Annotated in this window: 54 protein-coding genes and 1 pseudogene (2 of these 55 running past the window's edge); 21 read left to right on the top strand and 34 right to left on the bottom strand. The window is 56.3% G+C overall.

Annotated features, from left to right (window positions below):
• From ACUTSU_RS04320 to ACUTSU_RS04305, 4 genes are all read left to right on the top strand, one after another.
• Window positions 1–25: the 3' portion of a cytochrome o ubiquinol oxidase subunit III gene (locus ACUTSU_RS04320; protein WP_046374351.1), read on the top strand. Its footprint begins 593 nt before the window's first position; only the last 25 of its 618 coding nucleotides appear in the window; its start codon lies beyond the left edge, outside the window; it ends in the stop codon at window positions 23–25.
• Window positions 22–360 carry a cytochrome o ubiquinol oxidase subunit IV gene (locus ACUTSU_RS04315; protein ID WP_012005527.1) on the top strand — a complete coding sequence of 113 codons (339 nt, stop codon included), beginning with the start codon at window positions 22–24 and terminating at the stop codon, window positions 358–360. The genes ACUTSU_RS04320 and ACUTSU_RS04315 overlap by 4 nt, the downstream gene beginning before the upstream one ends.
• A gap of 17 nt (window positions 361–377) precedes the next feature.
• Window positions 378–1,268, top strand: a complete 891-nt coding sequence (gene cyoE, locus ACUTSU_RS04310) for a heme o synthase (protein ID WP_445653927.1) — start codon at window positions 378–380, stop codon at window positions 1,266–1,268.
• A 324-nt stretch (window positions 1,269–1,592) separates the two neighbouring features.
• A complete protein-coding gene (locus ACUTSU_RS04305; protein ID WP_445649701.1) occupies window positions 1,593–2,957 on the top strand; it encodes an MFS transporter in 1,365 nt (454 codons plus the stop codon).
• A gap of 213 nt (window positions 2,958–3,170) precedes the next feature.
• Here ACUTSU_RS04305 and ACUTSU_RS04300 read toward each other — a convergent pair whose 3' ends face one another.
• Window positions 3,171–3,662 (bottom strand): YajQ family cyclic di-GMP-binding protein, encoded by a 492-nt coding sequence (locus ACUTSU_RS04300; RefSeq protein ID WP_012005524.1) that lies wholly within the window; start codon window positions 3,660–3,662, stop codon window positions 3,171–3,173.
• Window positions 3,663–3,844: 182 nt separating this feature from the next.
• Between ACUTSU_RS04300 and panE the strand changes: the two genes are divergently transcribed.
• Together panE and yajL are read left to right on the top strand one after the other, a co-directional pair.
• Complete coding sequence (gene panE / locus ACUTSU_RS04295; protein WP_445649700.1) at window positions 3,845–4,756, top strand: 2-dehydropantoate 2-reductase; 912 nt, start codon at window positions 3,845–3,847, stop codon at window positions 4,754–4,756.
• Window positions 4,719–5,309 carry a protein deglycase YajL gene (gene yajL, locus ACUTSU_RS04290; RefSeq protein WP_445649699.1) on the top strand — a complete coding sequence of 197 codons (591 nt, stop codon included), beginning with the start codon at window positions 4,719–4,721 and terminating at the stop codon, window positions 5,307–5,309. Before panE ends, yajL begins: the two co-directional genes overlap by 38 nt.
• Before the next feature lie 34 nt (window positions 5,310–5,343).
• Here the strand turns inward: yajL and thiI are convergent, their stop codons facing one another.
• Window positions 5,344–6,792: a tRNA uracil 4-sulfurtransferase ThiI gene (thiI, locus tag ACUTSU_RS04285; protein ID WP_445653808.1), complete on the bottom strand. Its 1,449-nt coding sequence runs from the start codon at window positions 6,790–6,792 to the stop codon at window positions 5,344–5,346.
• 232 nt (window positions 6,793–7,024) lie between these two features.
• On the opposite strand from thiI, the gene xseB reads away from it, so the two are divergent.
• From xseB to ACUTSU_RS04265, 4 genes are all read left to right on the top strand, one after another.
• On the top strand, window positions 7,025–7,288 hold the full coding sequence (gene xseB, locus ACUTSU_RS04280) for an exodeoxyribonuclease VII small subunit (RefSeq protein WP_445649698.1): 264 nt from the start codon (window positions 7,025–7,027) through the stop codon (window positions 7,286–7,288).
• A gap of 5 nt (window positions 7,289–7,293) precedes the next feature.
• Window positions 7,294–8,214 (top strand): (2E,6E)-farnesyl diphosphate synthase, encoded by a 921-nt coding sequence (gene ispA / locus ACUTSU_RS04275; protein WP_445649697.1) that lies wholly within the window; start codon window positions 7,294–7,296, stop codon window positions 8,212–8,214.
• A gap of 158 nt (window positions 8,215–8,372) precedes the next feature.
• Window positions 8,373–10,238 (top strand): 1-deoxy-D-xylulose-5-phosphate synthase, encoded by a 1,866-nt coding sequence (gene dxs / locus ACUTSU_RS04270; RefSeq protein WP_445649696.1) that lies wholly within the window; start codon window positions 8,373–8,375, stop codon window positions 10,236–10,238.
• A gap of 107 nt (window positions 10,239–10,345) precedes the next feature.
• Window positions 10,346–11,320 carry an aldo/keto reductase gene (locus ACUTSU_RS04265; RefSeq protein ID WP_445649695.1) on the top strand — a complete coding sequence of 325 codons (975 nt, stop codon included), beginning with the start codon at window positions 10,346–10,348 and terminating at the stop codon, window positions 11,318–11,320.
• Between the two features lie 43 nt (window positions 11,321–11,363).
• Here the strand turns inward: ACUTSU_RS04265 and pgpA are convergent, their stop codons facing one another.
• From pgpA to nrdR, 6 genes are all read right to left on the bottom strand, one after another.
• The gene (gene pgpA / locus ACUTSU_RS04260) at window positions 11,364–11,858 is read right to left on the bottom strand and encodes a phosphatidylglycerophosphatase A (protein WP_085115444.1); all 495 of its coding nucleotides are present in this window, start codon (window positions 11,856–11,858) and stop codon (window positions 11,364–11,366) included.
• Window position 11,859: 1 nt separating this feature from the next.
• The gene (thiL, locus tag ACUTSU_RS04255; RefSeq protein WP_445649694.1) at window positions 11,860–12,843 is read right to left on the bottom strand and encodes a thiamine-phosphate kinase; all 984 of its coding nucleotides are present in this window, start codon (window positions 12,841–12,843) and stop codon (window positions 11,860–11,862) included.
• A 52-nt stretch (window positions 12,844–12,895) separates the two neighbouring features.
• Window positions 12,896–13,312: a transcription antitermination factor NusB gene (gene nusB / locus ACUTSU_RS04250; protein ID WP_012005514.1), complete on the bottom strand. Its 417-nt coding sequence runs from the start codon at window positions 13,310–13,312 to the stop codon at window positions 12,896–12,898.
• A 20-nt stretch (window positions 13,313–13,332) separates the two neighbouring features.
• The gene (gene ribH / locus ACUTSU_RS04245) at window positions 13,333–13,803 is read right to left on the bottom strand and encodes a 6,7-dimethyl-8-ribityllumazine synthase (RefSeq protein ID WP_037424293.1); all 471 of its coding nucleotides are present in this window, start codon (window positions 13,801–13,803) and stop codon (window positions 13,333–13,335) included.
• Between the two features lie 119 nt (window positions 13,804–13,922).
• Window positions 13,923–15,032 (bottom strand): bifunctional diaminohydroxyphosphoribosylaminopyrimidine deaminase/5-amino-6-(5-phosphoribosylamino)uracil reductase RibD, encoded by a 1,110-nt coding sequence (gene ribD / locus ACUTSU_RS04240; protein WP_445649693.1) that lies wholly within the window; start codon window positions 15,030–15,032, stop codon window positions 13,923–13,925.
• A 10-nt stretch (window positions 15,033–15,042) separates the two neighbouring features.
• Entirely contained in the window at window positions 15,043–15,492 is a 450-nt protein-coding gene (nrdR, locus tag ACUTSU_RS04235; RefSeq protein WP_004949256.1) for a transcriptional regulator NrdR, read from the bottom strand.
• A gap of 187 nt (window positions 15,493–15,679) precedes the next feature.
• Between nrdR and ACUTSU_RS04230 the strand changes: the two genes are divergently transcribed.
• A complete protein-coding gene (locus ACUTSU_RS04230; protein WP_445649692.1) occupies window positions 15,680–16,240 on the top strand; it encodes a DUF3251 domain-containing protein in 561 nt (186 codons plus the stop codon).
• Between the two features lie 64 nt (window positions 16,241–16,304).
• On the opposite strand, the gene secF is transcribed toward ACUTSU_RS04230, so the two are convergent.
• The 5 genes from secF to queA all read right to left on the bottom strand — a co-directional run bounded on the left by secF (window position 16,305) and on the right by queA (window position 21,791).
• Complete coding sequence (gene secF, locus ACUTSU_RS04225; RefSeq protein WP_445649691.1) at window positions 16,305–17,273, bottom strand: protein translocase subunit SecF; 969 nt, start codon at window positions 17,271–17,273, stop codon at window positions 16,305–16,307.
• Between the two features lie 10 nt (window positions 17,274–17,283).
• On the bottom strand, window positions 17,284–19,131 hold the full coding sequence (gene secD / locus ACUTSU_RS04220; RefSeq protein ID WP_445649690.1) for a protein translocase subunit SecD: 1,848 nt from the start codon (window positions 19,129–19,131) through the stop codon (window positions 17,284–17,286).
• 25 nt (window positions 19,132–19,156) lie between these two features.
• Complete coding sequence (gene yajC, locus ACUTSU_RS04215) at window positions 19,157–19,489, bottom strand: preprotein translocase subunit YajC (protein ID WP_012005503.1); 333 nt, start codon at window positions 19,487–19,489, stop codon at window positions 19,157–19,159.
• 33 nt (window positions 19,490–19,522) lie between these two features.
• On the bottom strand, window positions 19,523–20,647 hold the full coding sequence (tgt, locus tag ACUTSU_RS04210; RefSeq protein WP_012005502.1) for a tRNA guanosine(34) transglycosylase Tgt: 1,125 nt from the start codon (window positions 20,645–20,647) through the stop codon (window positions 19,523–19,525).
• A 73-nt stretch (window positions 20,648–20,720) separates the two neighbouring features.
• Window positions 20,721–21,791, bottom strand: a complete 1,071-nt coding sequence (gene queA, locus ACUTSU_RS04205) for a tRNA preQ1(34) S-adenosylmethionine ribosyltransferase-isomerase QueA (RefSeq protein WP_445653807.1) — start codon at window positions 21,789–21,791, stop codon at window positions 20,721–20,723.
• A gap of 120 nt (window positions 21,792–21,911) precedes the next feature.
• On the opposite strand from queA, the gene ACUTSU_RS04200 reads away from it, so the two are divergent.
• The 3 genes from ACUTSU_RS04200 to ggt all read left to right on the top strand — a co-directional run bounded on the left by ACUTSU_RS04200 (window position 21,912) and on the right by ggt (window position 25,311).
• The gene (locus tag ACUTSU_RS04200) at window positions 21,912–22,493 is read left to right on the top strand and encodes an ACP phosphodiesterase (protein ID WP_445649688.1); all 582 of its coding nucleotides are present in this window, start codon (window positions 21,912–21,914) and stop codon (window positions 22,491–22,493) included.
• A 229-nt stretch (window positions 22,494–22,722) separates the two neighbouring features.
• Entirely contained in the window at window positions 22,723–23,325 is a 603-nt protein-coding gene (locus ACUTSU_RS04195; RefSeq protein WP_020825459.1) for a peroxiredoxin C, read from the top strand.
• 222 nt (window positions 23,326–23,547) lie between these two features.
• Entirely contained in the window at window positions 23,548–25,311 is a 1,764-nt protein-coding gene (ggt, locus tag ACUTSU_RS04190; RefSeq protein WP_445649687.1) for a gamma-glutamyltransferase, read from the top strand.
• A gap of 65 nt (window positions 25,312–25,376) precedes the next feature.
• On the opposite strand, the gene malZ is transcribed toward ggt, so the two are convergent.
• The gene (gene malZ, locus ACUTSU_RS04185) at window positions 25,377–27,200 is read right to left on the bottom strand and encodes a maltodextrin glucosidase (protein ID WP_445653806.1); all 1,824 of its coding nucleotides are present in this window, start codon (window positions 27,198–27,200) and stop codon (window positions 25,377–25,379) included.
• A 248-nt stretch (window positions 27,201–27,448) separates the two neighbouring features.
• On the opposite strand from malZ, the gene ACUTSU_RS04180 reads away from it, so the two are divergent.
• Window positions 27,449–28,696: a mechanosensitive ion channel family protein gene (locus ACUTSU_RS04180; protein ID WP_445649685.1), complete on the top strand. Its 1,248-nt coding sequence runs from the start codon at window positions 27,449–27,451 to the stop codon at window positions 28,694–28,696.
• A gap of 149 nt (window positions 28,697–28,845) precedes the next feature.
• Window positions 28,846–29,109, top strand: coding sequence for a hypothetical protein (locus ACUTSU_RS04175; RefSeq protein WP_445649684.1), 264 nt, complete (start codon window positions 28,846–28,848; stop codon window positions 29,107–29,109).
• A 33-nt stretch (window positions 29,110–29,142) separates the two neighbouring features.
• Here the strand turns inward: ACUTSU_RS04175 and proY are convergent, their stop codons facing one another.
• The 6 genes and pseudogenes from proY to phoB form a co-directional block, all read right to left on the bottom strand.
• Window positions 29,143–30,549, bottom strand: a complete 1,407-nt coding sequence (proY, locus tag ACUTSU_RS04170; protein WP_445649683.1) for a proline-specific permease ProY — start codon at window positions 30,547–30,549, stop codon at window positions 29,143–29,145.
• A 71-nt stretch (window positions 30,550–30,620) separates the two neighbouring features.
• Entirely contained in the window at window positions 30,621–31,940 is a 1,320-nt protein-coding gene (brnQ, locus tag ACUTSU_RS04165; protein WP_445649682.1) for a branched-chain amino acid transport system II carrier protein, read from the bottom strand.
• 446 nt (window positions 31,941–32,386) lie between these two features.
• Window positions 32,387–32,575: pseudogene (locus ACUTSU_RS04160) on the bottom strand (5-methyltetrahydropteroyltriglutamate--homocysteine S-methyltransferase); the annotation flags it as partial.
• Between the two features lie 301 nt (window positions 32,576–32,876).
• Window positions 32,877–33,815 (bottom strand): PstS family phosphate ABC transporter substrate-binding protein, encoded by a 939-nt coding sequence (locus tag ACUTSU_RS04155; RefSeq protein WP_445649681.1) that lies wholly within the window; start codon window positions 33,813–33,815, stop codon window positions 32,877–32,879.
• Between the two features lie 16 nt (window positions 33,816–33,831).
• A complete protein-coding gene (phoR, locus tag ACUTSU_RS04150) occupies window positions 33,832–35,148 on the bottom strand; it encodes a phosphate regulon sensor histidine kinase PhoR (protein WP_445649680.1) in 1,317 nt (438 codons plus the stop codon).
• A gap of 24 nt (window positions 35,149–35,172) precedes the next feature.
• Window positions 35,173–35,862 (bottom strand): phosphate response regulator transcription factor PhoB, encoded by a 690-nt coding sequence (gene phoB, locus ACUTSU_RS04145; protein WP_012005482.1) that lies wholly within the window; start codon window positions 35,860–35,862, stop codon window positions 35,173–35,175.
• A 201-nt stretch (window positions 35,863–36,063) separates the two neighbouring features.
• Here phoB and sbcD point away from each other — a divergent pair, with 201 nt between their 5' ends.
• Together sbcD and sbcC are read left to right on the top strand one after the other, a co-directional pair.
• Complete coding sequence (gene sbcD / locus ACUTSU_RS04140) at window positions 36,064–37,296, top strand: exonuclease subunit SbcD (protein WP_445649679.1); 1,233 nt, start codon at window positions 36,064–36,066, stop codon at window positions 37,294–37,296.
• Window positions 37,293–40,544 carry an exonuclease subunit SbcC gene (gene sbcC / locus ACUTSU_RS04135; protein ID WP_445653805.1) on the top strand — a complete coding sequence of 1,084 codons (3,252 nt, stop codon included), beginning with the start codon at window positions 37,293–37,295 and terminating at the stop codon, window positions 40,542–40,544. The genes sbcD and sbcC overlap by 4 nt, the downstream gene beginning before the upstream one ends.
• Window positions 40,545–40,623: 79 nt before the next feature.
• Here sbcC and ACUTSU_RS04130 read toward each other — a convergent pair whose 3' ends face one another.
• The 3 genes from ACUTSU_RS04130 to mak form a co-directional block, all read right to left on the bottom strand.
• A complete protein-coding gene (locus ACUTSU_RS04130; RefSeq protein WP_445653804.1) occupies window positions 40,624–41,010 on the bottom strand; it encodes a type II toxin-antitoxin system VapC family toxin in 387 nt (128 codons plus the stop codon).
• Window positions 41,007–41,240, bottom strand: a complete 234-nt coding sequence (locus ACUTSU_RS04125) for a type II toxin-antitoxin system Phd/YefM family antitoxin (protein WP_099062320.1) — start codon at window positions 41,238–41,240, stop codon at window positions 41,007–41,009. The genes ACUTSU_RS04130 and ACUTSU_RS04125 overlap by 4 nt, the downstream gene beginning before the upstream one ends.
• Before the next feature lie 102 nt (window positions 41,241–41,342).
• Complete coding sequence (gene mak, locus ACUTSU_RS04120) at window positions 41,343–42,251, bottom strand: fructokinase (RefSeq protein WP_445649677.1); 909 nt, start codon at window positions 42,249–42,251, stop codon at window positions 41,343–41,345.
• A 202-nt stretch (window positions 42,252–42,453) separates the two neighbouring features.
• Between mak and ACUTSU_RS04115 the strand changes: the two genes are divergently transcribed.
• A complete protein-coding gene (locus tag ACUTSU_RS04115; protein ID WP_445649676.1) occupies window positions 42,454–43,194 on the top strand; it encodes a response regulator in 741 nt (246 codons plus the stop codon).
• On the opposite strand, the gene ACUTSU_RS04110 is transcribed toward ACUTSU_RS04115, so the two are convergent.
• The 6 genes from ACUTSU_RS04110 to ACUTSU_RS04085 all read right to left on the bottom strand — a co-directional run bounded on the left by ACUTSU_RS04110 (window position 43,169) and on the right by ACUTSU_RS04085 (window position 49,376).
• The gene (locus ACUTSU_RS04110; protein WP_445653803.1) at window positions 43,169–44,185 is read right to left on the bottom strand and encodes a carbohydrate kinase family protein; all 1,017 of its coding nucleotides are present in this window, start codon (window positions 44,183–44,185) and stop codon (window positions 43,169–43,171) included. The two genes, ACUTSU_RS04115 and ACUTSU_RS04110, sit on opposite strands and share 26 nt — an antisense overlap.
• Window positions 44,182–45,042: a ketose 1,6-bisphosphate aldolase gene (locus tag ACUTSU_RS04105; protein WP_261427434.1), complete on the bottom strand. Its 861-nt coding sequence runs from the start codon at window positions 45,040–45,042 to the stop codon at window positions 44,182–44,184. Before ACUTSU_RS04105 ends, ACUTSU_RS04110 begins: the two co-directional genes overlap by 4 nt.
• Window positions 45,043–45,053: 11 nt before the next feature.
• Complete coding sequence (locus ACUTSU_RS04100; RefSeq protein WP_445653802.1) at window positions 45,054–45,740, bottom strand: D-lyxose/D-mannose isomerase; 687 nt, start codon at window positions 45,738–45,740, stop codon at window positions 45,054–45,056.
• A 62-nt stretch (window positions 45,741–45,802) separates the two neighbouring features.
• Entirely contained in the window at window positions 45,803–46,747 is a 945-nt protein-coding gene (locus tag ACUTSU_RS04095; RefSeq protein ID WP_135315348.1) for an ABC transporter substrate-binding protein, read from the bottom strand.
• A 90-nt stretch (window positions 46,748–46,837) separates the two neighbouring features.
• On the bottom strand, window positions 46,838–47,827 hold the full coding sequence (locus ACUTSU_RS04090) for an ABC transporter permease subunit (RefSeq protein WP_174353344.1): 990 nt from the start codon (window positions 47,825–47,827) through the stop codon (window positions 46,838–46,840).
• A gap of 28 nt (window positions 47,828–47,855) precedes the next feature.
• Window positions 47,856–49,376 (bottom strand): sugar ABC transporter ATP-binding protein, encoded by a 1,521-nt coding sequence (locus ACUTSU_RS04085; protein ID WP_445649673.1) that lies wholly within the window; start codon window positions 49,374–49,376, stop codon window positions 47,856–47,858.
• 141 nt (window positions 49,377–49,517) lie between these two features.
• Between ACUTSU_RS04085 and ACUTSU_RS04080 the strand changes: the two genes are divergently transcribed.
• Window positions 49,518–52,130, top strand: coding sequence for an ATP-binding protein (locus ACUTSU_RS04080; RefSeq protein ID WP_445649672.1), 2,613 nt, complete (start codon window positions 49,518–49,520; stop codon window positions 52,128–52,130).
• Between the two features lie 88 nt (window positions 52,131–52,218).
• The gene (gene rdgC, locus ACUTSU_RS04075; protein WP_445649671.1) at window positions 52,219–53,130 is read left to right on the top strand and encodes a recombination-associated protein RdgC; all 912 of its coding nucleotides are present in this window, start codon (window positions 52,219–52,221) and stop codon (window positions 53,128–53,130) included.
• Between the two features lie 183 nt (window positions 53,131–53,313).
• On the opposite strand, the gene ppnP is transcribed toward rdgC, so the two are convergent.
• The 5 genes from ppnP to ACUTSU_RS04050 all read right to left on the bottom strand — a co-directional run.
• On the bottom strand, window positions 53,314–53,604 hold the full coding sequence (gene ppnP / locus ACUTSU_RS04070; RefSeq protein WP_037426875.1) for a pyrimidine/purine nucleoside phosphorylase: 291 nt from the start codon (window positions 53,602–53,604) through the stop codon (window positions 53,314–53,316).
• A gap of 210 nt (window positions 53,605–53,814) precedes the next feature.
• Entirely contained in the window at window positions 53,815–54,492 is a 678-nt protein-coding gene (locus ACUTSU_RS04065) for an AroM family protein (RefSeq protein ID WP_445649670.1), read from the bottom strand.
• A 4-nt stretch (window positions 54,493–54,496) separates the two neighbouring features.
• A complete protein-coding gene (locus ACUTSU_RS04060) occupies window positions 54,497–55,426 on the bottom strand; it encodes a DUF1177 domain-containing protein (RefSeq protein ID WP_445649669.1) in 930 nt (309 codons plus the stop codon).
• A 32-nt stretch (window positions 55,427–55,458) separates the two neighbouring features.
• The gene (locus tag ACUTSU_RS04055; RefSeq protein ID WP_445649668.1) at window positions 55,459–57,024 is read right to left on the bottom strand and encodes an OPT/YSL family transporter; all 1,566 of its coding nucleotides are present in this window, start codon (window positions 57,022–57,024) and stop codon (window positions 55,459–55,461) included.
• Window positions 57,025–57,219: 195 nt separating this feature from the next.
• A protein-coding gene (locus ACUTSU_RS04050) for an IclR family transcriptional regulator (RefSeq protein ID WP_445649667.1) crosses the window boundary here: on the bottom strand, window positions 57,220–57,671 show its 3' portion. It continues 322 nt past the right edge of the window; the window shows 452 of its 774 coding nt (coding positions 323–774); the start codon falls outside the window, past its right edge — the gene reads right to left on this strand; the stop codon is at window positions 57,220–57,222.

Genomic DNA, 57,671 nt, shown 5'->3' with positions numbered 1-57,671 from the left:
TTACCTGCTGGGGGTTATGTCATGAGTCATTCATCCCATGAAACTTCTCACGGCGGCGCAAGCCACGGTAGCGTCAAGACCTATCTGATCGGCTTTATTCTGTCGATCATCCTGACGGTGATTCCATTTGCGATGGTGATGAGCGGCACCGCCTCTCACTCCACTATCCTGGCGGTAGTAGTCGGCATGGCGGTGATTCAGGTGGTTGTTCACCTGATTTACTTCCTGCACATGAATACCTCATCGGAAGAGCGCTGGAACCTGGTGGCATTGCTGTTCACCGCTATGATCATCGGTATCGTTGTTGTGGGTTCACTCTGGATTATGTACAACCTCAACATCAATATGATGGTCGATTAAGAGCAGAGCTGGACGTGATGATTAAGCAATACCTGCAAGTAACCAAACCAGGAATTATTTTCGGCAATTTAGTTTCTGTCGTCGGGGGATTCCTGCTCGCCTCAAAAGGGAGCATCGACTATCCCCTGTTTCTCGCCACCCTGGTTGGGGTCTCGTTGGTTGTCGCTTCGGGCTGTGTATTTAACAACTACATTGACCGCGACATCGACAAGAAAATGGAGAGAACGAAGAATCGGGTGCTGGTTAAGGGCCTGATCGCGCCGAGTGTAAGCCTGGTTTATGCTACCGCTCTGGGTATTGCGGGCTTTGCGTTGCTGTATATCGGTGCCAACCCGCTGGCCATGTGGCTGGCGGTGATGGGCTTCGTGGTTTATGTCGGCGTTTATAGCCTGTACATGAAACGCCACTCGGTCTACGGCACGCTGATCGGCAGCCTGTCGGGCGCTGCGCCACCGGTTATCGGTTATTGCGCAGTCACCAACGAGTTCGATGCCGGTGCGTTGATCCTGCTGGCTATCTTTAGCCTGTGGCAGATGCCGCATTCCTATGCGATTGCCATCTTCCGCTTTAAAGATTACCAGGCAGCCAACATTCCGGTCCTGCCGGTAGTGAAAGGCATTTCGGTGGCGAAGAACCACATCACGGTCTACATTGTGGCGTTTATGATTGCCACCCTGATGTTGACCTTGGGCGGCTACGCCGGCTACAAATATCTGATCGTCGCTGCGGCGGTAAGCGTATGGTGGCTGGGCATGGCACTGCGTGGTTACAAAACCGAAAATGACAGCGTTTGGGCACGCAAGCTGTTTGTGTTCTCGATTGTTGCCATCACTTCGCTAAGCGTAATGATGTCTATCGACTTCAGCGCGACAGCCGCGCCGGAAGCGTTGATGACGTACGTCTGGTAAGCCAAATCGTCTGTGAATGGGCCGCTTTCGCGGCCCATTTTATTTGTCGGTTCAGAAGTCCGTTTACTCCCGAAATGATTGGAGCTGCAGCAAGGCGGCAAGAATGCGAATCCTCGGGAGCTTGGCCAACCAAGTGACCGAGGTAAGTACTCGCAGCCAACACCGCTGTAGCTTCAAACATGAAGGGAGAGCTGTAATATCTGCTAAACAACATTAGATTTACCCCCCCTGCCCTTCACACTAAAATGACGCAGCTTTGACAGAAGCTATCCCCTCAGGCGTTATCACCGATAGCCTGACAGAATGGCTTTTAATGAGGTTTTAATGAACGATAATGCAATGACCCCGCTGGAACGACGAGCGACCTGGGGATTAGGCACGGTATTCTCACTGCGCATGCTGGGTATGTTTATGGTGTTGCCGGTACTGACCACCTACGGTATGGCGTTGAACGGCGCCAGCGAAACCCTGATCGGTATCGCCATCGGTATTTATGGCCTGGCGCAGGCGGTGTTTCAGATCCCCTTCGGCCTGATCTCCGATCGTATCGGCCGCAAACCGCTGATTGTCGGCGGGCTGCTGATCTTTGCGCTGGGTAGTGTCATTGCCGCCGCGACCGACTCCATCTGGGGGGTGATCCTCGGCAGGGCATTGCAGGGCTCCGGCGCTATTGCCGCCGCAGTGATGGCACTGCTGTCAGACCTGACGCGGGAACAGAACCGCACCAAGGCAATGGCGTTTATCGGCGTCAGCTTCGGTATTACCTTCGCTATTGCGATGGTCGTTGGTCCAATCGTCACCCACGCCTTTGGCCTGCATGCGCTGTTCTGGATGATTGCAGTGCTGGCATTGGCCGGCATCGTGATCACTCTGACGGTGGTCCCTTCGGCCAGCCACCACGTGCTGAACCGGGAATCGAGCATCGTACGCGGCAGCTTCAGCAAGGTACTGAGCAACTCCCGGCTGTTGAAGCTCAATTTCGGCATCATGTGTCTGCATATCCTGCTGATGTCCAGCTTCGTGGCGCTGCCACTGGCGATGGAAAAAGCCGGGCTGGCACCGAGCCAACACTGGATTGTCTACCTGGTCACCATGCTGGTTTCTTTTGCCGCCGTAGTGCCATTTATCATTTATGCCGAGAAGAAACGCCGCATGAAGCAGGTCTTTATGGGTTGCGTAGCGGTATTGTTCTGTGCGGAAGTGCTGCTGTGGCTGTCCGGCGCGCACCTGTGGGGCATCATTGCCGGCGTACAGCTGTTCTTTATAGCGTTTAACGTCATGGAAGCGATTCTACCTTCGCTGATCAGTAAAGAGTCTCCGGCCGGCTATAAAGGGACGGCGATGGGGGTTTACTCCACCAGCCAGTTTATCGGCGTAGCGATCGGCGGCAGCCTGGGTGGCTTGCTGTATGGCCTGCAGGGTGCGGGGCTGGTGTTTATTGCCGGAGCGGTGTTGGCGGCTGTCTGGTTTTTGGTCAGCAGTACCATGCAAGAACCGCCTTACGTCAGCAGCCTACGTATTACGCTGTCGGAACTGGCCGTGAAGGATTCCGCGTTGGAAAGCCGCCTGAAAGCCCAACCGGGCGTGGCGGAAGCGATAGTGGTGCCGGAAGAGCGCAGTGCCTACGTGAAGGTCGATACCAAACAGACTAACCGAGTCCAATTGGAAGCGTTGGTGAATTCACTATAACCAAAAGGGCCAGCAAGCTGGCCCTTTTGGTTGCTGACAAAGCAGGAAAAAACGTGGTTTTTCCTGCTTTGTGGTGATCAGCCGAAAATCAATAAATTGATTTTCCTGATTTTTATTTATCAACCTCTACTCGCTCTGGGCAGGAATGAGGTTTGTCATCAGTCTGAAGGGTCAGCAAGCTGACCCTTCAAGATCTTCACTTTCGCAAAAACCTTAATCGCGGAAGTTCTTGAACTGGAACGGCTGTCCGAGATCGGCACCGCGCACCAGCGCCATCACGCCCTGCAGATCGTCGCGTGATTTGCCGGTCACCCGCACTTCATCGCCCTGAATTTGTACCTGGACCTTCAGCTTGCTGTCTTTGATCAGTTTGACGAGCTTCTTCGCCTGGGCGCTTTCAATCCCCTGCTTCAGCTTGGCATCCACACTATAGGTTTTACCGCTGTGAGTCATTTCTTCCGGGATCTCGAGTGCGCTGCCTTCGATGCTGCGTTTACTGAGCTTTTCACGCAGAATATCGAGCAACTGCTGCACCTGGAAATCAGACTCGCTGGCGACTTTAATGCTTTCGTCTTTTTCGTTCAGCTCAAAGCTGGCCGGCACGTTGCGGAAATCCCAACGGGTGCCCAGATCGCGCGTGGCGTTCTCGACGGCGTTACGCACTTCCTGCATATCAATTTCGGAAACAATGTCGAAAGATGGCATACTTCTTCCTCCTGAATGAGAGCCTAATGCGATAGGCGATTTCGATGCCGAGCATGATAACCGCTTTAGCGTCTCAGACAAAATCTGCTGAAGCTACCGGTGGATAAGCCGTCGAACAGCAGAAAAGTCTATAATTATAAGACAGTCATTGAGCGATATTCCCGTTACCCCAAGGAGTCTGGATGAAAATAACTATTCTTGGTTGCGGCGCGCTCGGACAACTGTGGCTCTCCCGGCTTTATCGGCAGGGTCACGATGTACAGGGATGGCTACGGGTGCCACAACCCTTCTGCGCAGTGAACGTGATTGAGCCGGAAGGCGCTTCGTTCAACCGTAATTTACCCACCAACAACCCTGAACATTTAGCCCAGAGCGAACTGCTGCTGGTCACCTTGAAAGCCTGGCAGGTCTCCAGCGCGGTCAGCACGCTGCTGCCAAAATTGAACCCACGCTGCGCCATCCTGCTGCTGCATAACGGCATGGGCACCCAGGACGAACTGCCGGCGAACAACCAACCGATATTGCAGGGCACCACCACCCATGCGGCGCGCCATGATGGCAGCACTATTATCCATGTCGCCGGCGGCATCACTCATATCGGCCCGACTTCACCGGCGGCGCAATCACTGAGCCATCTGGCAGAAGTGCTGCACCAGGCCCTGCCTGACGTCGCCTGGCACAATAATATCGCCTCGGCGAACTGGCGCAAGCTGGCGGTCAACTGCGTGATTAACCCGCTAACGGCGCTGTATAATTGCCATAATGGCGATCTGCAACGCTATCCCGAACAAATCGAGCTGATCTGCCGCGAGGTCTCCAGCGTGATGGAAATGGAGGGCTACCACACCTCATGCGAGGGCTTGCAGCAGTACGTCATGGAGGTGATCCAAAGCACCGCGGACAACGTCTCTTCGATGCTGCAGGATATCCGCACCCAGCGACACACCGAAATCGACTACATTACCGGTTACCTGCTGCGCCGCGCGCGTAGCTACGGCGTGACTCTGCCAGAGAACGCACGCCTGTTTGAATTGATTAAGCGAAAGGAAAATGAATATGAGCGTATCGGCGCTGGTCTGCCTGGCACCTGGTAGCGAAGAAATCGAAGCCGTCACCACTATAGATTTGCTGGTGCGGGCGGGTATTAAAGTGACCACCGCCAGCGTAGCCGGCGATGGCGACCTGACTATTGTCTGTTCACGCGGGGTAAAACTGCTGGCCGATGCGCCGCTGGTGTCGATTGTGGACGAGCCTTTCGACGCCATTGTGCTGCCCGGTGGCCTGAAAGGTGCCGAGTGCTTCCGCGACAGCCCGCTGCTGGTGGAGAAAGTGCGTCAGATGCACCTGCAGGGCAATATCGTCGCTGCCATCTGTGCAGCGCCGGCACTGGTGCTGCAACACCACAATTTGTTCCCCATCGGCAATATGACCGGGTTCCCGGGGCTGAAAGAACAGATCCCGGCCGACAAATGGATAGAAAAACGTGTGGTGTTCGATCCGCGCGTTAACCTACTCAGCAGCCAGGGGCCGGGAACGTCAATGGAGTTTGCGCTAAAGTTGATTGATTTGTTGCTGGGGAAAGCCAAAGCGGCGGAGATCGCCGCTCAGCTGGTATTGATACCTGGAATGTACGATTTCCGCGATTAAATCACGGGGGCGGCAGATGCGCCCCCTGAATGACTTACGGGCGGTAAACTTTCACGTTGGTGAAGCCCTGTTCCAGCAAATATAGCGCCTGTAGGCGGCTCATTACGCCACGCTCACAGTACAGCAGATAGGTTTTACTCTGATCCAAGTCGCCAAACTGGGTGCTGAGTTTGTAGAACGGCAGCGGTTTCACCTCAACCTGATCCAGTTTCAGCGGTTTGTCTTCCTGCTCGTCGTTAGAACGAATATCCAGAATCACCTGGTCGGCATCGAACTCCGCCACGGTTTCGACTTCGGTAACCTGCTCCTGAGTCTGCTCGGCGATGGTGCGAATATCCACGTTTTTGGCTTCGCTAACCACACGGTCAAGAATGCTGAAGTCAAAGTGCCCTTCTTCTTCTTCGATCTTGGCTTTAATCGCCTTCACCGTCGGGCTTTTCGAGATCACACCGCAATACTCCGGCATGGTCTTGGCGAAGTCCTCGGTACCAATCTCACGCGCCACTTTGATGATGTGCTCTTTGTCGTGAGAGATCAGCGGACGCAGGATCAGTGTATCGGACGCGTTGTCGATCAGGCGCAGGTTAGTCAGCGTCTGGCTGGATACCTGTCCCAGCGCTTCACCGGTCACCAGCGCCTGCACACCATAACGTTCGGCAATCTGCGAAGCGGCACGCACCATCATGCGCTTGAGCACTACGCCCATCTGGCCGTCTTCGACCTTTTCCAAGATCTCGCCAACCACAGGTTCAAAATCGATAGCGATAAAGCGTACCTTGTGCGAACTGGCAAAGCGGTTCCACAGGTAGTGAGCCACCTGGCGCACACCAATTTCATGCGCCGCGCCGCCCAGATTGAAGAAGCAATAATGCACGCGGCAACCACGGCGCATCAGCATATAGCTGGAAACCCCCGAATCGAAACCACCGGAAATCAGTGACAGCACGTCTTCCTGAGTGCCGATCGGGTAGCCGCCGATGCCTTCACGGCGGGCTTTCACCAGCATCAGCTTGTCGTCTTCGATTTCCAGATTGACCGTCACCTGCGGATGCGACAGCTTAACCCGCGCGCTTTCAATATGCTGGTTCAGACCACCACCGACGTAACGCTCCACGTCCTGCGAATTAAAGTCCTGCTTGCCACGGCGCTTAACACGCACGCAGAAGGTCTTGCCTTCCAGTTGCTCGCGGTAGGCTTCCAGCGTCTGCTCGAAAATGTGGTGAATATCGGTATAGTCGCGGTCTTCCACTTCCAGAATGTGGTGGATACCGGGAATGCGCGTCAGCGCGTCGGCAATCACCGGCCGCTGGTTTTCATCTTTGGCGCGAACTTCGATATGATCCCAGTGACGGACAACCGCCAGTGTTTCATCATACTGCTTCAGGACGTTACGAATACTGGTCGAGAGGATCTTGATAAAGCGCAAGCGCACAGATTGGCTCTTGATGGTGATTTCCGGGAACAATTTAATGATAAACTTCATGGCGGTCTTTATTGTCAGAATTACGAGGGAAAAGGATTTACAATGTATATGCGATTGATAAAACCAACGGGGCTGCCGAATGTTTTATCAATCGCATTTGCGGCGCTGAGTATACCACTATCTGGTGGGGCTCGGTGCACAAAACCACACATGTGCGCCATGATTTGCCAATCAAGACCCGCTAAGATAGGCTCTGGCGCCACTGTTCACATGATGATGTAAAAAGAAAATTATGCCAAAAAAACCTGCACAATCAGACAGTAAAGAGCAAAGCGTCAGCTTTGAAAGCTCCCTCAGCGAGTTGGAAAACATCGTCACGCGTCTGGAATCGGGTGAGTTACCGCTGGAAGACGCGCTCAATGAGTTCGAACGCGGCGTACAGTTGGCACGCCAGGGCCAGCAGAAACTGCAGCAGGCAGAACAACGCGTACAGATTTTGCTTAACGACAGCGCCGATGATGCGGCGCTGACGCCTTTCACACCGGATGCCGAGTAATCATCATGTCCGAGACTGCCCAACAGACCGCTTTTTCTGACCAGTTGCAGGCCCTGCGCCAGCGGGCCGACCGCACGCTGCTGAATTTTATCGCGCCGCTGCCGTTCAATGATGGCAACATGGTGGCGGCAATGCGTCACGGCGCGCTGCTGGGCGGTAAACGCCTGCGTCCGTTCCTGGTGTACACCACCGGACAGATGTTTGGCGTATCACTGAATAATTTGGATGCGCCCGCCGCTGCGGTAGAATGCATTCACGCCTATTCACTGATCCATGACGATCTGCCGGCGATGGACGACGACGATCTGCGTCGCGGTCAGCCGACCTGCCACATCAAATTTGGTGAGGCCAACGCCATTTTAGCCGGCGATGCCCTGCAGACGCTGGCATTTTCCATTCTGGCCGATGCCAAGATGCCCGACGTGGCACTGCGCGACCGGCTGGCGATGATTTCCGAACTGGCAACCGCCAGCGGCGTGGCCGGCATGTGTGGCGGCCAGTCGTTGGATCTGGAAGCCGAAGACCGGCAAATTGGTCTGGAAGCGCTGGAGCAAATCCATCGTCACAAAACCGGCGCTTTGATTCGCGCAGCCGTTCGCCTTGGGGCGTTAGCCGCCGGTGAACCTGGCCGTGCCGCGCTGGTGCAGCTTGACCGCTACGCCGCCGCGATTGGCCTGGCGTTCCAGGTACAGGATGATATTTTGGATGTGGTCGGCGAAACCGAAAAAATCGGTAAACGCCAGGGCGCGGACCAGCAACACGGAAAGAGCACCTATCCAGCTTTGCTCGGGCTTGACAGCGCGAAAGCAAAAGCGTGGGATCTCTATCAGGAAGCTTTAGCTGCATTAGACACTTTGGCAGCACAATCTTATAACACAGCGCCATTGCGAGCGTTAGCCAGCTTCATTATTGAACGCGACAATTAACGTGTGACGTGATGCCCAATAGATTTCAAGTTGCAGCCAGGCGACAACTGAGCGAATCCCTTGGAGCTGGGTCATTCCAGTGACTGGGGTGAGAGAAGGCGGTCAACACCGCTGTACCTTGAAAGATGAAGGGTAAAATCCTCTGATATGAGTATCGAATGAGTCTTGATATAGCCAAATACCCGACCTTGGCGCTAGCGGAAAATCCGGATGAACTCCGTTCGCTGCCAAAAGAGAGCCTACCGAAGCTGTGTGACGAACTTCGGCAATACCTGCTGGACAGCGTCAGCCGCTCCAGCGGCCACTTTGCCTCCGGGCTGGGTACCGTTGAACTGACGGTGGCATTGCACTATGTGTACCAGACCCCCTTCGATCATCTGGTATGGGACGTTGGCCACCAGGCCTACCCACATAAAATTCTGACCGGTCGCCGCGATAAAATCGCCACCATTCGCCAGAAAAATGGCCTGCACCCTTTCCCGTGGCGGGCAGAAAGTGAATACGACGTACTGTCGGTCGGTCATTCCTCCACCTCGATCAGTGCCGGTCTCGGCATGGCGGTCGCCGCTGCACGTGAAGGCAAAAATCGCCGTACGGTCTGCGTGATCGGCGATGGCGCGATCACCGCCGGCATGGCGTTTGAAGCCATGAACCACGCCGGTGACATCGACCCGGATATGCTGGTGGTGCTGAACGATAACGAAATGTCGATTTCGGAAAACGTCGGCGCGCTGAACAACCATCTGGCGCAACTGCTGTCCGGCAAGCTCTACTCCACCCTGCGTGAAGGCGGCAAAAAAGTGCTGTCCGGCCTGCCGCCGATTAAAGAGCTGGTCAAGCGCACCGAAGAACACCTGAAAGGCATGGTGGTTCCGGGCACGCTGTTCGAAGAGCTGGGCTTTAACTATATCGGCCCGGTCGACGGCCACGACGTCCAGGGGCTGGTTGCCACGCTGAAAAACATGCGTGACCTGAAAGGCCCGCAGCTGCTGCACATCATGACAAAAAAAGGTCGTGGTTACGCCCCGGCGGAAAAAGATCCGATCAGCTTCCACGCGGTGCCAAAATTCGATCCGGCCAGCGGTACTCTGCCGAAAAGCGCCGGCGGCCTGCCGACCTATTCAAAAGTTTTTGGCGACTGGCTGTGTGAAACCGCCGCCAAAGACAGCTCGCTGATGGCCATCACCCCGGCCATGCGTGAAGGGTCGGGCATGGTGCAGTTCTCCCGCGACTATCCGCAGCAATATTTTGACGTGGCGATTGCCGAACAGCATGCGGTGACCTTCGCTGCCGGTTTGGCCATTGGCGGCTATAAGCCGGTGGTAGCAATTTATTCTACCTTCCTGCAGCGGGCTTACGATCAGTTGATCCATGACGTCGCCATTCAAAAGCTGCCGGTAATGTTTGCCATCGATCGCGGCGGTATTGTCGGCGCTGACGGCCAGACTCACCAGGGGGCCTTTGATCTGTCATTTATGCGTTGCATCCCGACCATGGTGATCATGACGCCAAGTGATGAAAACGAGTGCCGTCAAATGCTGTACACCGGCTATCACTATAACGAAGGCCCAAGCGCCGTACGTTATCCACGCGGCAATGGTACCGGTGCACCACTGGAGCCTCTCAACTCTCTGCCGATCGGCAAAGGCGTTGTCCGTCGTGAAGGTGAAAAACTGGCGATCCTGAATTTCGGCACATTGCTGCCGGAAGCCGCGCAGGTAGCGGAAACGCTCAACGCGACGCTGGTGGATATGCGCTTTGTGAAGCCACTGGACGAACAGCTGATTCTGGAACTGGCTGCCAGCCACGACGCACTGGTCACGCTGGAAGAAAACGCCATTATGGGCGGTGCCGGCAGCGGCGTGAACGAGTTGCTGATGGCCAAGCGCCGCATGATACCGGTGCTGAATATCGGCCTGCCGGACTTCTTTGTCTCCCAGGGCAGCCAGGAAGAAGTCCGAGTCGATCTGTGTCTGGACGCCACCGGTATACAGCGGCAAATTGAGGTCTGGCTGGCGCAATAATCCTCGCCCCTGCTCGATCGACGCCTCCGCTTTGCGGGGGCGTTTTTATTTCTGTCACCCGGAAATCCGCTACAGTTAAAGTTCTGTGCTGACACCGGGAGGCAAACATGAAGTATTTGAAACTGGGTAAAACTGACCTGAACGTCTCACGTATCTGTCTGGGCTGCATGACCTACGGCGAACCCAACCGTGGCAACCATGCCTGGACGTTACCGGAGGAAAGCAGCCGACCGCTGCTGAAACAGGCGCTGGATGCCGGCATCAACTTCTTTGACACCGCCAACAGCTACTCCGACGGCAGCAGTGAGGAGATCGTCGGCCAGGCACTGCGTGATTATGCCCGCCGCGACCAGGTGGTGATCGCTACCAAAGTCTATTTCCCCCTGAGCAACCTGGAACGCGGCCTGTCGCGCGCCAAAATCATGCAATCTATCGACGACAGCCTCAAGCGCCTGGGCACCGACTACGTTGATCTGTTGCAGATCCATCGTTGGGATTATGAAACGCCGCTGGAAGAAACGCTCGAAGCGTTACACGATGTGGTGAAAGCCGGTAAGGCGCGCTATATCGGCGCATCATCTATGTACGCCTGGCAGTTTGCCAAGGCGCTGTATACCGCCGATCTGCACGGCTGGACACGCTTCGTCAGCATGCAGAACCAGTACAACCTGATCCAGCGCGAAGAAGAGCGTGAGATGTTGCCATTGTGCGCTGCCGAAGGCATTACAGTGATGCCTTGGAGCCCGTTGGCACGGGGCCGCTTAACCCGCCCCTGGGGAGAAACTACTGCACGGTTGGTATCCGATCAGGTCGGTAAAAATCTGTACGATGAAACCGAGGGCATCGACGCCATCATTGCCGAACGCGTGGCCAGTATTGCCGAAGAGCGTGGTGTGCCCCGTGCGCAAATCGCACTGGCGTGGCTGTTGAGCAAGCCTGTCGTTAGCGCGCCGATTATCGGTGCTTCACGCCATGACCATCTGGAAGACGCCATTGCCGCTGTCGATCTCGAGCTAACGGCGGAGGAGATTGCCGAGCTGGAAACAGCCTACGTACCGCACCACGTGACAGGATTTGAATAACCAGGAGGGTTCAAGGGCGCAGCATTGAACTGCGCCCTCAAAATCAGAACAACCCAAGCGGCCAGTGGTGGCCAATCAGGTAGATGATACCGGCGGAAAAGACCCCGGCGACGATATCGTCGACCATGATCCCCATGCCGCCGTGCACATTACGATCAAACCAGCGGATCGGCCATGGCTTCCAGATATCCAAAATACGGAAAATCACGAAACCTGCCGCGACCCACTGCCAGTCGTTGACCGGCAATGCCATCAACGTAATCCACATACCGACAAACTCGTCCCAAACGATGCTGCCGTGGTCGTGCACCTTCATATCTTTGGCGGTCTGATGGCACAGGTAGACGCCAATACAAATGCTGAACATCACCAACAGCGAATACAGTTGCCATGGCAGTTGGATCAACAGCAGCCAGAATGGGATCGCCGCCAGTGAGCCCATGGTGCCCGGCATCACCGGCGACAAACCGCTGCCAAAGCCGGTGGCCAGCAGGTGCCACGGATTGCTCATCCGCAAGCGGCGCTTAGCTTCATCCATGTTACGCCTGCCCTTCGCTGAAATGGTCGAAACCGTGCCACGGCAGTTCCACCGCTTCATCGCTGCGGTAGAACTTGATGCCTTCGGAAAGCGGGCCAATCTGACCAATACAGGTATAGTCAGCGCCCAGATGGCTTAACGCCACCTCCAGTGCACCACGGTTGATTTCCGGCACGGTGAAGCAGAGTTCGTAATCCTCACCGCCGGTCAACGCCCAGCGCAATGCTTGATCGGCATCCGTATGGCTGCTTAACGCCTGCGACAAAGGCAACTCATCGAGATTGATGCGCGCACCGCACTCGGAGGCTTTCAGCACATGCTTCAGGTCAGAAATCAGGCCGTCGGAAAGATCAATCGCCGAACTGGCCAGATCGCGCAGTGCCTGCCCCTGCAATACCCGTGGCTGAGGCCGCAGATGACGGCCAACCAGGTAATTGCGTGCCTCGGCGTCTGTTACCTGCAAGCGTTCCTGTAGCACAGCCAGACCGGCGGCGCTGTCACCCAGCGTACCTGTGGTGTAAATCCAGTCTCCGATACGCGCACCGTTGCGGGTCAATGCCCGCCCGGCCGGGATCAGACCGTGAATGGTTAACGTCATGCTTAACGGGCCGCGTGTGGTATCGCCGCCAATCAACTGCATACCGTAATAATTAAGTTGTTCGAACAGGCTATCGCTGAACGCCTTCAGCCAGGGTTCATTCACCTCCGGCAGGGTTAACGCCAGTGAAAGCCAGGCGGGATCGGCACCCATGGCTGCCAGGTCGCTCAGGTTAACTGCCAGTGCTTTGTAGCCGAGATCGGCGGGATCGATATCCGCCAGGAAGTGAACGTCCGAAACGAGAGTGTCGGTACTGACGGCCAAAAGCTGTTTTTCTGCCACTGTCAGAAGTGCGCAGTCATCTCCAATGCCCAACTGTACATCCCGGCGCAGACTCTTAAACCGGTCAAAATAGCGGGCAATGAGGTCAAATTCGCCACATGCCATGGTCGATATTCCAATAGAAGTAATTAAGGCCGGGGATACCGGCCTTAATTTTTTATTTTTTCTTGCGAATGCTTGGTGCCACTTTATCCAGCACGCCATTCACAAACTTGTGGCTGTCTTCAGCGCCGAAGGTTTTCGCCAGCTCGATCGCCTCATTGATTGCCACCTTGTAAGGCACATCCTCACGCATTTTCAGCTCATACAGCGCAATACGCAGAACGGCTCTTTCTACCTGGCCCAGCTCTTCGAGCTGACGCGACAGGACAGGTGCCATCAGGCTATCCAGCAGACCTGCATTCACCGCCACGCCGGACAGCAGCTCCCGAAAATAGACGATGTCTACATCTTTGACATCTTGCTCCGACAGGAACTGGTGTTCAACATCGGCAATGTCATTTTTAGACAACTGCCAAGAGTAAAGCGCTTGAACAGCGCACTCACGAGCGCGGCGACGAGCAGCAGGTTTCACGGAATTCCCCTTAACTAAATTCAGGCTTTAATAGCTTTGATAACATTAATCATTTCAAGTGCGGTCAGAGCCGCTTCAGCGCCCTTGTTGCCCGCTTTGGTGCCGGCACGCTCGATAGCCTGTTCGATGCTTTCGGTCGTCAGCACGCCAAAGGCAACTGGGATTTCAGTGTTCATTGAAACACTGCCCAGGCCGGAGCTGGCTTCGCCCGCGACATATTCGAAGTGCGCGGTGCCCCCACGGATAACGGTGCCCAGTGCGATGACTGCATCGTATTTGCCGGTGTTAGCCAGCACGCGTGCAGTCAGCGGCAACTCGTAAGCGCCCGGGACCCAGACAACGGTGATGTTGTCGTCAGCAACCTGGCCAATGCGCTTGAGTGCGTCGATAGCACCTTGCAGCAGGCTGTCATTGATGAAATTGTTAAAACGTGCAATTGCAATCGCCACACGGGCATTTGGAGTAGCAACAACACCTTCGATAACTTTCATGGGCTTTCCTTAAAAATGGGTTCAATACCCCGCAGGGGGGCGGATTCTATCACATTCTTTATCTGCCTGCGCGGGCGGTTTTGTAAAACGACAGCCGACCCGGCACGCAGGTTTTAAAATCAGTATTTTGCTTTCAGTCGCAGCCGTAAATCAGGGCCGATTTGCCGCACTTCGCTAAAGACAAATTCCGGTGCATTGGTCAGGTGTTCAAGGCCCGGCAAATGACACAAACCGCGGCCATTATCACCCAACAGTTTTGGCGCGATGTACAAAATGAGCTCATCGACCAGCCCGGCCTGCAACAAGGCACCGGCCAGCTGCGCGCCGGCTTCGACCCAGATGGAATTCACCTGGCGTTTCGCCAGTTGCATCATCATTACCACCAGATCAATGCCACCGCCATGCGCCGGGAAGTTCAGTTGCTCAACACCCTGCGGCCAAATTTGCTCATCCTGCTGCAGGCGCGCCAGCCAGGTTTGACCCGGCTGTTGTACCACCCGATGCTGTGGAGTGACACGATTTTGGCTATCCAGAATAATGCGCAGCGGTTGACGCAGGTTTTCACGCGGGTAAATGCTTTGCGTCTCAGCGTCCAGCTCATCCCAGCGCACCGTCAGTGACGGATCGTCAGCCAACACGGTGGCACTGGTGCTGAGAATAGCGGCGCTTTGCGCCCGCAGACGCTGAACATCCTGACGCGCCTGCGGTGAGGTGATCCATTGGCTTTCACCGGAAGCCATCGCGGTGCGGCCATCGAGTGAGGCCCCCAGCTTCAGTTGCACATAAGGAAAGCCGGTGCGCATCCGCTTGAGGAAGCCCAGATTCACCGCTTCGGCATCGCTCAGCATCAAACCGTGGCGTACATCCAATCCCGCCTGCTGCAGTTTGTACAGGCCGCGACCGGCGACCTCAGGATTGGGATCCTGCATCGCCGCAACCACCCGGGCTACGCCGGCGGCGACCAGCGCATCGGCACAGGGCGGCGTACGGCCGTGATGACTACAGGGTTCCAGCGTGACATAAGCGGTGGCGCCACGCGCCTTTTCGCCCGCCATGCGCAGCGCATGGACTTCCGCATGCGGTTCACCGGCACGCAGATGGTAACCCTCACCGACGATTTCGCCGTCGCGCACGATAACGCAGCCGACATTCGGATTCGGGGCAGTAGTAAAACGCCCCAGTCGCGCCAGCTCAAAGGCGCGAGCCATATAAAATTCGTCGTTATGCATCAAAGCCCCTTTAGTCCTGCAGACGGGCGATCTCTTCGCCGAATTCGCGGATATCTTCAAAACTGCGGTAAACAGAGGCAAAGCGAATATAGGCCACTTTATCCAACTTTTTCAGCGCGTCCATCACTAGGTTACCAACCAGTTTGGTCGGGACTTCGCGCTCGCCGGTGGCGCGCAGCTGGGATTTGATGTGGTTGATCGCGTTTTCCACGTCGTCAGAGCTGACTGGGCGTTTTTCCAATGCCTTCAGCATGCCGCGACGCAGCTTGTCTTCGTTGAATGGCTCACGCACCTCATCGCTTTTGATTACCCGTGGCATCACCAGTTCAGCCACTTCGAAGGTGGTGAAACGTTCATTACAAACCAAACATTGGCGGCGACGGCGCACCTGCGAACCATCACCCACCAGGCGGGAATCAATGACTTTGGTATCAACGGCAGCGCAGAAAGGGCAATGCATAACACGTCCTGATAAACGTTTTTATAGTTAAGAACAGTTTACCCCGAAGTGCGATTACAACAAAGGCCGTCGGCTATTTGTTGCGGACCGCCCCTCTGAACGACGCCCCAGAAGGGCAATGAACATGACTTTCCCCAACAGGCGGACTAAGCTGATAACAGGAGAAGTTGAATAGGAAATCCCCGCTATGACAACCCGTTACCCAAAGATTTTCCTGCTCTGCACACTGGTGCTGTTGGCAGGCTGCGCGCAAACTCGCGAAGTACCCAAATTGCGTAATCAGGTGGTTGAACTGAATCAGAAATTAACCACCCTGACTAATCAGGCCACCGCGTTGGAACAGCAAAACCAGCTGAATCAGAACTCCACCAGCGGCGTCTATCTGCTGCCGGCGGCCAATAACGGTGCCCGCCTGCACAGCAGCCTCGGTGAGTTGAGCGTGTCACTCAGCCACGTGAAAAGCGAGGCTAACGGCACCCAGGCCATGCTGCACGTTCGCACGCTTTCACAGGCCTCCCTGCCGGCATTCAAGGCCATGGTGGAATGGGGCCCGCTGGATGCGACTACCGGCAAACCGCTGACGGCTGAAGCACTTTCGCAACCCATTGCCAGTACGGACTCGCTACTGCCCAAAACGGAATACAGTTTTGAGCTGCGCTTCAGCGGTCTGACACCGGATCAACTGGGCTTTGTGCGGCTGCACAGCATTGTCCCAACCGCCCAACCGGCAGTGGTCCAGCAACATTGAGCCACCAGGAAAAAAAAGGAGCGCCAACCGGCGCTCCTTTTCACTTCGCTGAAAATACCGTGAATTACGGCATAATCGAAGGCTGATCTGCGCCCTCTTTTTCCACTTTCTGCTGCAGCATGTGTTCGCGTTTCATACCCAGCTTCAACGCCAGCGCGGACGCCACGTAGATAGAGGATACGGTACCGATAGACACACCAATCAGCATAGCCAGAGAGAAGCCGTGCAGCATCGCGCCGCCGAAAATGTACAGCATCAGAACCACCATCAAGGTGGTACCGGAAGTCATCAAGGTACGGCTCAGCGTCTGAGTCAACGACACGTTCATGATTTCGTAAGGCGTGCCGCGGCGGATCTTGCGGAAGTTCTCACGAATACGGTCGGAAACCACGATGCTGTCGTTCAACGAGTAACCGATAACCGACATCAAGGATGCGACGATGGTCAGGTCAATCTCGATATGGAACAACGACAGCACACCCAAGGTGATGACCACGTCGTGCGCCAACGCGATAACCGCCCCCAGTGCCAAGCGCCATTCGAAGCGGAAACCGACGTAAATCAGAATACAGATCAACGCGACCAGCAGCGCCATGCCGCCGTTTTGCGCCAGTTCGGTGCCCACGCTCGGGCCGACGAACTCAATCCTCTTCACCGTGGCGTTTTTATCAACCGAGTCGTTGATCACGCCGATCACTTTGTTACCCAGTTCCTGGCCTGCGGTGCCGATCGCCGGTGGCATACGCACCATCACGTCACGGCTGCTGCCAAAGTTCTGAATAACCGGGTCCTGGAACCCGGCTTTTTCCAGCGTATCGCGCATCAGGTCGAGGTTGGCCGGTTGTTCCAAGCTGATTTCAATGACGGTACCGCCGGTGAAATCCAGACCCCAGTTAAAACCACGCACCGACATAATGGCGATTGACGCGATCAGCAGCACCAGCGAGATGCCGAAGGCCACGTAATCCCAGCGCATAAAGTCATAGACTTTACGGCCGTAGTTGAGTTGTTCAACAGTATAATCCTGTGCCACAACGCACTCCTCAGATAGACAGCTTGTTAATGCGTTTGCCGCCGTAAAGCAGATTGACGATGGCACGGGTACCGACAATCGCGGTGAACATGGACGTCGCCACACCGATTGCGGTGGTAATCGCAAAGCCTTTGATCGAACCGGTGCCCACTGCGTACAGAATAATCGCGGTGATCAGGGTAGTGATGTTGGCGTCAACGATACTGGAGAACGCGCCTTTATAGCCCTCATGGATCGCCTGCTGAACGGAACGTCCGTTCTTCAGCTCTTCCTTGATACGTTCGTTAATCAGTACGTTGGCGTCGACTGCCACCGCCAGCGTCAGCACGATACCGGCAATCCCCGGCATGGTCAGCGTCGCCCCCGGCAACAGGGACATCACGCCGACAATCAGCACCAGGTTGGCGACCAGCGCCGTGGTGGCGATCATGCCGAACTTACGGTACCAAACCACCATAAACACGATGGATGCCACCAAGCCCCACAAGCAGGCTTCCAGACCTTGGGTGATGTTCTGTTGCCCCAGGGTCGGGCCGATTGTACGCTCTTCCACAATCTGGATAGGCGCAATCAGCGCACCGGCCCGCAGCAGCAGCGAAAGCTGGCGTGCTTCGTTCGGGTTGCCGATACCGGTAATACGGAAGCTGTTGCCCAGACGCGACTGAATGTTCGCCACGTTGATCACTTCTTCCTGTTTCACCAAGACTGCACGACCGTTAGCGTCTTTCTTGCCGCTGTCCTTATATTCCACAAACAGGGTCGCCATCGGCTTGCCGATATTGTCCTTGGTGAAGTTGGACATAGCAGTACCGCCGGCACTGTCCAGCGAGATATTAACCTGCGGCTGGTTGTATTCGTCGGTGCTGGAGGTGGAGTCGGTGATGTGGTCACCGGTCAGGATCACGCGCTTGTACAGCACAACCGGCTGGCCTTCACGAGTGTCTTTTACCTCGGAGTCACCCGGCACGCGGCCGTTGGCTGCCGCAGTGGCATCCGCGTTGGTGTTAACCAGACGGAATTCCAGTGTTGCAGTAGCCCCCAGGATCTCTTTGGCGCGAGCGGTGTCCTGAATACCCGGCAGTTCGACCACGATACGGTCAGAACCCTGGCGTTGTACCAGCGGTTCGGCAACGCCGAGCTGGTTAACACGGTTACGCAGGATAGTGATGTTCTGCTGCACCGCATACTCACGCGCTTCACTCAGACGGGCATCTGTCAGGTTGGCTTTCAGAGTATTGATGCCGTTGGCAGAGAACACCATGTCGCGTTGACGCGGGCCAAGGTAGCTGATGGCCTGATCGCGGGCAGCATCGTCACGGAAACGTACTTCCACGCCGTTGTTGTCCAGTTTGCGGATAGACGCATAAGGAATGCCCTTTTCACGCAGCTCGCTGCGCAGGGTGTCCATGGTCTGCTCCTGCAGCTTGCTCAGCGCAGTGTCCATGTCCACTTCCATCAGGAAGTGCACACCGCCACGCAGGTCCAGACCGAGTTTCATCGGTTCTGCGCCCAGCATGGCCAACCAGGCCGGCGTTGCCGGAGCCAGGTTCAGTGCCACCACGAACTTGTCGCCCAGCTCCGCCATCAAGGCTTCACGGGCGCGCAGCTGAATATCAGGATTGCTAAAGCGAGCTAGGATGGCGCCATTTTCCAGCGCAATCGACTTGCTCGCGATCTTGTCTTTTTCTAATACGGTACGGACTTGGTCCAGCGTAGTTTCACTGGCGGCGACACCGCGCGCGCCAGTGATCTGTACAGCCGGATCCTCACCATAGAGGTTGGGAAGCGCATAAAGCAGACCGACGATGATCACGACGATCAGCATCAGATACTTCCACAAAGGATAACGGTTTAGCACGGCAATTCCCTTCGGGAAAACAAAATTACAGGGCCTTCATGGTACCTTTCGGCAGAACGGCCGCCACGAAGTCACGCTTGATCATCACTTCCGTGGTGTCGTTCAGCGCAATAGCGATGATGCCGGTGTCAGCCACTTTGGTCACGCGGCCGATCAGGCCACCGGTGGTCAGCACTTCATCACCCTTGCCGATCGAGTCCATCAGTTTCTTGTGCTCTTTAGCGCGTTTCTGCTGTGGACGCAGGATCATGAAATAGAAAATCAGGCCAAAAACTACCAGCATAATGATCAGAGAGTACGGGCTTCCCTGAGACGGAGCTCCTGCGGATGCGACGGCGTCAGAAATGAAAAAGCTCATTGAAATTCCCTCATTAAGTTATCAATTATTAATTCAAGCGTTTAAAGGTGGAACCGGTTTACCGATCCGACCGTAGAAATCCGCAACAAACAGCTCTAATTTACCCTGTTCAATGGCCTCGCGTAAACCCGCCATCAGGCGTTGGTAGTGACGCAGGTTATGAATGGTGTTCAATCGGGCACCCAGTATTTCGTTGCAACGATCGAGATGATGCAAGTAGGCGCGGCTGTAATTGCGACACGTGTAGCAATCACAGTCTTTATCCAGCGGAGAAGTATCATCCTTGTGCTTGGCATTACGGATTTTTACCACACCGTCAGTCACGAACAGATGGCCGTTACGGGCATTACGCGTTGGCATCACGCAGTCGAACATATCGATACCGCGACGCACGCCTTCTACCAGATCTTCCGGTTTGCCAACGCCCATCAGGTAACGTGGCTTATCTTCCGGAATTTGCGGGCAAACATGTTCGAGAATGCGATGCATATCCTCTTTTGGCTCACCGACTGCCAAACCGCCAACAGCGTAACCATCAAAACCGATATCCACCAGCCCTTTTACTGATACATCACGTAAATCTTCGTAAACACCACCCTGAATAATGCCGAATAAAGCGTTCTTGTTATTCAGTTCGTCAAAACGCTGACGGCTGCGCTGCGCCCAGCGCAGAGACATTTCCATCGAGCTCTTGGCGTAGTCCCAGTCTGCCGGGTATGGCGTACATTCGTCAAAGATCATCACGATGTCGGAACCCAGGTCATACTGGATTTCCATCGATTTTTCCGGGCTGAGGAAGACTTTATCGCCGTTAATCGGGTTACGGAAATGTACGCCTTCTTCTTTAATCTTGCGCATCGCCCCCAGACTGAACACCTGGAAGCCGCCGGAATCGGTGAGGATAGGGCCATGCCACTGCATGAAATCATGCAAGTCACCATGCAGTTTCATGATCTCCTGGCCTGGGCGCAGCCACAGGTGGAAGGTGTTGCCCAGCAGGATCTGCGCACCGGTCTCTTTCACTTCTTCCGGCGTCATGCCCTTTACCGTGCCGTAGGTGCCGACCGGCATAAAGGCTGGGGTTTCCACCACGCCACGTTCAAAGATCAGGCGGCCACGGCGAGCGCGGCCATCGGTTGTGTCTAATTCGTACTTCACAAAGCCTCCAGCGCCAGAGAAACAGTCTGGCGTGATTAACATCGAGCCGCGCCAGTTGCGCGACTCAGGGAATTTATTTGCAGATGGACTCGTGCTCCGCCTGCGGGTTACGACTGATGAACATCGCATCGCCGTAGCTGAAGAAACGGTACTGCTCGGCCACCGCCTGCTGATAGGCATGCATGGTGTTTTTATAACCGGCAAAAGCAGAAACCAGCATAATCAGCGTCGACTCCGGCAGGTGGAAATTGGTCACCAGTGCGTCAACCACCTGATAGTGGTAACCCGGGAAGATAAAGATGCTGGTGTCGTCGAAGAACGGCGCAATCAATGCATCTTTGCTGGCGTTGGCGGCGCTCTCCAGCGAACGTACCGAAGTGGTACCGACTGCCACCACACGCTTGCCGCGCGCTTTACAGGCTAATACGGCGTCAACCACCTCCTGCGGCACTTCTGCGTATTCGGCATGCATGACGTGCTCTTCGATGGTTTCCACCCGCACCGGCTGGAAGGTGCCCGCGCCCACGTGCAGGGTGACAAACGCCATCTCGATACCCTTCTCGCGCAATGCAGCCAACAACGGCTCGTCGAAGTGCAGCCCGGCGGTCGGTGCAGCTACAGCGCCCGGTCTCTCGCTGTAGACCGTCTGATAAAGCTCACGGTCGGCGTCTTCGTCCGGACGATCGATATACGGCGGCAGCGGCATATGGCCGACGGCATTAAGGATAGTGAAGACATCCCGCTCGTCGTTGAAGCGCAGTTCGAACAGCGTATCGTGGCGCGCTACCATAGTGGCGGCGATGCTTTCGTCGTCACCCAGCAGCAGTTCGGTGCCCGGCTTGGGGGCCTTAGAGGCGCGAACGTGCGCCAGCACCCGATGGTCGTCCAGCACGCGCTCGACCAGAACTTCAATCTTGCCGCCGCTGACCTTGCGGCCAAACATGCGAGCCGGGATCACCCGGGTATTGTTGAACACCAGCAGGTCGCCGGCTTCCAGGTTATCCAGCAGATCGGTGAATACGCCATGCTTAAGCTCCCCGCTAGGCCCATCCAACTGCAGCAAACGGCAACCGCTGCGTTCAGGCTGGGGATAGTGGGCAATCAGGGTCTCGGGAAGTTCAAACGAAAAATCGGCGACGCGCATGGCTATTCACTTCTTCAATATGGGATTGGTCATTAAAAAACAGGCGGCCTAGTCTAAAGCTGTGGGCGGTCAGCGGCAAGAAATAAGGAGGATTTGCATGAGTTGCGTTATAGTTGCCTGATGAATTATCTCGCTCATCTCCATTTAGCCTCACTGGCGGAAAGCTCGTTGCTGGGTAATCTGCTGGCTGACTTCGTACGCGGCAACCCTGCCGGCGAGTACGATCCCTCCGTGGTAGCCGGCATTATGATGCACCGTCGCGTCGATGTGCTGACCGACGGCCTGCCGCAGGTAAAGGCCTGCCGCGCCTATTTCGCGGAAGAGCATCGACGCATAGCCCCCATCACGCTTGACGTAGTGTGGGATCACTTCCTGGCACGTCACTGGCAACAGCTGGAACCTTCCCTGAGCCTGCAGGGGTTTACCCAGCAGGCTCAGGGCCAAATCCTGCCGCATTTGCCACTGACGCCACCACGCTTTCAGAATCTGAACGGCTATTTATGGCCGGAACGCTGGCTGGAGCGCTACGCCGAACTACCGTTTATCGGTAACGTGCTGGCAGGCATGGCCAGCCGTCGTCCGCGCCTGGCCGCACTGGCCGGCTCCTTCGCCGACGTGGAGCGCAACTATCATCAGCTTGAAACACAATTCTGGCAGTTTTACCCACAGATGATGCAGCAGGCCAAAGACAAGCAGCTGTAAGGTCAAGCCAAAGCCTTTGAAAATGCTATGCTTTACAAGAAATTGCGTTTTAAGTCTTGCCCTTTTATGGGAAAAGGTTATTTTTAAAGACTGCTAAATTTAATAACCGACTTTGATAGGTGAAAGCTATCTCATTGATTGGTCTTTTGCCCTTTCTTCACCAAGTCGTGGCCCCTATACTGGCCCTTGCTTTTACATCAACCCCTTAACACCTATTACAGGAGTAATTATGGTCCTGGTAACTCGTCAAGCCCCTGACTTCACCGCTGCTGCCGTACTCGGCAATGGCGAAATCGTAGAAAACTTCAACTTTAAGAAGCACCTGAACGGCAAACCAGCCGTACTGTTCTTCTGGCCGATGGACTTCACCTTCGTATGTCCTTCTGAGCTGATCGCTTTCGATCACCGCTATGAAGAATTCCAGAAGCGTGGCGTTGAAGTGGTTGGCGTTTCATTCGACTCAGAATTTGTCCACAACGCATGGCGTAAAACCCCTGTCGAAAATGGCGGTATCGGGGAAGTGAAATACGCAATGGTTGCTGACATCAAGCGTGAGATTCAGAAAGCTTATGGCATCGAGCACCCAGAAGCAGGCGTTGCCTTGCGTGGTTCTTTCCTGATCGACAAAGACGGCGTGGTTCGTGCTCAGGTTGTTAACGACCTGCCAATCGGCCGTAACATCGACGAAATGATCCGTACCGTTGACGCGCTGCAATTCCACGAGCAACACGGCGAAGTGTGCCCGGCTCAGTGGGAAAAAGGCAAAGCAGGTATGGGCGCATCTCCGGATGGCGTGGCTAAATACCTGTCCGAGAACGCTTCCAAGCTGTAATTTCAGCCTGCAAGTGTATCAACCGGCCCTCATGGCCGGTTTTTTTTGCCCTTTTTTAGGGCGCACCGCCCCCATTGTGTGCTTCATTTACTTGTTTCCGATCACATTTCCCCGGCTATTTTCCGCACAATCCATTAACTCTGGTTAGTATCAATAACGCTGGCCCGCTCTTTGCAGAGCAACCATGGCAAGCCAAACACAATAAGAAGGAAGGGAATAACTATGTTTTTACAAAAATGGAGCAATCCGCTGACCTTGGCGGCGCTGCTGGTCAGCAGCAACCTGTATGCCGCCTCCAATCCGGCGGTCGAAGCCAAAAACGGCATGGTAGTGACATCGCAACATCTGGCCTCGCAGGTCGGCGTGGATATCCTGAAACTGGGCGGCAATGCCATCGATGCAGCAGTAGCCGTGGGTTATGCGCAGGCGGTGGTCAACCCGTGCTGCGGTAACATCGGCGGTGGCGGCTTTATGACGGTGCACCTGGCCGATGGCACCGACACCTTTATCAACTTCCGCGAAACCGCGCCGGCAGCGGCCAGCGCCAATATGTATCTGGATGCCACAGGCAACGTGAAGAAAGGTGCCAGCCTGTACGGCTATTTGGCCGCAGGGGTACCGGGTACCGTGCTGGGCATGGAAACTGCGCGCAAGAAATACGGCAAACTGAGCCGCGAGCAGGTGATGGAGCCGGCGATCAAACTGGCGCGTGAGGGCTTTGTGCTGACCCGTGCCGATACCGATATTCTCGATACCACCGTCGCACGCTTTAAACAGGATGCGGAATCCGCGCGGATTTTCCTGCGCCCTGACGGCACGCCGTTACAGCCGGGCGATCGCCTGGTGCAAAGCGATCTGGCCAATACGTTGGAGGCCATCGCCAAAGACGGCTCAGATGCCTTCTATAAAGGCAAAATTCCGCAGGCAGTCGAGGCAGCAGCCAAACAGGGTGGCGGAATTCTGACGGCGGCCGACTTCGCCAACTACAAAGTTACCGAAACCCCGCCGATTACCTGCAGCTATCGCGGCTATAAATTTGTTTCTGCTCCCCCTCCCAGCTCCGGTGGCGTCACGCTGTGCGAAATCCTTAACGTGGTCGAAGGCTACGACCTGAAAAGCATGGGCTTTAACTCGGCGGCGGCCATCCACACCATGACCGAAGCCATGCGCCACGCCTATGTGGACCGTAATACCTACCTCGGCGACCCGGAGTTCATCAAGAATCCGATCGACAGGCTGGTCAGTAAGAGTTATGCCGAAGAAATCCGCAAGAAAATCGTCGCTGACAAAGCTACACCGTCGGAAAACGTACAGCCCGGCATGGAACCCCACGAGAAGCCGGAAACCACCCATTACTCGATTGTCGATCATGATGGCAACGCCGTCTCTACCACCTATACCGTTAACGGCCGCTTTGGCGCGGTGGTGATCGCACCGGGCACCGGCTTCTTCCTCAACGATGAAATGGATGACTTCACCGTCAAGGTCGGGGAGAAAAACCTCTATGGCCTGGTGCAGGGTACCGCTAACAGCATTGCCCCCGGTAAGCGCCCACTATCGTCGATGAGCCCGACACTGGTGACCAAGGACAATAAAATCTTTATGGTTCTCGGCTCGCCGGGCGGATCGCGCATCATCACTATCACGCTGCAGACTGCACTGAACGTGATCGACCACGGTATGGCACCGCAGGAAGCCGTCGATGCGCCGCGTATCCATCATCAATGGTTGCCAGATGAGGTTTATTACGAACAACGCGGAGTTTCTGCCGATACGCTGAAAATTCTCAGCGGCATGGGTTACAAGATGGTCGAGCAAACGCCGTGGGGTGCCGCTGAATTGATCCTGGTCGGTCTGCCAAGCGCGGTCGGCGTCAGCCCTGCCAACTCAGGTAATGACTCCGCGGTTTCCGGCAAGGTGCGTGAAGGCTACCTGTACGGCGCCAACGACGTTCGTCGTCCGGCCGGCTCTGCCGTAGGCTATTGATCTGACTGGGCGTGTGAACGCCCACTAACCCAGTAAGGGGCCGGTATTCCGGCCCCTTTACCGAACTAACCGGCTCGTCGCCACAGAGTCACTGATTCCTCGCCTAATTGCAGCGAGACAGCATTCTGCCCGTCATGCAACTCGCCATCCCCTTCCAACCGTTGCCATTGGCCTGCAGCCAGCAGCGGACTGTGCGGCAAAGTCACTGTGCCACTGCCCCCGCGCTGTAACGCCACCAGCACCTGCTCCTGTTGATAGACACGTACAAACACAAACGTCTCACTTTGTGCGTACAACACCTGACAACCGCCACGGCGCAGCGCCAGACTCTGTTTACGCAGTGCCGCCATACGCTGGCACAGGGCCAACAGGCTCTGGTCCCACTGGTTTTCGTCCCACGGGAAAGGCTTGCGGCAGAACGGGTCGTTGGCACCATCCAGGCCAATCTCATCGCCATAATACAGGCAGGGCACGCCGATCCAGCTCATCAGCCACACCGCCGCCATGCGCATCCGCGCCTGATTGCCCTGTAATAGCGTCAGAAAACGTGCAGTGTCATGGCTGTCTAGCTGATTGAACTGAATCAACTGACGACCATGCGGCAGCCCGGCCCGGTAGTCATCCATCCACTGGGCACAGCCCGCCGCGTCCATTTGTACCGGGTGGTGCGCCACGTCCAGCCCAGCGAGGAACCCCCGCACCGGCAGGGCAAAACCCATATAGTTCATCGCGGCATCTTCCACACCGGCATGCAGCCAGCGGCGCGCATCGCCAAAATGTTCCCCCAGCACGTAAGCCCGCGGATTTTCCTGTTTAACCGCCTGATAAATACCCGCCAGATGCTGCAAGTTACCGTTAGCCCCGCCGTTCTCACCCAGCATATGCACCACGTCCAGCCGCCAGCCATCAATGCTATACGGCGGCCGCAGCCAATAACGCACCACGCTACCGTCGCCGCGATAAATCGCCTCGGCCACCTGCGGCTCGGCGAAATTGAGCTTCGGCAGGCTTGCATTGCCCTTCCAGTCGAGCGCCCGACCATCGGGGTAGAAATTAAACCAGCCGCGATAGGGAGAATCAGGGTGATGGCAAGCGCCGTTCTCACCTTGCTGATGGCGGTCAAACCACGGATGCGAATCCCCGGTATGGTTAAACACCCCGTCCAGCACCAGTTTCATCCCAACCTTGTGAGTGCTCACTCGCAAACGCTGCAGGGCGGCGTTACCACCGAGGTAGGGATCGACCTGGTAATAGTCTTCGGTATCGTATTTATGCACGCTCGGCGCGGTGAAAATCGGGTTTAAATACAGCGCCGTCACCCCCAGCTTGTGTAAATAAGACAGCTTTTGGCTGATGCCATCCAGGTCACCACCATAGAAGGTCGACACGGCATGCCGGTCTTCCAGCGGATGTTGCCAATCCTGACGCACCACATCACAACCGGCTGCATGATGACGATAACTGCCGCTCTGAATGCCGTGTTCTCCCCCACTACTGGCAAAACGATCGGGGAAAATTTGATAAAAGATCTGATCCGCCACCCAGGCCGGGCTGCTATCGGGCACGTCGACCGCAAACTGTGTCAACTGCCCCGGCGGTGTCACTGACCAGCCCTGGGGGCCGAACCATTGCTGACGATCGGCCCAAACCAGTTTGAAACAGTAACGACGGGTTGGCTCACCTTCATTGAGCGTCAAACTGGCCTGATAGCGGTGAAAACCTTCCACCTGCTGAGTTTTCATGATCAACAGCCATTCTTCATTATCAGGTTCGGCGCGTAAAAATACCCGTTCGGGCAAATCATCACCCTGTAACCACAGCGTGATATCCAAGCGCTGCCCCTTCTTCACCACGAAGGGTGGGGCCGGTTGATGCCAGGCGTTAAGCATGACTTTCCTCCTGCTGTACAAAACGAAATCGACGACGTTATTCAATGCCACGAACAATGCCACGTTGAGTGCCAGTCCCCCTCCTCTCTTGCCGGTTAACTCGGGGAGGAGTCGGGGGGTGGAGATAGTCGGTCAGCGGCAACCCTATGTAAAAAAGGGTAAAAAGACGCACATTACGCCCCGCAGCCATTAGGCTAACGTGTTTAGAATCTATCGGATATTTTTTGCACATTTTTAAAGGAGCGGCAATGCAACAACAGATAACCCTGTGGCTGGAGAAGTTCGGGCTGGAATTTAGTGGGGTAATGTCTCTGCTGATGGTGCTGGGGCTGATCGTCCTGATTTCGGTGGCAATCCATCTGGTGCTGCACCGCGTGGTGCTGAAGGCGATCCAGCGCCGTGGCCAGCAATCGCAGCGCGTCTGGCAGCAGGCAATCACCCAGTACAAACTGTTTCAGCGTATGGCGTTGTTATTACAGGGGGTGATCATTAATCTGCAGGCGGTGCTGTGGTTACACGCCGGTGGCCAGACGCAGGCGGTTATCGTCACCGCCGCCCAGGTGTGGATCATGGGCTTCACTCTGCTGTCGTTGTTTTCCCTGCTCGATACGCTGTTGGCGATGCTACGCCAAAGCCCGATTTCAAACCAGTTGCCGTTGCGCGGTATTTTCCAGGGGCTCAAGCTGATAGCCGCCATTCTGATTGGCATCATGATCGTCTCCCTGCTGATGGGCAAGTCGCCATTGCTGCTGCTCAGCGGCCTGGGGGCGATGACCGCCGTGCTAATGTTGGTGTTTAAAGATCCGATCCTCGGTCTGGTGGCCGGTATTCAGCTTTCTGCCAACGATATGCTGACCATCGGCGACTGGCTGGAGATGCCGAAGTACGGCGCGGACGGCGCGGTCACCGACATCGGCCTGACCACGGTAAAAGTGCGTAACTGGGATAATACCGTCACCACCATTCCAACCTACGCGCTGATTTCCGACTCCTTTAAAAACTGGCGTTCCATGTCGGAATCCGGCGGACGCCGCATCAAGCGTAGTATCAATATCGATACCACCAGCGTCCATTTCCTGTCGGATGAAGAGCAACAGCGGCTGAACCGCAATCCGCTGCTGCAACGTTATCTGAACGATAAAACACAGGAGTTGAGTCAACATAACCAGCAGATTGCCGGCGATCTCAGTTCCCCACTCAACGGACGACGCCTGACCAATCTGGGTACGCTGCGCGCGTATCTGGTGGCGTACCTGCGCGCCCACCCAAATATTCACCAGAATATGACGCTGATGGTGCGTCAGTTGGCCCCGCTGCCAGAAGGATTGCCGTTGGAAATTTATGCCTTCACCAACACCACAGTCTGGGCGGAATACGAAAGTATTCAATCGGATATTTTTGACCATATTCTGGCGGTGATTAACGAATTCGACCTGCGGGTACATCAAACGCCAACCGGCAACGACATGCGCAGCATGCTCAGCCAAATGCGGTAAACGGCAGAGATTTCCTGACGCAAGCTGACGTAACTGTTTCCGCCTGAAATGACTCTCAACCCAGGAGCAACGGATGTCTCAGTCCGCTTTTCTTTCAGCATAAAAACAGCGTTAATGCATTGATTGATTCCCGCTGAAGGAAAAGAGGATTGCTGAAACCACTACGCCACCGGCTGTTTAGCTTGTTGGCCGCCCTGATGTTTATTGGCTGCTTGCACAACGCCTCGCTGGACGAAAGCCGTATGAGCCAAACCTTGCAGCCGGCACTCAGTACCCTAAGCCGTAACATGCAGGATATCAGCGAGATGCTGGCACGCGCGGCAGGCGACGAGAATGAAGAACGCCTCAGCGACAGCAGCCCGCGCATTGAGGCTCGCGCCTCCGGCGACGATGAACCCGAGGAAAATCGATAAAAAAACACCGGCGCATGGCCGGTGTTTTCATTTTCAGTCCTGCTGCTGCACCAGCGCTGCCAGTTTCTTCTGGTGGTTGAGCTTGAAGTAGTACCCCGCCAAGAGCACCACTACCCAGACCAGACCGGCATACAGCGATACGCGGGTGGTTGGGAAGTAGCCAATCAGACCGATGATAAACACCAGGAAGATGATCGCCACCACCGAGGTAAATACGCCGCCGCGCAGCGGGAAGGTCAGGTTTTTCACCTGCTCTTTACTCAGGCTACGACGGAAGGCAATCTGCGAGAACAGGATCATGATCCACACCCACACGGTGGCAAAGGTCGCCAGGGAGGCAATCACCAGGAACACGTTTTCCGGCATGATGTAGTTGAGATACACCGCCAGCAACAGCGCCAGCATCATCACCACCACCGTAACCCACGGAATACCGCGTTTGGAGACCTTGCTGAATATCTTCGGCGCATGGCCCTGTTCAGCCATGCCGTGCAGCATGCGGCCAACGCCAAACACATCGCTGTTAATCGCTGACAGCGACGCGGTGATCACCACAAAATTAAGGATCCCTGCCGCCACGGTAATGCCCATGTGCTGGAAGGTCAGCACGAACGGGCTGCCATTAGTCCCCACCTGGTTCCATGGGTAAATCGACATAATGACGAACAGCGTACCGACGTAGAACACCAGAATACGCCACGGCACCGAGTTGATGGCCTTGGGAATCGAGCTTTTCGGATCTTTGGCTTCACCGGCGGTGATACCGATAATTTCGATGCCGCCGTAGGCAAACATCACCAACTGCAACGACAAGATCATGCCAATAAAGCCGTTACTGAAGAAGCCGCCGTTAGACCACAGGTTATGGATACCGGTAGGCTGCCCGCCGTTGCCAATCCCCCAGATGATGATACCGATACCGGCAGCAATCATGATGATAATGGTGGCCACTTTAAAGAACGAGAACCAAAACTCCAGCTCACCGAATACCTTCACGCTCATCAGGTTGATGGCACCAATCACCAGCACCACGCTCAGCACCCAAATCCAATGCGGCACCTCTGGAAACCAAATCCCCATATAGATACCGAACGCCGTTACGTCGGCAATCGCAACGATCAGGATTTCAAAACAGTAAGTCCAGCCAGTGATATATCCGGCCATCGGGCCAAGATAGTCCTGCGCATAACGTGAAAACGAGCTGGCCTGCGGGTTGTTGACCGACATCTCGCCCAGCGCGCGCATGATGATAAAGGCGACAATACCGCCAATCAGGTAGGCCAGCAGAACGCTCGGGCCGGCCATTTTAATGGCGTCCGCCGAACCGTAGAACAGACCGGTGCCGATAGCCGAGCCCAGCGCCATAAAGCGAATGTGGCGCGTACTGAGGCCGCGTTTCAGCTTATTGGCCGCAGGAGCGGCGGGTGACTGTTGTTGCATGAAGATAACCCGTGTTTTTTAAACGTAAAAAAGCCACGGACAAGTCCGTGGCCCAAAATTTAGCCGGGGAATTAGGAGTGCGCGGTCACTTCAGAACGCGAACAAACCCGGTCATAAATTGCGACCAGCACCAGCATCAGCAGCGACGGCGGCAACCATGCCAGTCCCTGAACCGCCAATGGCAGGTGATTGGTCCAATCCGGCAGGAAATGCTGGAAGGTAGACGCTTTCACCGCGTCAAGGATACCAAACAACAGGCTGACTAACATCACCGGCGCGATGATACGCGGTGCGCTGTTCCACCAGCGCTGAGTGAAACTCAGCACCACCAGCACGATACATGGCGGATAAATCGCGGTCAGTACCGGGATAGAGATCTGGATCAGATGGCTCAGGCCCAGGTTGGAAACCAGCATCGAGAACAGGCCCAAAATGAACACCAGCGTCTTGTAAGAGAACGGCAGGTATTGGGCAAAGAACTCAGCACAGGCGCAGGTCAGGCCAACCGCAGTCACCATACAGGCGATAAAGATCAGCGCCGCCAGGAAGAAGCTACCCAGACCGCCGAAAGTATTCTGTACGTAGGCATGCAGGATCACCGCACCATTAGTGGCATCCGGCACCAGCACGCCACTACCGGAACCCAGCTTGAACAGGCTCAGGTAAACCAGCGTCAGACCGACACCGGCGATCAGGCCCGCCAGAATGGTGTAACGCGTCAGTAATTTGGCATCCTTCACACCACGGGAACGCGCGGCGTTAACGATGACAATGCCGAAGACCAGTGCGCCCAGCGTATCCATGGTCAGATAGCCGTTAACGAAGCCGCTAGAGAATGGAACGTTCTGATAAACCTCGGTCGCCGGAATTGGCGTGCCCGCAGGCCAGGCCAGCGCGGCAATACCCAGCGCGCCCAGCGCAACAATTTTCAGCGGTGCCAGTACGTGGCCGACGGTATCGAGCAAGCGGCCCGGATACAAAGAGATGCCGATCACCAGCGCGAAATATACCAGGCTGTAAATAAACAGCGGCATGGCGCCATCACCGGTCAGCGGTGCAATACCCACTTCAAAGGAGACGGTCGCGGTACGCGGGGTAGCGAATAGCGGGCCGACGGCCAGATAGCAGACGGTCGCCAGCAGCAGACCGGCGCGACGTCCAATTGGCGTACTCAGGGCGTCAATGCCGCCACCGACACGAGCCAGCGCGATCACCGTCATCACCGGTAGACCGACCGCAGTGATCAGGAAGCCGATAGCTGCAGTCCAGACGTGCTCACCGGACTGTAAACCGACCATCGGCGGGAAAATGATGTTCCCGGCGCCGACGAATAAGGCAAAGGTCATAAAACCCAATGCGATAATATCTTTTGACGTTAAACGATGACTCATATGATGTCGTGTTGCCTGTTCAAATGAAAAAAAGTGCCCAATAGGTGGTAGCGTGATGCACCACCCGGTTGCCGGCTTGCCATTTCATCGCGAGACCAATAAGAGCAGAAAACGCATAACGTCCGCCGTTTTGTCCTTATTCGAAAGTGACCACTCATGATGATGGGCAGAGTTTTAGGAGTTATAAATGGAGGTTTAGTCCGACAACGAGGGCTAAGTTAAACGTTTATAGCGTTGTAAGGCAAGACGCATGACAAAAAGCAGAGTTATAGACCAGATAATCTTCCCACACCAGTCGATCATAGTGGCTATCAATAAATATACAATACATGATTTGTATCATTTTTGAGCAACGCATTCACAAAACGTGAATCCTATGGTTAACCACCGCGCGAAAACGCCAATAAACAGCCAGTTTTCGCGCGGTCTGAACGAATTTTTCGCTACTACCAAACCTGCCGGACGATATTCACCACGCTTTGCAGTTTATTCCACTGCTGTGATTCACTCAGGCTGTTGCCCTCTTCGGTCGAGGCAAAACCGCACTGGGTGCTGAGGCAAAGTTGGCTATGGTCGACAAACTGCGCGGCCTCCTCAAGACGCTGTTTCACCTGTTCAGGAGCGTCAATTTCGCCTCGTTGAAACTGTTGACGAGCAGTTTTCAGCGCTGCGGGGCGCAACAGACTGCCGACAACGTCAGCGTGAAAGCGTGGTTGCAATCGCACATATTATGACTCCCGGTAAGCAGGTAAAAGATCGGGCCTTTACCACAGTAATTGACAGTTTGAATTATTACGCCAGGCCATTATGGACATCCAGACTTCTAAATGGATAGAAGGTATCCTGTCATAGCGACTGCCGGGCAGTAATAGAAGAATTTTCATCGGTAGCGATGAGAAATTCATGTTGAGGGCAAATCAACGCCCCGAGGGAAATTTATTGCAGACCTAACGCCTGACGGGTTTTCTGCAAAGTAGCAGCAGGCAGCGGCAGATAGCCGTCATGGTTCACCAGGTTTTGCCCGGTGTCGGAAAGCACGCGATCGAGAAATGCGGCGGTCAGCGGCTCCAACGGCTGGTTGGGCGCTTTGTTAATGTAAATATACAGGTAGCGCGACAATGGATAGCTACCGTTGCGCACGTTGACGTCGTTGGGGACAACATAATTCTCGCCGGACTCGGCCAGCGGCAACAGCCGCACACCGCTGGCGCGAAAGCCAATGCTGGCGTAACCGATACTGTTCAGCGAACCGGCCACCGCCTGCACCACCGAGGCAGAACCGGGCAGTTCATTGACCCGTGGCATAAAGTCTCCGCCACACAGCGCACGCAGTTTGAAATAGCCATAGGTGCCGGATGCCGAATTACGCCCAAAGCGTTGCAGCGCACGCTGCTGCCAATCGCCTTTCAGCCCCAATTCCCCCCAACGCGTCACCGGCTGGTTTTCACCACAGCGCAGGGTAGCGGAGAAAATTCGGTCAAGCTGCTGCAAATTAAGACCGCGTAGCGGGTTGTCCTGATGGACCAACACCACCAGCGCATCGACGGCGACCGGCACTGCCAGCGGCGCATAGCCATAGCGGTGTTCGAATGCCGACACTTCCGCCGCCTTCATCGGCCGACTCATCGGCCCCAATTGCGCGGCCCCCGCAGCCAAAGCGGTCGGCGCAGTTGAAGAGCCTGCGGCCTGGATCTGCAAATTAACGTTGGGATAATGCTGGCTGAAGTCTTGTGCCCATAGCGCCATCAGGTTCGCCAGCGTATCGGAGCCGACGCTCGACAGGTTGCCGGACAGCATACCATCCGGCTGCGCTAACGCGCCACGGCTCGCCAGCAGCGCCAGGCAAAGCAACAGCCCTCGGATCATTCGGATCATACCAGCCTCTCGCGCGTTAATTTTTCACCGCATTCTCTGACAAAGCTGCGGGAACAATCAACCGGTTAGGCAAGGTAAAGATGAATCGGGTGCCAATGCCCTGCTCACTGAGGATCTCCAGCCGCGCGTCATGGTGGCTGAGCGCATGCTTGACGATCGCCAGCCCCAACCCACTGCCGCCAGTCTGGCGTGAACGGGCTTTGTCGACACGATAGAAACGTTCGGTCAGGCGCGGAATATGCTCGGCGGCGATGCCCGGCCCATTATCACTGACCTGGAACTGCGCACCGTTTGGCGTCTGTTGCCAGCTCACCTCAATATTGGTGCCCTTTGGCGTGTGATTGACGGCATTGTACACCAGGTTTGATACCGCGCTGCGCAGTTGGTCATCGTTGCCGAACACCTTGAGCTGTTCGTTCACCCGGAAGCTAATCTCATGGTTGCCGCTGCTCAGCGACTGCGCTTCGCGTTGCAACACCCGCAACATCAGCGGGATATCTACCCGTTCGTTCATATCGACGTTAGGTGCCGCCTCAATGCGCGATAGCGTCAGCAGCTGTTTGACCAGCCCATCCATACGCCGGGTCTGCTCTTGCATGGTGCCCAGCGCTTTGCCGCGCAGCGAGCCATCCAACTCTTCGTCGCTCATCATCTCCAGATAGCCCTGCAACACCGTGAGCGGGGTACGCAGCTCGTGGCTGACGTTGGCGAAGAAGTTACGTCGCGCGCCTTCCAGCTGGCGCATTTGGGTGACATCACGCGCTACCATCAGTAATTGCCCTTCGGAATAAGGCATCACGCGGAATTCGACGTAGTGCTCATTGTTCAACTGCAACGTCAACGGACGGGAAAACTCCTGCTGTTGCAGATAATGACTGAACTCCGGATAACGCAGCAGGTTAAGGATGTGCTGACCATTGTCTTCCGGCCAGCGGAAGCCCAGCAGGTGCTGCGCCAAACCGTTACACCAGAAGATATTGCCTTCGACGGTGGTCATCACTACCGCATCGGGCAGCGATTCCGCGCCGCTGCGGAAGCGTTTGATCAACAGCGCCAGCTCACGCCGCCGACGGCGATTACGCTGCTGCATCTGATACAGGCCGTAAAACAGCGGTTCCCAGCTCCAGCGCCCGGGTGGCGGCGTCATGCTGCGGTCAACCCACAGCCAGTGGGAAAGTTTGAGTTGGTTGTAGAAATTCCATGCCAGCGCCGCCAGCACGGCGGCCAGTAGCAACCAAGGCAGATAACCGAAAATCAGCCCCAGCAGTAAGGCAGGCAAGCAGAAAAGGGCCAGCTCCAGGGCCAGCCTCTTCCAGGATAGACGTTCTAGCACGGCATATTCTCCAGCGCGTCGCGATCAATAACGCGTTGAGAATCGGTAGCCGGTGCCCCGAACGGTTTGAACCATTTTGTCATGACCACTGGTCTCTAACGCCTTACGGAGCCGACGGATATGCACGTCAACGGTGCGGTCTTCCACATAAACGTTAGTGCCCCAGACGTGATTAAGCAACTGTTCGCGGCTATAAACACGCTCTGGATGAGTCATAAAGAAGTGCAGCAATTTGAACTCGGTCGGCCCCATATCCAGCGCCTGCTCGTTGGCCATCACCCGGTGTGAGGAAGGATCCAGGCTCAGCCCTTGCATTTCAATCACTTCTTCCACCGCCATCGGTGAAATGCGGCGCATTACCGCCTTGATGCGCGCCACCAGCTCCTTCGGCGAGAAAGGTTTAGTGATGTAATCATCCGCCCCAACTTCCAGGCCACGGACACGGTCTTCTTCTTCACCGCGAGCGGTCAGCATCATCACCGGAATATCGCGGGTCATAGCTTCACGCTTCATATGTTTAATAAACTGAATGCCGGAACCTCCGGGTAACATCCAGTCGAGCAACACTAAATCAGGGAACGGCTCAGACAGGCGCGTCACTGCGCTGTCATAATCCTCAGCTTCCAACGGTTGGTAACCATTCTGTTCCAACACAAAGCACACCATCTCACGGATCGGCGCTTCGTCTTCCACCACCAGTATGCGTCTTGCCATCGTCAATCCTGCCAATGTGTTAGCGATCACAGTTGATTGCGGGCGCCATTATGCGTCAGTTTTGTGACAGATTTATGAAATAAATAGCCTTGAAAAAACCTGCCTGTTACAGGCAGTAAGCATAGCGATTATTTCTAATCACGCAGAAACATCATATTCCCTTTATAATCCCCGCCATTACCCTATCGCCCCGGGAGTGTCATGCGCCTGATCCACACCTCTGACTGGCATCTTGGCCAGTTTTTTTTCACCAAAAGCCGCGCCGCCGAACATCAGGCTTTTCTGCGCTGGCTGATTGAGCAAATCGAGCAACAGCAGGTGGATGCGCTGATCGTCGCCGGGGACCTGTTCGATACTGGTTCGCCGCCAAGTTATGCCCGCGAGCTGTATAACCGTTTCGTGGTGGAACTGCAGCGCACCGGTTGCCAGTTGGTGGTGCTGGGCGGCAACCACGACTCCGTGGCAACCTTGAATGAGTCGCGTGAATTGCTTTCCTGCCTGAATACCACCGTGATTGCCAACGCGCAGAGCGAAACCGAACAACAAATTCTGGTGTTGAATCAGCGCGACGGTCAGCCGGGTGCGGTGCTGTGTGCCATCCCTTTCCTGCGCCCACGCGATCTGCTCTCCAGCCGCGCCGGCGAGTCCGGAGTGCAAAAACAGCAGGCGCTGCAAGAGGCTATCGCCGACCATTATCAAAAGCTGTATCAGGCGGCCTGTACACGTCGTGATTCACTGGGCTTGCCACTGCCGATTATTGCCACCGGCCATCTGACCACCGTGGGCGTCACCACCTCCGATTCGGTACGCGATATCTACATTGGCACGCTGGACGCCTTCCCCGCGCAGGCCTTTCCGCCGGCTGACTACATCGCACTGGGTCATATTCACCGCGCGCAGAACGTCGCTAAATCCGAGCATATTCGCTACAGCGGCTCGCCGATCCCTCTCAGTTTTGACGAATTGGGCAAAGCCAAAAGCGTATTTATGGTGGATTTCAGCGCGGACGCTCTGCAACAGATCACTGCGCTGGAGATCCCCAGCTTCCAACCGATGCAGCTTATCAAAGGTGATTTGGCACAGATCGAGCAACAATTGCAGCAGTTCGCCGATTATCAAGGCGAATTCCCGGTGTGGCTGGACATTGAAGTGGCAACACAGGACTACCTTAGCGACATTCAGCGCCGCATCCAGTTACTGGCCGATCAACTGCCGGTAGAAGTGGTGCTGTTGCGCCGCAGCAAAGAACAGCGACGTCAGGCCATTGAACAGCAGGACAAGGAAACGCTCAACGAACTGAGCGTCAACGAGGTGTTCGAGCGGCGGCTGGCGCAGGAGCCTGAAATGGCCGAACAACGTCGGCAACGAATGAGCCAAATGTTCCAGCAGGTGGTCGAGTCCGTGCGGCACAACGACCAGGAGCCGAGCCAATGAAAATCCTCAGCCTGAGGTTAAAAAACCTCAATTCCCTGCAGGGCGAATGGAAAATCGACTTTACTGCCGAACCCTTTGCCAGCAATGGGTTATTCGCCATCACCGGACCCACCGGCGCAGGAAAAACCACCCTGCTGGATGCTATCTGCCTGGCGCTGTATCACCAGACGCCGCGGCTAAACGTCACGCCGAGTCAGAACGAGCTGATGACGCGCCACACCGCCGAATCGCTGGCTGAGGTCGAATTTGAAGTCAAAGGGGTCGGCTACCGCGCCTTCTGGAGCCAGCGCCGTGCCAAAAATGCCCCAGACGGTAACCTGCAGGCACCGAAAGTGGAGCTGGCGCTGCGTGAAGACGGAAAAATCCTGGCGGACAAGGTACGCGACAAGCTGGATATGACCGCCGCAATCACCGGGTTAGACTTCGGCCGCTTCACCAAATCGATGATGTTATCCCAGGGGCAGTTCGCCGCCTTCCTCAATGCCGATGCCAATGACCGCGCCGAACTGCTGGAAGAGCTGACCGGCACCGAGATCTACGGCCAGCTTTCCGAACGGGTTTTCGAACAGCATAAGCAGGCCAAGGCCGATTTGGATGCGCTGCATCAACGCGCCAGCGGCATTGAACTGCTCAATGACGAACAGCGTCAACAATTGGAGAGCCAGTTGGTTGAGCTGGGGACGCAGGAGAATGCCCTTGGCGAACAGGCCCGCCTGCAGCAGCAGGCGCTGAACTGGTTACAGCAGTGGCAACAAACTCAGCAAAAACAACAGGAATACCAACGCAAACTGAACGCGGCGCAGCAGGAACAGGCGGCGGCGGAACCGCAACTGCAGCAACTGGCGCGCAGCGAGCCGGCAGAAAAACTGCGGCCATTGCTTAACGAACGTAACCGCTGCCGCAACGACCAACAGGCGCTGCAACAGCAGATAAGCCAATTAACGCAGCAGCAGGAGCAACAGCTAGCCCAGATGGCGCCGTTGCAACAGGCGGTGGAGCAAGCCCGTGCCCAGTTGCAGGCACATGTTGAACACCAGCAGACGCAACAGCGGTTGATCGACGAGCAAGTCGTCCCGCTCGATAACCAGATTGCCCAGTTACAGAAAACGCAGGCCGAACTGCAACAGGCATGCGATAGCGCCGCACAACAGTATGCCCAGCAAAAAACAGCGCTTGAGCAGCTCGAAGTTCAGCGAACCCGGTTGACCGCACAAGCGGGCCAGCATCAGGAAAAACTTAACGGTCTCACCACCGCGCTGTCGGCGCAGCAGCAACAACAAAATACGCTGGAAGCCCAGTCGCCCCTGGCGGCACTGCGCCAGCGTCAGACCGAACTGGCCGAGCTGCGCCCGGTACGCCAGCAGTTATTTACCCTATCGTCCCTGTTTAGCCAGGTCAGCGAACGTCTGGATCAGCAGCGTAAAGACTCCGCCGCCCGTCAGACACAGCTTGGCGAACATGAAAAACAGCTCGAAGAGACGCGGCTGCAGTATAAGCAGCAAAAAGCCCACCAGACAGACGTGGAAAAAGCCCTCGAGCTGGAACAGCGCATTGTTAGCCTGGAAGCAGAACGCGCCCGCCTGCAAACCGGTGAACCCTGCCCGCTGTGCGGCTCCTGCAGCCACCCGGCCATTGAACAGTATCAGGCGGTAAAACCTTCTGAAACCGCATTGCGCCTGGCCCAGATGCGCGCCACAACCGAGGCTTTGTATACGCAGGGCACCGAACTGCGCACCCGTTGCGAAAGCCTGAAAGAACAGCAACAGCGTCAACAGCAACTCATCACGCAAGACGAGCAACAGTTGGCCACCCACCTTCAGCAGTGGCAAACCCTCACCACGCCGCTGGCATTTGACTTTAGCCTGCAAGACGCCGACCGCCTGAGCCAGTGGCTGAACGCCTGCGACAGCGAAGAACGTCAGAGTCAGGCCGCCCTGCTGCAACACGAACAGGCATCGCATGCCGTGCAGCAGGCCAAAGACCAATTAGCCGCACTGCAAACACAACAGCAGCAGGCGCAACAAGAGAAAGCGCGGCTGGACGAGCGTTACATCCTGCTGGAGAAAAGCCACGCAGAGGCCCAGTTGCAACAGCAACGCCTGCAGCAACAGTGGCAGGAAGGTGAACAAGCCCTGGGCGAGCAACGTGCGCAGCGGCAGGCACTGTTTGGTGAACAGCAAATTACTCAGGTGCGCGAACAGTTGCGCGCCCGCCAGACGGCCTGTGAGCTGGCCAGCCAGCAAGCGGCCGAACAATGGCAAAAAGCCCAGGAACAACGCGACCGGCTGAGCGGCCAGCTTGTCGGGCTACAGCAGCAACTGCTGCAACAGACCGAGCGGTTGCAGCAAGCGGAACAAGAGTGGCTGCAAACGCTGGCCGTCAGTGAATTCAGCGATGAAACCGCCTTCATTGCCGCATTATTGGATGACGACCAGCGCCGACAACTGCAGCAGCGCAAAGAGCAGTTGCAACAGCGTCAGGTAGAGGCCAGCGCCCTGTTGACACAGACCATAGAAAGTCTGAAGCAGCATCTGCAACAGCGTCCTAAAGAGCTGGATGAGAACCAGACCGATCCCCAGATCCTGAGCCAGAGTCTGGCAGCGCTGGCACAGCAATTAAAAACCTTGCAGCTACGCCAGGGCGAAGTACGCAATCAGTTGGAAAGCGATGCTGCCCGCCGCATCAATCAGCAGTCGCTGTTTGAGCAAATCAGCCAGAGCCAGAGCCAGTACGACGACTGGAGCTATCTCAATCAGCTTATCGGCTCCAAAGAAGGGGATAAATTCCGTAAGTTTGCCCAGGGTCTGACGCTCGATCATCTGGTGTATCTGGCAAACAACCAACTGGGACGGCTGCACGGACGCTATTTGTTGCAACGTAAAACCAGCGATGCGCTGGAGCTACAGGTGGTAGATACCTGGCAGGCGGACGCGCTGCGCGACACCCGCACCCTGTCCGGCGGTGAAAGCTTCCTGGTGAGCCTGGCGCTGGCACTGGCGCTGTCCGATCTGGTCAGCCACAAGACCAGTATCGACTCGCTGTTCCTCGACGAAGGCTTTGGCACGCTGGATGCGGAAACTCTGGATACCGCATTGGACGCGCTCGACAGCCTGAACGCCTCCGGGAAAACCATTGGCGTGATCAGCCACGTTGAGGCCATGAAAGAGCGGATCCCGGTACAAATTAAGGTGAAAAAGGTCAACGGGCTCGGCATCAGCCGGCTGGAGCCGCAGTTCAGGCTGGAATAACACGACACTAACAGAGAAACAGGGGTGCAGCACCGGCGAAAAAGAGCCGGTGCGTAGTGAACCCGAGGATTAACCCGCTTTAGCGCCGGGCGTCAAACACCCGGATGCCGTACTGCGGGAAAGCGGCATCGGCGGAAATTAACGTCAACCCTTCGGCCTGCACCTGGGCGATCAACATGCGATCAAAAGGATCCTGATGATGCGGCGGCAACTGGCCCGCCTGCTGACCGTGGAAGGCCGCCATCGGTAAAGGCAGAAAATCTTCGGCCTCAATCACCTCAAAGATGTCTTCCGGCAGTATTAGCTTACCCAGTGCCCGCTTAATCGAAATCTCCCAAATGCTGGCTGCGCTGACATACACCACATTGCCGGGATCGGCGATCTGCCTTCTGGCGTTAATCCCCAGGCTGGAGTCATCTATCAGCCACCACAACAACGCATGAGTATCCAGCAGCAAACGTTTCACTCGTCGCCCTCAAACAGCGCAGTGATGTCTGCATCGCCATCATTAAAATTGTCCGGTACGGTGAATTTTCCCTTGGCAGCACCCGGCTTGCGGGTTTGCCCCTTGATGGCCATAAGCTGAACATACGGCTTCCCTGCTTTCGCTATAATCACGGTCTCTCCCTGTGCGGCTTTATCCGCCAGTTGGCTCAGGTTGGATTTTGCTTCGTGCATATTGGCCTGAATAGGCATACGCGATCTCCTTAGCTAAGTTAGCTAAAGCATAGAGGGAAGTCCAGATTTTGTACAGGGAATTGATTAAAGCGCGAGCAGGCCCGCGCTTTTTTGTAACAGTTACAGCTGTGGCCACAGCCAGGCCGCGCCGCGCACGCCGCTGGAGTCACCGTGGACCGCCTTGCGGATCGGGGTTTCGCATTCGCCACCGAATACCCAGGATTTCACCAACTGCGGTACGTGCTGATACAGACGATCCACATTGCTCATTCCTCCGCCCAGCACTACGACGTCCGGATCAAAAATATTGATCACATGCGCCAGTGATTTTGCCAGCCGCAGCTCGTAACGACTGATGACCTGCTCTGCCAGGGCATCGCCTTGTGCTACCAACGTCATGATTTCATGACCTTTTAGCGGATTACCGCTCAGGCGAGCATAGTCGATAGCAAAGCCGGTACCGGAGATAAAGGTTTCAATGCACCCCTGCTTACCGCAGTAACAGGGAACCTCTGCCCGAAAACGCAACTCGTCATCATCCAGCCACGGTAGCGGGTTATGCCCCCACTCGCCAGAGATGCCGTTGCCGCCCGAGTGCGCCTGGCCGTTGATCGCCACCCCGGCGCCACAACCGGTACCGATAATCACCGCAAACACGGTTTGCTTGCCGGCCGCAGCACCATCGGTGGCTTCCGACACTGCCAGGCAGTTGGCATCGTTGGCAATACGCACTTCGCGCGCCAGCATCGCTGACAGGTCTTTATCCATCGGTTGGCCGTTGAGCCACACCGAGTTGGCGTTTTTGACCAGCCCGGTATAGGGCGACAGCGTGCCGGGAATGCCGACGCCGACCGAGCCTTGCTGGCCGGTATTTTCTTCTGCCAATTTCACCAGACCGGTAATCGCATCCAGCGTTTGCTGATAGTCATGACGCGGCGTAGCGATGCGATGGCGGAACAGTTCCTGCCCATCATTGGCCAACGCGATCACTTCAATTTTAGTGCCACCCAGGTCGATACCAATGCGCACGATTTTTCTCCTCAATGCACAACAACGTTGCCACAGCCTAATATATTCAGTTGCCGGGATCACTCAATCAGCGCCGAGTGTGACGGTGATGGCAATTTCCGCATCAGACTCACACCGGCTACCGCTTATTAATTAGTCATCGGGTACACTGCAGTTAACTTGTTGATAACATTTTCCGCATCCTAAAATCCGGAGAGCAGCGATGAAACCTGCCGTATTGATCGTCGACGACGACCCTGCCATTTGTGACCTGCTCTGCGACGTCCTCAATGAGCACGTGTTTACCGTGCATGCCTGCCACCGGGGCAGCGAGGCGTTAACGTTACTCAACCAGCAGCCGGATATTGCTCTGGTGCTGCTTGATCTGATCCTGCCGGACACCAATGGCCTACTGGTGTTGCAGCAGATCCACCGTCTGCGCCCGGATCTGCCGGTGGTGATGCTGACCGGCCTGGGCTCCGAGTCCGACGTGGTGGTCGGTCTGGAGATGGGGGCCGACGACTACATTGCCAAACCCTTTAATCCACGCGTGGTGGTCGCCCGCGCCAAGGCGGTGCTACGCCGTACCGGTGCGCTGGCGCTGGAACCGGCCACCGCCAGTCAGCACAAACCCGAAGGCTGGCAGTTCAACGGCTGGTGCCTGGATACTGTCCGCTGCACCTTGCACAACCCACAGCGACAACCGGTCGATCTGACCCAGGGCGAATACGGCCTGCTGCTGGCGCTGGTACAGCATGCGCGCAAAGTACTGACCCGCGATCGCCTGCTTGAACTGACCCACAGCGAAACGCTGGAGGTGTTCGATCGCACTATCGACGTGTTGATCATGCGGCTGCGACGCAAGATCGAGATCAACCCCCATCAGCCCGAGTTGATCCGCACCATTCGTGGGCTGGGTTATGTTTTCGCCGCCGACGTCAGCCAACCGGTGGCTGCCGCCTGATATAATCCTGCAGTTCCGACAAGGGGCGTGCGCCATCGATCGCGTTGGCGCACAGTAAATTGAACCGCGCACAGGCATGCGCCAATTGCAGCGTCTCTGCCAAAGGCCAGCTTTCATGACTGGCGTACAACACCCCGGCACAGAAGGCATCCCCGGCACCGACGCTGCCGACGATTTCGGTTTCACTGACGCACCACGACGGCTGCCAGCGCCCTTCCCCGCCTTGCTCCAGTCCGTATGCCCCTTCCGGGCAGTGGATCACCACTCGCCACCGCACACCGGCCAGCAATAGCTGTTCTGCGGCCTGGGCCATCAACTGTGGCTGCAACGCGCCACTGGCCGCACGCAATGCCAGCCCGGTAAATTCACCGGCCTCCAGCTCGTTGATCACCAGATAATCCAGCCAGCGCAGCGTTGGTAGTACCAGCGGCCGATAGCGCGGATCGCCCTGACGCGACACTAAATCCAATGAAGTCTGATAACCACGCTGCTGCATTTGCGCCAGCAACCGGGCGCTGCGGGTGCCAAACTCTTCGTCCGGGCTATCCAGACTGTCGAGCAACAGCAGATAACCCAGATGGAAAATTTTATGCTCAGTGTGCAGTGCGTTAAAATCGGCCAGATCCAACTGCCGGTTGGCCCCCGGCGCGTGAAAGAACGTCCGTTGGCCGCCCGGCTCGGTCATCACCTGCGACATGGCGGTCATCGCCGTTTCGCTACGTCTGACCAGGCCACTGTCGACCCGGTGCTGCGCGAGCATCTGCAGGATATAGTCACCGTCGGCGTCGCAGCCGATCAACCCGAGCGCCGCCAGCGGTAATCCGGTCTCCATGCGTGCCAGCGTCAGCAGTACATTGAGCGGTGCGCCGCCGGTAGCACGCTGGCTATGTTCAATCTCTACCAGCCAGCCCGGCTGCGGCCAGTGCGCAATTTGATGCACATGATCCACCAGCATGTTACCGGCCGAAACAATGCCACGCCGGATCATCACAACCGCCCGGCGCTGCCGAAAATATGCATTTGCTGTTGCACCACTTCGCTGATCGACTGCTCTACCGCCAGCAGCACTTCGGCAAATTCATCGTAAATCGCGTGGCGCTGCGTTATTCGCTGCTCCACCGCCCCCAGTGCCGCCTGCGACATGCCGGTATAGAAATTGATTTTGTGAATGCCCAGCCCGATCGCGCGTTTGAAATCGGCATCGCTAATGCCGGAACCGCCGTGCAACACCAGCGGGATCCCCGCCTGCTGCTGGATAGCCGCCAGCCGTTCAAAATCGAGCTTCGGCTCGCCTTTATATTTGCCGTGCGCATTGCCAATCGCCACCGCCAACGCATCAATGCCGGTCAATTCGACAAATTCGCGCGCCCGCTGCGGGTCGGTAAATTTATTGCTGTCGGCCTCGCCGTACAGCGCGCCGCCTTCGTCACCGCCGACCGCGCCCAGTTCAGCCTCAACCGATACGCCGACCGCGTGGCACATGCGTACCACTTCCTGCGTCTGACGCACGTTTTCTTCGTAGCTCAAGCCGGAGCCGTCGAACATCACGGAACTGAATCCCAGCCGCAGCGCCTGCACCACCGCCTCGAAATGCAGACCATGATCCAGATTCAACACCACCGGGATATCGTGCTGCGCCACTTCGCTTTTAATCGCCGCCACCAGGGATTCCAGCGAGATGTACTTAAAGTGCACTTCTGCAATATTGATAATAAACGGCGATCGCGCCGCCTGCGCCGCAGCGAACAACGCACGTAGAAAGTGGCTGTCGAGCACGTTGAATGCGCCCAGCGCATAGCCGTGCTGACGAGCCTGCGCCAAGCCCTGCGCCAATGAAATCAATGCCATTCTGGTTCTCCTTAAGCGATAAAGCGCAAGTATTCGTGACACAGCAACCACTGTGGTGGCTGGTCCTCTTCAATCTGGCTATAGCGGCTGAGCCGCTGCAGGAAACGGTTGTCGTTGTCGTCATCGTTTACCGTCGAGACTTCCCCTACCAAAACGTCTCCGAAGCCCTCTTCGCCCCAGAAACTGTGATAGATACCCGGCGTGAGGCAGATGCTTTCTCCCGGCGCCAGGCGCAAACGCGAACCGGCGGCGTGGGTCTGTCGGCAGCCATCCAGCGTCACGGTAACGCGAGTCTCGGCCAGCCCTTCCCGAGGGTCTGCGTTGTGCAGTTCAACAATCAGGTTGCCTCCGCCACGATTGATAATGTCTTCCCGCTTGCGCCAGTGGAAATGCATCGGCGTCACCTGAGCTTCGCGGCAATGCATGATTTTCTCCGCATAGCTTTTGGCATAGGGTTTACCGCCGGGTGAACCGTTGCGCAGGGTAAATAGCGTTAGCCCCTTGCGGGCGAAGTCATCATCGCCGAAGGCCGTGACATCCCAACCCAGTTTCAGGTCAAACACCTCCTGCCACGACTGACGATCGAGCTGCTGCCAGGCCGAGGGGCTAAAATGGGCGAAGGGCGGAAGCTGGACGTCGAAACGGGCAAAAAAGTGCTGGGTTTGCTGCAGGATTTGGTTCACGGCGGAACGGTTCATGGTGCCTCCGGAAACGGTAAGGAAATGAGGGGCCCAGTCTGGCAGGCCCCACCGATAGCAGGTTATTTCACCGTCCAGCCTTTGTAGCTGCCGATATTGTTTTTATCGATCATGGTTACCGGGATCAACACCGGAGCGGTTGGCGCAGGTTTACCCTGCAGAATGTCGTAACCGATCTCGACCGCCTTGGCCGCCATCACCTGAGGATCCTGTGCCGGCGTCGCGACAAACAGCGATTTTCCGCCACGCTTGAGCGCCTCTTCCCCGTCCGGCGATCCATCCACGCCAACGATAAAGAACTCGCTGCGCTGTGCCTGTTTGGCAGCCAGATCGGCGCCGATCGCCGTAGGATCGTTAATTGCAAATACGCCGTCGATCTTCGGATTAGCCGCCAACAGCGCAGTCATGACCTCCAGCCCACCTTCACGGCTGCCCTTGGCGTTTTGGTTATAGGACAGCAGCTTGATCTCCGGGTGTTTCTTCAGTTCGGTCATGCAGCCTTCGACCCGGTTTTGCACGGCGGACACCGGTGGCCCGTTGATGATCACCACGTTGCCCTTCTCTTTCAGGCGATCGCTGATGTATTTACAGGCCATGGCACCGGCCTGGGTGTTATCCGAGGTGATGGTGGCATCGGCGCCTTCGGCCGCCACGTCAACCGCCACCACCACGATACCGGCATCCTTGGCGCGTTTTACCGCCGGGCCGATCCCCTTGGAATCTGCGGCGTTCAGGATGATCATATCGACCTTGGCAGCGATAAAGTTGTCGATCTGCGCCACCTGCTGGCCGAGATCGTAACCGCTCGACACCAGCGTCACGTTGACCTTATCTCCGGCCAACTCGCGCGCCTTCATTTCTGCACCCTTGGTGATCTGGACAAAGAACGGGTTGGCCAAATCGCCCACCGTCACCCCAATCGATTTTAACTCTTTTGCCTGCACCAACGAGGCACTGCCGAGCGCGGCAGTAACCAGCAAAGCGGTAATCAATGGCTTGAAACGCATAGTGTTTTCCTCATTATTTTCCGATCTACGAAAAACCTGCCCCAGTGGGCACCAACCTTTCTTTATCACTCACACCGCACGACGAGTAAGTTAGTGCTGGTAATTGCGGGTGCGGTACTTGTCGATAAGCACAGCTATGATGATCACCGCCCCTTTGATCACCAACTGCCAGAAATAAGAAACGCCCATCAGGGTCATGCCGTTGTTCAGGGTGGCGATAATCAACGCCCCCACCAGCGTGCCGGTAATGGTGCCAATGCCGCCGACAAAGCTGGTGCCGCCGAGGATCACAGCAGCAATCGCATCCAGCTCATAGCCCATGCCGAGGTTGCCGTTGGCGCTGTACAACCGTGAGGCACTCATTATTCCCCCCAGCCCTGACAGCAAACCGCTCATGCCATAGACGAACAGCAGCACCGCGCCAACTTTGATCCCGGTCAGGCGTGCCGCCTGCATGTTGCCGCCCACGGCGTAAATATGAACTCCCAGCGTAGTGCGGCGCAGAATGAACCAGCACAGTGCAATTACGGCAAAAGCGATAATCACCAGCCAAGGGATCGGCCCCAGATACGAATTGCCGATCCATTCGAAACTGATATCGGAATTGATGATAGTCGTACCGTCGGCCAACAGATAAGCCGCGCCGCGCAGTGCGGTATAGGTACCCAGCGTGACAATAAAGGGTGGCAAACCGGCGTAGGCCACCAGAAAACCGTTAAACAGCCCCATGCCCAAACCGGCCAGCAGCGCCAGCGGGATCGACAGCCCGGACAGGCCCGGCATCAGTGAAACCGCCATCGCCACCACCGCCGTGGTGCCCAGCATCGAGCCGACAGAAAGATCGATACCGCCGGTCAGGATGATGAAGGTCATCCCCGCCGCCAGCACAATATTAATCGACGCCTGCCGGGCAATATTCAGCAGGTTGGCGTCGGTAAAGAAATTGGGTGCGACAAAACCGAAAACGGCGACGATCAGGATCAATATCGGCAAGATGCCGACGGTTTGCATCATATCGCCCAATAACGCCCGTTTCAGCGTGGGATTTTTTGCGGCGGGTGGCAGCGGGTTCGAAGTCATGACAGGCTCCTTGAGCGTAGGGATAGAATTATTCATGGCTAGCCGCCTCCAGGACGGGTTCGACGCCGGTGGCCAGCGTCATGATGCTCTCCTGGCTGATCTCTCCGCCGCTCAGTTCCCCGGCAATACTGCCTTCGTGCATCACATAAACCCGGTCACTCATGCCAACCACCTCGGGCAGTTCACTGGAGATCATCAGGATCGCCACTCCCTGCTGCGCCATCTGGCTCATAATGCGGTAAATTTCGCTTTTGGCGCCGACGTCAACGCCGCGTGTCGGCTCATCGAGGATCAGAATGCGTGGGCCGATCGCCACCCAACGTGAAATCAGCAGCTTCTGTTGGTTGCCGCCGGACAGCCCACCGGCCCGCACCTGAGCGTGCGGCACGCGGATGTTCAGCAGGCCGATGGCGTCGCTGGAAATGCGCTGCGCCTTGCGCCGATTAAGCAGGCCATAACGTCCGTCGCGCTCCAGCGTCGCCATAACGATATTTTCATGCGCTGCCAGATCGAGAAACAGGCCCTGCTCTTTGCGGTTTTCGGTGAGAAAACCAATGCCCAGCGCAATGGCATCACGCGGTGAATGGATATTGACTGGCTTACCGTCAATTTCTACCGTACCGCCGCTGGACTTGCGCACGCCGAAAATCAGCTGCGCCAGTTCGGAACGGCCGGCACCCACCAGCCCGGCGAGGCCGACGATCTCTCCAGCACGCACCTGCAGGCTGACCGGTTTTACTTTCTTGCCATCGGTCAGGCCATGCAGCGTCAGGCGCGGCTCCCCCACCGCAATACCCTGTTCCTTGTTGAACAAATCGCTCAGTGGGCGACCCACCATCATGCGCACCAATTCGCCGGCAGACAGTTTGTCGCGCATCAGGCTGCCGACGTACTGGCCGTCGCGCAGCACGCTAACGCGATCCGACAGCTCGTAGACTTCCGCCATGCGGTGGCTGATGTAAATTATCGCCATCCCCTCATCACGCAGACGCTTGATCAACTCAAACAGCCGATGCGTCTCACGCGAAGAAAGCGCCGCCGTCGGTTCGTCCATCACCAGAATGCGGCTATTGCGGTGCAGCGCCCGGGCGATTTCCACCTGCTGCTGTTCGGCGATGGTTAATTTCATCACCCGATCGCCGGCGCTGAACTGCGCGCCCAAACGATCGATGACCTTCTGGGCTTCCAGCAACATCTGCTGGCGTTTCACCAAGCCGCCGCGCTGGATCTCGCTGCCCAGAAAAATGTTCTCCGCCACCGTCAGATTCGGTGCCAGATTCATTTCCTGGTAAATCAGCGTGATACCCGCCGCCAGGGCATCTTTTGGCCCTTTAATGGCAAACGGCTGCCCATCGATAAAAATTTCCCCGCTGCTGGCGATATAAGCGCCGGCCAATATTTTCATTAAGGTGCTTTTACCCGCGCCGTTTTCACCCATCAGCGCGTGGATCTCACCGCTATAAACCGTCAGGTTGACGCCCTTCAGCGCGTAAAACTGACCAAAACTCTTGGCGATGTTGTGCATTTCCAGGATCGGGGTCGCGCTCATCGTCATCCCTCGGGTTGCGGTTCGGACTGAGTGCAGTAAACCACGCATAAATAAATGCAAAATGTCAGCGGCCGTTCATCTTTGTCATATTGTTAATGGGACGGGGATTTATAATGCGGACAATCAGTTACGGGGGATCCAATGCGCAGACTGCCTTTCCTTGCCGGTGCACGTGGGCGCCTGCTGATGTTCAACCTGTTGGTGGTGGCGGTGACGCTGATGGTCAGCGGTGTGGCGATCGTCGGTTTTAACCATGCGGGCAAGCTGCAGGAACAAGTTCAGGCGCAAACACTAAATGAGATGAACGGCAGCATGGCGCTGAGCCGGGATACCTCGAATGTGGCGACCGCTGCCATTCGGCTATCGCAGGTGGTAGGCGCGCTGGAGTATCAGAGCGAGTCAGCCCGGCTCAAGCAAACCCAGTTGGCGCTGCAGGCCTCTCTGGGCCGACTGGCGGCCGCTCCGCTGGCACATAGCGAGCCGGAGCTGGTTCAACGCATCATTAGCCGCAGCAACGCGTTGGAAACCAGCGTGACCCGCATGCTGGATCTCGGTCACGCCCGGCATCTGCAACGCAATATCCTGCTCAGTGGGCTGTATCAGGCGCAGAGCACGCTGCGGCATATCGCCAGTCTCAATCAGCGTAATAATCTGAGCCCGCCCTCGCAGCCGCTGCTGAGCCAGATCGACCGGCTGCTGGCAATCGCTATTCAAACCCCGACGCCCAAGGCCGCCGCCCAGCAACTCGACAGCGTGATGGCCTACTGGCCACAACACAGCCCGGATGCACTGCTCGACGAGAAAATACGCCAGTTTCGCGACAGCGAGCAACGCCTGCTGCCCGAAACGCTGGAGCTGGAGCAAAGCGATCTGGCACTGGCCTATTACACCTACCATATCAAAGCCTTGGTGGCGATGCTCAATGACGACATTAATCTCTACGTGCAGAAGGTGGCGGACGAATCGGAACTGCGCACCCATCAGACCCATCGTGAACTCAGCTCCATCAGCTGGTTTATCGGCCTGTTCGCCCTGCTGGCACTGGTGATTACCGGTTTCGCCGGGTGGTATATCTACCGCAATCTCGGATCGAACCTGACGGCAATCGCCGGTGCCATGACGCGATTGGCACGGGGTGAGCGTGAGGTCAGCGTACCGGCATTGCAACGCCGTGACGAACTGGGCGAGTTGGCGCGGGCATTCAACGTCTTTGCGCGCAACACCGCCTCGCTGGAACAAACCTCTCGCCTGTTGAAAGAGAAAAGCACTCAACTGGAAACCACCTTTCTGGCGATGCGCGACGGCTTTGCACTGTTTGATAACGACGGTCAACTGGTGGTATGGAACCCGCAATATCCGCTGCTGCTGGGGCTAAATGAACACCAGTTGCACCGTGGCCAACACTACCGCGAATTACTGCAACACGTGACGCCCCCGGTGGGTCAGCGCTGGGAAGCGGTGCTGGCCAACCTGTCCAGTGAACTGCCGCAGCCGCAGGAACTGCGCCTGAGCGACGGCCGCACCGTCGAACTGCGCTTCAGCCCGGTGCCCAATCGCGGCGTAGTTAACGTGGTGCTGGAGCGCACAGAGCGTAAAGCGCTGGAAGAAGCTCTGCTGCACAGCCAGAAAATGAAGGCGGTCGGTCAACTCACCGGCGGCCTGGCGCATGATTTTAACAACCTGCTGGCGGTGATTATCGGCAGCCTGGAACTGACTACCCAACAGACCCAGGACGCCCAAACCGAACAGCGCATTGCCCGGGCGCTGAAGGCCGCCGAACGCGGTGCACAGCTTACCCAGCGGTTGCTGGCATTTTCGCGTAAACAGGCGTTGCATCCGCAGGCCATCACGCTACAGACGCTGGTAGAAAACTTGCAGGAGTTGCTGCGTCATTCACTGCCCACGACGTTGTCGCTAAGCATTGAGACTCAGCGGCCCGGCTGGCCGGCGTGGGTCGATGCCAATCAGTTGGAAAACGCGCTGATCAATCTGGTGGTCAACGCCCGGGATGCCATGGAAGGCCGCAGCGGCGTGGTTAGGATCCGCATCTACAACCAACGCGTGGTGCGCAGCGGTGGCAAAAAACAGGACATGGTGGCGCTGGAGGTAATCGACACCGGCTGCGGCATGTCGGAGGAAGTGAAAGCGCAGGTGTTCGAACCTTTCTTCACCACCAAGGCGGTGGGCAGCGGCAGCGGGTTGGGGCTGTCGATGGTCTACGGCTTTGTTCGCCAGTCAGGCGGCCGGGTGCAGATTGAAACCGCACCGGGCGAAGGCACTCTGGTGCGTCTGCAGTTGCCGCGCGCCCCGGCACAGGCAATCGCACAAGCAGAGCCCCCACAACTCGAAGAAAGCGACGGCACCGACAGCCTGGTGTTGGTGCTGGAAGATGAAAACGACGTGCGTCATACGCTGTGCGAACACCTGCACCAGCTCGGCTACCTGACGCTGGACTGCGCAGACAGCAATGAGGCATTGGCACTACTGCGCCTGACGCCAGATATTGGGGTGCTGATAAGTGACCTAATGCTGCCGGGCGAACTGGACGGCGTGCAGGTGATTGGGCTGGCCCGAGAGATTAATCCGCGCCTTACCGCGCTGCTGATCAGCGGCCAGGATATACGTCGCCACCACGAAGACACGCTGCCCAATGTGGAACTGCTGCGCAAGCCTTTCAGCCAGCGGCAACTGGCGTTGGCACTGCAACGGGCACGCCGCTCAAACGCGGCCGCTGACGCAATTCGGAGGGAATGAGGCGATTTTTCGCCCCTGATTCGTTATTATGCCGCCCTGCTTTTGATGAATAAGCGTGCCAGATGCACGCCCAGCCAGGGATAACATTATGCTGTGGTTTAAGAATTTGATGGTTTACCGTTTGAGCCGCGAAGTGGCGTTAAACGCGGATGAAATGGAAAAACAACTCAGCGCTTTTGCTTTCACCCCGTGCGGCAGCCAGGACATGGCGAAAACCGGCTGGGTTTCTCCAATGGGTTCCCACAGCGAGTCACTGACACACGCGGTTAACGGCCAGATCGTTATTTGCGCGCGCAAGGAAGAAAAGATCCTGCCGTCGCCGGTCATCAAACAAGAGTTGCAGGCCAAGATTGAACGCCTGGAGGGTGAACAGCACCGCAAGCTGAAGAAAACCGAGAAAGACGCGCTAAAAGACGAAGTGCTGCACAGCCTGTTGCCACGCGCCTTCAGCCGCTTTAATCAGACTTTTATGTGGATCGACACGGTTAACGACCTGATTATGGTTGATGCCGCCAGCGCCAAACGCGCGGAAGACACTCTGGCGCTGCTGCGCAAAAGTCTGGGTTCACTGCCGGTAGTGCCCTTGACCATGGAAAGCCCGATCGAACTGACGCTGACCGAGTGGGTGCGTTCCGGCGAACTGCCTGCCGGCTTTATCATTCAGGACGAAGCGGAGCTGAAAGCGATTCTGGAAGACGGCGGCGTGATCCGTTGCAAGAAACAGAACCTGATCAGCGATGAGATTGCGGTACATATCGAAGCCGGCAAGCTGGTGACCAAGCTGGCTGTGGACTGGCAGGAGCGCATTCAATTGGTGCTGGCAGACGACGGCTCGCTGAAGCGTTTGAAGTTCGCCGATACGCTGCGCGAGCAGAACGACGATATCGATCGTGACGACTTCGCCCAGCGTTTTGACGCCGACTTTATCCTGATGACCAGCGAGCTGGCGGCGTTAATCAAGAACACCATCGAAGCTCTGGGTGGCGAAACTCAGCGCTAAACCTGAAAATTGCTGCGCCTTTGCTCTACATGCGCAGCTTTTGCAAAACAAACAACATACCCAAATTAATTGGAGTTGCAGCTAGGCGGCAAGTGTGAGAATCCCCAGGAGCTTACTCAAGTAAGTGACTGGGGTGAGCGCACGCGGCCAACAACGCTGCAGCTTCAAGTAAGAAGGGTATGATTACTTACTTAAATAACGGCACAGATAGGCGGTCGCGTCGGCCACTTGCAGGTTGAACTCACTGTGGGCCGGTACGAAGAATTTCTCCCCTGGCGTAAACACCTGCCAGTCCGGCGAGCCCGGCAGCAACACTTTCAACGCTCCGGTAATCACGGTCATTTCTTCCGGCTGGGCAGTGCTGAAGGTGTATTCACCCTCTTCCATAACACCGACGCTGGTAAGACCGATGCTGCTACTATCAAAACCGATAGACTTCACTTTTCCAGCAAAATACTCGTTCACTTTCAGCATAACTGTCACCCGCGTAATCAACTTTATGGGAAATCCATATTGGGGGATTGCGGTTGATCTGTCACTGGTTTTTCTCGCGAAATGCGATCGTGGCGCAGAGTAAAACGCTGCCGAGCGGTTGACCTTCAGCCTGCCGTTCTGGGTCCACGCCCAAAAGAACGCAACGCCGCCCCCGACAGACCGCCACATGAGATTTTATTGGCTTTTTAATCAATCAATTAGCTCAGCGGCCAGCTTGGCCACTAGCGCATTGGACAACAGCACCGGTATTTCAAGCCGTGCCTGCAGGAAATCACGATGCTGCCGGTGATAACCAATGCAATCGAGTACCACCACCTGCGCCCCCTGCCGCTGTAACTCACATGCGGCCAACTCCAGCACCGCGTCATCCGCCAAATAAGGGCTGGCGACGGCAAAACAGGGTGGCGTCGCCAGCAACTGCCACTTGCTTGCCTGCTGGCTGATTTGCTCCGCCACCGGCACCACAATGCCGACCCGATGTTGGCTGACAATGGCAGAAATCAGCGGTGGAATAATGCGGTCCGGCTCCAATAACAGCGCCTGTTGTGCATGCAACTGGCCAAACTCCCCAGTGCACAACAGCAGGATCACCTCACAGCCCTCCGCTTCCAGCGCATTGATTTTCTGCTGCAACCCCAGCTCGACCCGCGAGGCCGCTAATCTCACCTGTGTGCCGTCCTGCAGGCGTGAAACCAACACCTTCTCTCCGGCCTGCGGTGTATAACGCTCATCAATCTGGCTGGCATTCAGCCCGTCCAGCAGCCCGACATGCCTCACCTGCTCCGCAGGCAGATAGGCAGACAGCAACGGCATAATGTCGCTGCGCGGTGCCTGACCGATAGTCAGCGTGGCAAATGAGGCATTCATGCGGTTATTTCCTTTTTTGCAGGTGACTCAGGCTGCCGTACAGCGCCAGCAACTGCGCGTATTCATCGGCCTGATAAAAATGACAGGTACCGCGCCCAAACTCTTTCGCCACTTCCACCGCAAACTTGACGGTTAGTGCAATATCCACTTCATGGCTGGCGCCGGTACCGCAACCCGGTACTACTGACTCGGTGCAGATTGCCACACCGACCACCGGCGCAGACGTTGCGGTGGAGGGCTGCAGAATACTGTTCAAATGGTGTACCCCATTGCCGTACGGCGTAATGTCCTGGGTGGTGATCGGGAAGGTCACTGCCGGGCGGCCGCTGGTCATCTCCATAATCCGCAGCAGATCTTCCGCCACCCGCAGGATGTAACCTTCTTTCACCGTCGGTGACAACGCATAGCCTTTGTGGTTGATGATGCGGTTGCCCTTGGTGGTATCGATGGACAAAATCGCCTCGGCCTCTGGCACCACTTCATTATCGTTCATCGTCACGTCGTCGATCGGTGAATCCATAAAGTCGACCGGGTCGTGCGGACGGGTTGGCGCATCAGGACAAATGTGGGTGGTGATGATCACATCGCCCGCCAACACATCGCCCTTGCGCTGCATTTCCGCCAGCTTCAGCGCACTGGCAATTGCGGCTATCGCCCCGTCACCGTCGGACACCAGGCCAATACGCGTTGGTCGCGCACCAATACCGCCCAAGCGGCCGATAATACCCAAAGTCGGTGCATTCCCACCCTGACTTTTACCATTGCTGCCGGGGATCTCAATGCGCACGAAGTCGGTCGCCCCCTTCGGCCCACTAGCACGCAGCGTGCTGGCGCGAATGCCGGGATAGGACGTGAACAAATCGACCACCTGCTGACCGTTCACGTAAGCATTATCAATTAATTCAAAAGCCTGCAGCGTTTGTTGCAAACTCATAATCGGCTGACCTCACAATTTAACCGGATGGGTTATTTCCCTTTGCTGGAAAAAATGGAATTGAAAAAGCTGTACAGCGCGTCACCGGCGATAAAACCGGCCGCCATGATCTCCATCGGCGTGCGCCCCTTGTCACCCCAACGGCGAATAATCAGGATGCGCAGTGCGATACCGACGATCACCGCCCAACCTGCCAACGCGTTGTTGATCAACAGACCGGTGGCCAACAGCACGCCGAGCTGACGCTTGGGTCCGCCAATCAACTGCACGACGGCACCGGGGACCGCCCAGAAAAGCAGGCTATAGGCAATGCCCGGCTGAGCCCCCGCCTCGATGGTTTTGGCGTACACTCGTGCCACCGGCGGGATCAGATCCTGCAGGAAGTAGCTGGTATAAGCGAAGTACGCCACCGGGATAGCGATGACAAAGGCGATCAGCGCGGCAAATAACTGAATGCGGCGTCCCAACAGCTCCTGTTGCAGATCTTTGCCGTAGCCGCGCAGAATGAAACCGGCTTTCAGATCAAAGCCCATATCGGCAAACGCCGGGCCAGTAGCCGCGGTAAACCCGGTCAGCACGCACAGCGCCAGCGGTGGGAAACCAATCAGGATGCCGATAATCAACGTAATCAGCGCCACCGCAAAGGCCGGGAACCAGCCGGAGTGCATCGCGGCGATGCCGACGATCAGTTCATGCACAAAGGCAGCAAACGCGGCGTAAATCACAAACAGCACCAGCATGCCCAGCGACATCTCGCTGTACAGCCCACCGGCCAACGCCAGCAGTGCGGCAATGACGATATATCCCACTGCGCCTAATCCCAGCGCTTTGCGCACTTCGCTGTCGGCCTGGCTATAACCCCCGGTATCCGCACGCTTGCTGCGGATCACCTGAACCACCTGGATCAACGCCACCAGCCCAGCCCCCACCATCACTCCATGAGGAATGAAATGTGCATTGATATCAAAGCCTGCCATGGGTTCAGCGTAGGCTCGCAACAACAGGCCGACACCAAACATGCCCAATGCCCAGATATTGCCGATAAACGCGGTGCCGAACGCCGCCATCGGGATTTTAAGCATCGAACCGGCGACACCGACCGCTACCCCTACCACCAGCAGCCAGGCTTGTTTACCGCCCCGGTCACCGGCCTTAATGGCTTCCGCCGCCGCGACGCCCGGTGGCCAGGCATTGGCCGCAGGAAAGATTTTGGTGTCGAACATGCGATACAGCAGGTAGGCGTCGAGCAACATCGCGGCCGCCACCCCGCAAAACATCGGCAGGATCAGCTGCGGTTGTCCCATCACATAAGGCACGGCAATTGGCATCAGCAGCGAGTTGGCAGCGCCAAAGGTGGCGGAAGAGATCACCGTTTGCGCCAGGTTTTGCGTATGTACCGAACGGTAGCGCTGGAACATTTGCAGTGGAATGCGTGCCAACAACATGGCGAGCAACGCGCCAATAATCGACGTGTTGGGCGTCACGCCCAGCGTGGTGATCAGCTGCACGCCGATAATCGCGCCGACGATGGACAGCAGCACCATCACCAGCAGAGCACCGATATCTTTCAAAGGATTTATGCTGCTATTTGGTTTCATAGTTTTAATTTCTCTGAATCTTCCCTGGCGTCTGGCAACGTTAATTTCGGCATGAGGCAGCACTCACAGTTCCGAATATTGGAACTGTGAGTGCCGTTAAGTATTTATTGCCCATAAACCCAAGATAGATAATTAAGAAATTCCCTGGTGTTGGTTTTCTTTAATTATCAGTTACTGGCAGATTGTTGCGGTGTGTTATTTGATCTTTTGCCAATAATCATCACCAAGTTTATCCGCCAATTGCCGGGATACTGTCATTAATGCTTCCAGCACACCGGGTGAAAATGGCTGTTCTTCCACCTGCGTAGGAAAAGACAAGCACAGACCGACCGTCTCATTGCGGTGTTTGTTGGTCACCGATGTCGCCAGCGAACTGATGCCCTGCAGCGTCTCGTTACGTGCCAGAGACCAGCCCTGCTGGCGAATCTGTGCCAGCTTACTCAACAAGGCTTCCAGCGTTTGCGGAGCGTTGGGTGAAGCCGCACGGTAGCCTGCGGCAAAAAGCGCTATCACCTGCTCATCACTGTCACGCGCCAGTATCGCCCGGCCTACCGAGGTTTCCGCCACCGGTAAGCGACTGCCCGCCGGCGTCACCACCTGGAGGAAATGGCGACCGGGGAACATGCGCATCACCATAATTTCCTGCG

Source organism: Serratia sp. NA_13, assembly GCF_052691735.1.
This window is presented reverse-complemented; position numbering and strand designations above follow the sequence as displayed.

Coding starts and splice junctions, on each gene's coding strand:
- ACUTSU_RS04315 (WP_012005527.1), top strand. CDS start 22: ATGAGTCATTCATCCCATGAAACTTCTCACGGCGGCGCAAGCCACGGT.
- cyoE (WP_445653927.1), top strand. CDS start 378: ATGATTAAGCAATACCTGCAAGTAACCAAACCAGGAATTATTTTCGGC.
- ACUTSU_RS04305 (WP_445649701.1), top strand. CDS start 1,593: ATGAACGATAATGCAATGACCCCGCTGGAACGACGAGCGACCTGGGGA.
- ACUTSU_RS04300 (WP_012005524.1), bottom strand. CDS start 3,662: ATGCCATCTTTCGACATTGTTTCCGAAATTGATATGCAGGAAGTGCGT.
- panE (WP_445649700.1), top strand. CDS start 3,845: ATGAAAATAACTATTCTTGGTTGCGGCGCGCTCGGACAACTGTGGCTC.
- yajL (WP_445649699.1), top strand. CDS start 4,719: ATGAGCGTATCGGCGCTGGTCTGCCTGGCACCTGGTAGCGAAGAAATC.
- thiI (WP_445653808.1), bottom strand. CDS start 6,792: ATGAAGTTTATCATTAAATTGTTCCCGGAAATCACCATCAAGAGCCAA.
- xseB (WP_445649698.1), top strand. CDS start 7,025: ATGCCAAAAAAACCTGCACAATCAGACAGTAAAGAGCAAAGCGTCAGC.
- ispA (WP_445649697.1), top strand. CDS start 7,294: ATGTCCGAGACTGCCCAACAGACCGCTTTTTCTGACCAGTTGCAGGCC.
- dxs (WP_445649696.1), top strand. CDS start 8,373: ATGAGTCTTGATATAGCCAAATACCCGACCTTGGCGCTAGCGGAAAAT.
- ACUTSU_RS04265 (WP_445649695.1), top strand. CDS start 10,346: ATGAAGTATTTGAAACTGGGTAAAACTGACCTGAACGTCTCACGTATC.
- pgpA (WP_085115444.1), bottom strand. CDS start 11,858: ATGGATGAAGCTAAGCGCCGCTTGCGGATGAGCAATCCGTGGCACCTG.
- thiL (WP_445649694.1), bottom strand. CDS start 12,843: ATGGCATGTGGCGAATTTGACCTCATTGCCCGCTATTTTGACCGGTTT.
- ribH (WP_037424293.1), bottom strand. CDS start 13,803: ATGAAAGTTATCGAAGGTGTTGTTGCTACTCCAAATGCCCGTGTGGCG.
- ribD (WP_445649693.1), bottom strand. CDS start 15,032: ATGCATAACGACGAATTTTATATGGCTCGCGCCTTTGAGCTGGCGCGA.
- nrdR (WP_004949256.1), bottom strand. CDS start 15,492: ATGCATTGCCCTTTCTGCGCTGCCGTTGATACCAAAGTCATTGATTCC.
- ACUTSU_RS04230 (WP_445649692.1), top strand. CDS start 15,680: ATGACAACCCGTTACCCAAAGATTTTCCTGCTCTGCACACTGGTGCTG.
- yajC (WP_012005503.1), bottom strand. CDS start 19,489: ATGAGCTTTTTCATTTCTGACGCCGTCGCATCCGCAGGAGCTCCGTCT.
- queA (WP_445653807.1), bottom strand. CDS start 21,791: ATGCGCGTCGCCGATTTTTCGTTTGAACTTCCCGAGACCCTGATTGCC.
- ACUTSU_RS04200 (WP_445649688.1), top strand. CDS start 21,912: ATGAATTATCTCGCTCATCTCCATTTAGCCTCACTGGCGGAAAGCTCG.
- ACUTSU_RS04195 (WP_020825459.1), top strand. CDS start 22,723: ATGGTCCTGGTAACTCGTCAAGCCCCTGACTTCACCGCTGCTGCCGTA.
- ggt (WP_445649687.1), top strand. CDS start 23,548: ATGTTTTTACAAAAATGGAGCAATCCGCTGACCTTGGCGGCGCTGCTG.
- malZ (WP_445653806.1), bottom strand. CDS start 27,200: ATGCTTAACGCCTGGCATCAACCGGCCCCACCCTTCGTGGTGAAGAAG.
- ACUTSU_RS04180 (WP_445649685.1), top strand. CDS start 27,449: ATGCAACAACAGATAACCCTGTGGCTGGAGAAGTTCGGGCTGGAATTT.
- proY (WP_445649683.1), bottom strand. CDS start 30,549: ATGCAACAACAGTCACCCGCCGCTCCTGCGGCCAATAAGCTGAAACGC.
- brnQ (WP_445649682.1), bottom strand. CDS start 31,940: ATGAGTCATCGTTTAACGTCAAAAGATATTATCGCATTGGGTTTTATG.
- ACUTSU_RS04155 (WP_445649681.1), bottom strand. CDS start 33,815: ATGATCCGAATGATCCGAGGGCTGTTGCTTTGCCTGGCGCTGCTGGCG.
- phoB (WP_012005482.1), bottom strand. CDS start 35,862: ATGGCAAGACGCATACTGGTGGTGGAAGACGAAGCGCCGATCCGTGAG.
- sbcD (WP_445649679.1), top strand. CDS start 36,064: ATGCGCCTGATCCACACCTCTGACTGGCATCTTGGCCAGTTTTTTTTC.
- sbcC (WP_445653805.1), top strand. CDS start 37,293: ATGAAAATCCTCAGCCTGAGGTTAAAAAACCTCAATTCCCTGCAGGGC.
- ACUTSU_RS04125 (WP_099062320.1), bottom strand. CDS start 41,240: ATGCCTATTCAGGCCAATATGCACGAAGCAAAATCCAACCTGAGCCAA.
- ACUTSU_RS04115 (WP_445649676.1), top strand. CDS start 42,454: ATGAAACCTGCCGTATTGATCGTCGACGACGACCCTGCCATTTGTGAC.
- ACUTSU_RS04105 (WP_261427434.1), bottom strand. CDS start 45,042: ATGGCATTGATTTCATTGGCGCAGGGCTTGGCGCAGGCTCGTCAGCAC.
- ACUTSU_RS04100 (WP_445653802.1), bottom strand. CDS start 45,740: ATGAACCGTTCCGCCGTGAACCAAATCCTGCAGCAAACCCAGCACTTT.
- ACUTSU_RS04095 (WP_135315348.1), bottom strand. CDS start 46,747: ATGCGTTTCAAGCCATTGATTACCGCTTTGCTGGTTACTGCCGCGCTC.
- ACUTSU_RS04090 (WP_174353344.1), bottom strand. CDS start 47,827: ATGACTTCGAACCCGCTGCCACCCGCCGCAAAAAATCCCACGCTGAAA.
- ACUTSU_RS04085 (WP_445649673.1), bottom strand. CDS start 49,376: ATGAGCGCGACCCCGATCCTGGAAATGCACAACATCGCCAAGAGTTTT.
- ACUTSU_RS04080 (WP_445649672.1), top strand. CDS start 49,518: ATGCGCAGACTGCCTTTCCTTGCCGGTGCACGTGGGCGCCTGCTGATG.
- rdgC (WP_445649671.1), top strand. CDS start 52,219: ATGCTGTGGTTTAAGAATTTGATGGTTTACCGTTTGAGCCGCGAAGTG.
- ppnP (WP_037426875.1), bottom strand. CDS start 53,604: ATGCTGAAAGTGAACGAGTATTTTGCTGGAAAAGTGAAGTCTATCGGT.
- ACUTSU_RS04065 (WP_445649670.1), bottom strand. CDS start 54,492: ATGAATGCCTCATTTGCCACGCTGACTATCGGTCAGGCACCGCGCAGC.
- ACUTSU_RS04060 (WP_445649669.1), bottom strand. CDS start 55,426: ATGAGTTTGCAACAAACGCTGCAGGCTTTTGAATTAATTGATAATGCT.
- ACUTSU_RS04055 (WP_445649668.1), bottom strand. CDS start 57,024: ATGAAACCAAATAGCAGCATAAATCCTTTGAAAGATATCGGTGCTCTG.